The sequence below is a fragment of the Gemella sp. zg-1178 genome (genome assembly GCF_018790995.1).
GTDB lineage: Bacteria > Bacillota > Bacilli > Staphylococcales > Gemellaceae > Gemelliphila.
Genome location: NZ_JAHKEI010000001.1, coordinates 1 through 57671 on the forward strand (window position 1 = coordinate 1; position 57671 = coordinate 57671).

Consider the following 57671-nt stretch of genomic DNA (forward strand, 5'->3'; position numbering starts at 1 on the left):
ACAAGCTCTATAGGAATAGGTCTATTTATGTTAGTAGGAACAATACTACTAGCAAGAAGACAACAAAAATAAAAAAATAAAAAGAACTAGATTGATTTCTAGTTCTTTTTCTATAAAAAAATACAAAAAACAAAATATTTTCAAGTAAAAGAAGATCTTTAAAACAATAAACTTTATTGACTTAGGACATAGAGATTTAATATTATAGAATTAGTAAATAGAAAAAACATGTTAAGCCTGGCAGCAGAAGATATGAAACAATGCTTTACTATGAAAGAAGCTACTTATACTTGCAAAAAAGCCTTGTCTATGTATTAAAATGCTACTAATATACCATTGAGAACAAATATAAATAATAGAAAATATGAAGGTCAAACTCTTTATATGCCAGGTTTGGCTAGCGGTGAAATAGAAAGTCAAGTAGGTAAATTTGAAATAGCAGCCTCTGACAAATTTTTAAAGGAAGCTATAGGTGCCGTAAATTCAGAAAAAGTAGTTATAAAATTTACTGGAGAGCTTGGAGAATTAATTAATAAAAAAATTTCAGGAAGAAAATCACAAAATGAAATTACACTTTTTAAAACAGTAGGCAGTGCAGTATTAGATTTAGTTGTGGCAGAACTTATTTTACAAAAAGCAAAAAATTTGAAGGTAGGTATGCAAGTAGAAATTTAATTTATTATTCTTGAATTAAAATAATAATTATGATATTATAGTAAAGTATTTTAAGAATATAAAATGCGATGAGCCGATAAGTAGGAGTTTTGCGTACCTAGGATACAGAAAAGAAATTGGTGGTTGAGAGATTTCTCCTAAGCAAACTTTGAAGTAGACGGTGAGCATCTTAGATGAAATTTGCAGTAGTCTTGGACGTGTTAGAGCGATAATCTAATAGAGAGCTAACTTATGCGTTAGAAAAAAGGTGGTACCACGGAGTAATTCGTCCTTTTGGATAATTTGCTAGGTTACCAAAAAAAAGATAATATATAAAACTTAGTGAACAGTAGTTTACTAAGTTTTTTTATTTATAAAATATTTAGGAAAGGGGAAATGTATTTTTATGAATGAAATTTTTGATGATGTAGAAAAAATTAAATCATTCAATAAGGAAAAATTTTTAAATAAAAAAAATAAAATGAATGGATTAGATTTGTTAGAATTAGTAGAAGATGAAACTTTAAAAATAATTTTTTTTGACCCTCAGTACAGGGGTATTTTAGATAAAATGTCTTATGGAAATGAAGGTGTTAGTAGAGGGAAAGTTCGTTCTGAATTACCTCAGATGACTGATGATATAATTGAAAAATTTATAATAAATATAGATAGAGTCTTACTACCTAACGGTTATTTATTTTTATGGGTTGATAAATTTCATTTAGTCGAAGGAATAAAAAAATGGTTTTTAAATGTTAAGAAATTACATACAGTAGATATGATAACTTGGGATAAGAAAAAAATAGGTATGGGATATCGCTCAAGAAGAAGAAGTGAATATTTAATTGTTATCCAAAAAGAACCTAAAAAAGCTAAATCAACTTGGAAATTACATAATATACCAGATGTATGGGAAGAAAAAATAATAAAAAGTCATGCTCACTCTAAACCAATAGAATTACAAAAAAATTTAATACTTGCAACAACGGAAGAAAATGATATTGTAGGAGATTTTGCAGCTGGTGGATATTCTGTTTTTACTGCTTGTAAGGATACTAATAGAAATTTTTTAGGTTGTGATATAATTTATGGAGATGAAACAAATGAAAATTAGAAATGCAAAAGGACGAACAGACGGTAATTCGGGTTATACTAGAACTTTGGGAAATGAAGAATTAGGAAAATTAATATCAAAAGTACAGGCGACAGTTATCTCTAATGGAACGGAATTAGAAAGAATGATAGTAGATAAATCTAACAAAATAGAAGATATAGATTATTTTATAGAGCAAGCGATTATTTCTAGTATAGATAATGGCGTATATTTATGTACTAAAAAAGTTTTTAAAAAATCTAAAAAATATTCAGCTCCACTTAGAGATAAAGAACCAGATTTATTGATATTTATAGTAGAAAATAATAGAATTTGTAAAGTTATAGAACTAAAAAATGGTGATGCTTTTGATACTAAAAAATCTAGGGCAGAAAAAGAAAATTTAGAAGAATTTTCAATGAAGTTTGGAGCAAAAATACCTTTTGCAACAGATTATTATATATGCAGTTTTAACCAAGAAAATAAAGATGTTATAAAATCAGGATTTAAGGGAGTTTTCGATGAAGAACACATAATGACAGGTAGGGAATTATGTGAATTATTAAAAATAGATTATGAAGAAATAATAAATAAAAGAAAAAATGATATGGAAGATAATTTTGAATATTTTATAGATGAATTAATCAAAATATCCGAAGTAGTAGAAACTTTAAAAATGAAATTAAAATAAAGGAGAATTATTATGTCAGAGATGTCAACAAAATATAATCCCCAAGAAATAGAAAAAAATCGTTATTCTTGGTGGCTAGAAAAAGAAGTTTTTAAGGCTGATAATAAAAGTAAAAAAAATCCATACACAATAGTTATTCCACCACCCAACGTAACAGGTAAATTACATATAGGTCATGCTTGGGATACGACTTTGCAAGATATGCTAACTCGTTACAAAAGATTAAAAGGTTTTGATGTTTTGTACTTGCCGGGTATGGACCATGCAGGAATTTCTACACAAGCAAAGGTTGAGGAAAAATTAAGAAAATCAGGAATTTTGCGTCATGACTTAGGACGTGAAAAATTTTTAGAAAAAGCTTGGGAGTGGAAAGAAGAATATGCCAGCTACATTCGTGAGCAGTGGACGAAATTGGGTCTTGGACTTGATTATTCTCGTGAAAGATTTACTCTTGATGAAGGTTTAAATAAGGCAGTTACAAAAATATTTGTTGACCACTACAATAGGGGAATAATATACAGGGGAGAAAGAATAATTAACTGGGACCCTGTGCAAAGAACTGCCTTGTCAAATATAGAGGTAATTTATAAGGATGTAGAAGGAGCTTTTTACCATTTAAAATATTTTCTAGCTGATGGTTCTGGAGATTATTTAGAAATAGCGACAACTCGTCCTGAGACTTTATTCGGAGATACGGCAGTAGCAGTTCACCCCAAAGATGAACGTTATCAAAAATATATAGGTAAAACAGTGTTACTACCAGTTACTAATAAAGAAATACCAGTAATAGCAGATGAATATGTAGAAATGGATTTTGGAAGTGGTGTTGTAAAAATTACGCCAGCCCACGACCCTAATGATTTTGAAGTTGGTAATCGTCATAACTTAGAGCGTATAATAGTTATGGACGAATCAGCTGTAATGAATGAACATGCAGATAAATATGCGGGCTTAGATAGATTTAGTTGCCGTAAGCAACTTATAGCTGACTTACAAGAAAGTGGAATATGTTTTAAAATTGAAAAACATATTCATTCTGTTGGACATTCAGAACGTTCTGGTGCAGTAGTTGAACCTTATCTATCAAAACAATGGTTTGTTGCCATGAAATATTTGGCAGATAAGGCTTTAGAAAATCAAAAAAATGAAAATACAAAAGTGAATTTTTATCCAAATCGTTTTGAAGGAACTTTTGCAAACTGGATGGAAAATATTCAAGACTGGTGTATATCTCGTCAACTTTGGTGGGGACACAGAATACCAGCTTGGTACCATAATGAAACTGGAGAAGTTTATGTCGGTTTAACTCCTCCAAAAGATATAGAAAATTATACACAAGATGAAGATGTTTTAGATACTTGGTTTTCATCTGCCCTTTGGCCTTTTTCAACTCTTGATTGGCCTAATGAAGAAGCTGAAGATTTTAAACGTTACTATCCAACTGATTGCTTAGTTACTGGTTATGATATTATATTCTTCTGGGTTTCTCGTATGATATTCCAAGGTTTAGATTTCACAGGGAAAAGACCTTTTAAAGATACTTTAATTCATGGTTTGGTGCGTGATGAACAAGGTCGAAAAATGTCTAAATCTTTAGGCAACGGAGTTGACCCGATGGAAGTTATCGAAAAATACGGAGCTGACAGTCTGCGTTATTTCTTAGCAACAAATTCTACACCTGGTCAAGACTTGAGATATTCAACAGAAAAAATAGAAGCTTCTTGGAACTATATCAACAAAATTTGGAATGCTTCACGTTTTGTTATTATGAATTTAGAAGATTTTAAATATGAAGATATAGATTTAAGTAGAGAAAAAACTTTAGCTGATAAATATATTTTAACTAAATTAGCACACACAATAAGTGATTACGAAAGATTATTTGAAAAATATGAATTTGGAGAAGCATCACGTATCTTGTATAATTTCATCTGGGAAGAATTTTGTTCTTGGTATATAGAAATTGCAAAAATATCATTAAATAGTCAAGATGAAAAAGTTAAAAATACTACGAAATCTGTTTTAGTCTATGTTTTAGATGCGTCTTTAAAAATGTTGCATCCATTTATGCCATTTGTTACTGAAGAAATTTGGCAGCACATACCACATACTGGAGAAAGTATCGTAACTTCACAATTTGCAGAAGTAAAAGAAGAATTAATATTTGAAAAAGAAAAAGCAGATATGCAGTTAATTCAAGATTTAATAACAGCAGTTCGTAACATACGAAGTGAAGTTAATGCACCAATGTCAAGAGAAATACCTATTAAAATTAAATATTTGAACGAGGAAATAAAAGATATTTTACTAAGTGGTAGTGTATATTTAGAAAAATTTGCTAAACCGAGTGAATTGATTATCGAAAAAGAAATAAATATACTAGAAACAGATATTAGTAGAATACTCCCTAATTTAGAAATTTATGTTTCTCTAGCAGACTTAATAGATATTGACAAAGAAAAAGAACGTTTAGAAAAAGAACTAGAAAAATTACAAAAAGAATTAGATTTAGTAAATAAAAAATTATCTAATGAAAAATTTGTTTCATCTGCACCAGAAGCTGTGGTGAATAAAGAAAAAGAAAAACAAATTATGTATCAAGAACAGTTTAACACTGTGAAAGAAAGAATACTTAGTTTAAATAATTTATAATAAGAATATTTGGCGTGGATAAAAAATTCACGCTAAATATTTTTTGTTTTTTTATCAGCTTGATTTCTAAAAATAAATTTTTTTAATTTTACTTAATAAAGCTCGAATATTTTTATTTAAAGTATATTTATAATTGATTAGATAAAATAACTTAGAAAGTAAAAATTAATTTTTAAATTTTGCTTAGCTATTTTTAGTAAACAAGTAAGGTTGCTTTTGAATTTTAAATATTATATAATAAGTTAATATTTTAATTTTTAAAGACAGTAAAATTCTTTGGAGAGGTGTAACAAATTAATGGAAGAAACATTATTTAGATTATTAACAGAACATGTTTATTTAATATTATTTGTTTCATTAATATTAGAATTTGTTGCTCTGCCTATACCAGGAGAAACAATGATGGTTCTAGCTGGAGTTATGGGTTATTACGGACACGCAAATTATTTATTTATGATAATTTCTGGCTCCTTGGGAACTATTATAGGTATGCAGTTATCTTATGAAATAGGAAGAAGATTAGGTACAAAGGCTATTGACAAGTACGGTTCTTATATCGGTTTAACCAAGTCAAGAATGACAGAAGCCAATAAATTTTTTAATAAGTATGGAAATATTGTAATAATTATTGCTTATTATCTGCCAGGAGTTAGACATATACTGGGTTATTTTTCTGGTATTTCAAGAATTGATGCTAAAAAATTTCATATTTATTCAACTTTTGGTGGTATTCTCTGGGTATTTACTTTTATAACTATGGGTTATATATTGGGTCCAAGTTGGAAGCATGTATTCTTTTTATTGCATAGATACGGTATAATATTAGTTCTTTTAGTAGCAACAGGTTTATTAATATATATTTTGTACAAGAAACTAGGTAAAAAAGAATTTTTCTTAGAATTAAAAGCTAAATTAAAATTTATAATTACATTTTTATTGCTAATTATTATTGTAAATATTTTAATATTAATAAATTATAGAAATATTAGAATGCTTGATGAATCTTTAATAATTTCATCTGCAATAATTTTTGTCTTAACTCTATTTATATTTATTAAATACAATATTAAAAATAAAACAAGTGAAAAATTATTGGTAGTTGTTGATTACCAAAAAGATTTTGTCGACGGTAGTTTAGGATTTTCAGAAGCTGAAAAAATAGAAGCAGTAATAGAAAATAAAATAAAAGATTATTTAGAAAAAAATCAAGATATAATATTTACATTAGACACTCATAAAGAAGATTATTTTGAGACTAGAGAAGGAAAACATATTCCTGTTGAGCATTGTAAAAAAGATACAGAGGGTCATCAGGTACATGGTCATATAAATCAATATTTAAATCAAGCAAAAAGAATTTTTGAAAAAGAAAGTTTTGGGAGTATAGACTTGGCTAAGTATATTTCTAAAAGTCAATATAAGGAAGTAGAATTTTGCGGCTTAGTTTCTAATATTTGTGTTTTAAGCAATATAGTTTTAACGCAAAGCTACCATAAAGATATAGAAATAAGGGTTGATTTAGAAGCAACTGCAAGTAACAAAGAGCTTGTAAATAAGACGCTAAAAGAGTATTTGCAGGCACTCGGTGTAAAAATATTATAAACTATTGACAAGATAAAACAAAAAATATATAATATATATGTTCTAAGACATGGCGGCTGTGGCGAAGTGGTTAACGCATCGGATTGTGGTTCCGACATACGCGGGTTCGATTCCCGTCAGCCGCCCCATTTAGAATTTATATGCTGGTGGATTAGCCAAGTGGTAAGGCATGGGTCTGCAAAACCTTGATCACCGGTTCAAATCCGGTATCCACCTTATAGAAAGACACTTTTAAAGTGTCTTTTTTTATTTGTAAAATTATACGGTTAGATAAAAATAAAAATTTGCTAATACAAGTAAAATTTTATATTTTAAATTATTTTTTAAAACACTCAGTGAGAAATATTTAAAATTTAAAATCTAGTAGAAGAAGTTAAAATTAAAAATAAATTATTTTAAAATTAAATTTTATCCAAATAATTTTATTAAAAAAATTTATTCTAAATAAAAATTTTTAAACTTTATAAATATTTTGAATTATAGTTTTGTATATGGTTGTTTTTGAAATTTATATTTGATATAATTTAAGAGTATTTATCAATGATAAATACATATTTATAATTTAGGAGGACAATTTATGTCATCTATATGGCAAGAAATTTTATTTACTTTCTTTGGAGGTTTAGGTCTATTTTTATTCAGCATTAAATATATGGGGGATGGACTTCAATTAGTTGCTGGAGACAAGATACGTAATGTCTTAGACAGATACACATCCACACCATTTAGAGGAGTTTTAGCAGGTATTTTTGTAACAATATTAATTCAATCAAGTTCTGGAACAACGGTAATTACGGTAAGTTTGGTTTCAGCAGGGCTTCTTAAATTAAAACAGGCTATTGGTATTGTTATGGGGGCTAATATTGGGACAACAGTAACTTCATTTATTATTGGTTTTAATATTTCTAAATATTCATTACCAATTATTTTTTTAGGAGCAGCCCTTTTATTTTTCACACGAAATAAAATGATTAATAGTTTTGGTCGTATTTTATTTGGTTTTGGTGGGATTTTTTATGCTTTGAAATTGATGTCTAGTGCAATGAAGCCAATGAAAGAAATGTCATGGTTTATAGATGTTTTTAACTGGATTGGTGATAGTGCATTTTATGGAGTATTAGTAGGTACTATATTAACTATTATTATTCAATCATCATCAACGACAATAGCTATATTACAAAATTTATATGCTGATAACTCTATACCATTAGACGCGGCTTTACCTGTTTTGTTTGGAGATAATATTGGTACTACAATTACAGCAGTTCTTGCAGTCATTGGTTCTAATTTAGCAGCAAAGAGTGTTGCGGCATCTCATGTACTATTTAATGTTATTGGGACTATTATTTGTCTTGTTTTATTAGCTCCATATACAGCTTTTATTAATTATGTACAAAACGCTTTAGGTCTAAATCCTAAATTATCAATAGCTTTTGCTCATGGTACCTTTAACATATTTAATACAATTTTACAATTTCCTTTCATTTGGTTATTAGCTACTACGGTAACTAAACTTATACCTGGTGAAGATGAAGTTATAAAATATAAACCTCTACTTCTTGAAAAAACTTTAATAACAAGTGCACCTACAGTAGCATTAGGGCAAGTAAAAAAAGAGTTTGTTGATATGTTATTACTATCAAGAAAAAGTTTAGAAAATTCGGTTAAATATTTCTTTAGTAGAGATGCAAAACTTAATGAGAAAGGTAATACTTATGAAGAAGCTATTAATTCTATTGATGAGGAAATGACAAATTATTTAACTCTATTATTCAGGGAAAAATTAAGTCCAAAAGAAGGTACAGAAGCCTCTAATTTACTAGATAGTACACGTGACATAGAAAGAATAGGAGACCATGCCAAAGATATAGTTGAATCTGTAAATTATCAAATCAGAAAAAATATAAATTTTTCAGATACTGCAAAAAAAGAAGTTCAAGAAATGTATGAACAATCAGTAAGAATGCTTGAACTTACTGTAAAAAGTTTGGAAGAAAATAATAATATAGTAGCAAGTGAGGCTTTAGCAATTTGTGATAAGGTTTATTCATTAGAAAAATCTGCCCGTAAGGGACATACTAACCGTATGAAAGCAGGAGAATGTGATATTCCAGCTGGGGTAGTTTATATTGATTTAATTACACACTTTACTAGAGTTTGTGAACATTTAAGAAATATATTAGAGAAAAAACTAACAGGTTCAATTTAAAAATGAAAAATTATAAATATTATTTTATAGTATTAATATTATTAATTTTATTTTTAATATTAGTTTATAGAATGTATAAAATTCAAATGATATAAAATTAAACAAGTAGACTTTTATAAAGTTTACTTGTTTTTATATTTCTAGTCATTTACATTTATATATGTTATAATAAGTGGAATATCTTTTGGGAGAAAAGTAATGCTAAAATTTGAAGATGTATCTTTTACATATCCAAATACAAATATAGAAGTATTAAAAAATATTTCTTTTGAAATTTCTAAGGGTGAGTGGGTAAGTATATTAGGAAATAACGGGAGTGGCAAATCTACGATAGCTAAGTTAATAACAGCTCAGTACGAAAAAAATAGTGGGCAAATTTGTTTGGATAATAAAATTTATAGTAGAGAAAATTTAGAATATATAAGAAATAATATCGCTATAGTTTTTCAAAATCCTGATAATCAATTTGTGGGAGCAACAGTTGAAGAAGATATAGCATTTGGTTTGGAAAATAGAAATATTGACAGTAAGCTTATGGATAAGATTATTTCTGAAGTATTAGATGTAGTAGATATGAAGGATTTTAGAAAAAAAGAACCCAAAGATTTATCTGGTGGACAAAAACAACGTGTTGCCATAGCCTCAGCCTTAGCATTAAAACCTAAAATATTGATTTTAGATGAAGCGAGTAGTATGTTAGACCCAGAGGCTAGAGAAAAAATATTAAAATATCTAAAAAAAATAAATGTAAACCACAATATAACGATAATATCTATAAGCCACGATGTAGAAGAATTAGTATATAGTGATAGTGTTATATTAATGAATAATGGGGCGTTAATTCAGAAAACTAATGCAGCAGAAATATTTAAAAATATTAATTTACTAAAAAAATATTCTTTAAAAATTCCTTTTTTATACAGATTAAAGCAAGATTTAAGTAAGTATATTAATAATAATATTTTTGATGTGAATGATAATATGGAGGTGACTATAAGTAAATTATGCAAATTGAATTTAACAAGGTAAATTTTACTTATAATGCAAAAACTCCTTATGAAAATAAAGTTTTAAAAAATATAAATTTAAAAATAAAAGATAATAGTTTTACAGCAATAGTAGGAAAAACTGGTAGTGGCAAATCAACTTTAATTGAACATATTAATGGGCTTGTTTTGGCAGATAGTGGTTTTGTAAAAATAGGTGATTTAATATTAGAAAAAAATAAAAAAGGAAAAGCTAGAAAATTGTTAGAAAATAATCTAGTTGATATTAGAAAAAATATTGCGGTACTTTTTCAATTTTCAGAACAACAACTTTTTGAAACAAGTGTTTTAAAAGATATTATATATGGTTCGATAAATTACGGTTTATCAGAAAAGGAAGCTATTGCAAAAGCAAAAGATTTAATAAAATTAGTAGGTTTAGATGAAACTTATCTGGAGAGGTCGCCTTTTGAATTATCTGGAGGAGAAATGAGGAAGGTGGCTTTATGTGGAGTTTTAGCTCTTAATCCAAAAGTTTTAGTCTTAGATGAACCGACTATTGGTTTAGACTTTAAAAGTAAAAGTGAGTTCATGGAATTAATAGCAGATATTTACAAAAAAGAAAAGATAACTATTATTTTAGTAACTCATAATATGGAGTACGTTTTAGAATATGCCAATCATATAGTGATAATGGAAAGTGGAAAAATTGTAGAAGATATTGATGATAAAGAATATTTTATAAAGATAATAGAAAATAATAAATATAGTTTACAAGCTCCCGAGATGATAAAATTTCAAAAAAAAATTATGGATAGGGGACTAAAACTTTCTAAGATACACTATAATTATGAAGATTTAATTCAAGACTTGTACAGCAGGGTGGGTTCTTATAATGAGTAATTATTTTACTAATAAATATATTCCTATGAATACAATAATTCATAATTTAGACCCGAGAGTAAAATTATTTTTTTCGATTGTTTATTTAATAAATATTTTTTTAGCTAGTAGCATTATAGAATTTTCAATATTATTTTTTATTTTATTACTTGTTAAATATTATTCAAAAATTAAGTTTGTATATCTATTAGCAAGTTTTAAATTAGTTCTAATCTTGATAATATTTACATCACTTATTCATTTAGTATTTAATAGCCAAGGGAATATACTTATTTCTATATTGGGTTTTAATATTTACACAGGAGCAGTAATAAGTATAATACTAATAAGTGTAAGATTTTTTTTAGTTGTTGCTTGGATGGTAATTTTTACGATAACTTGCTCATCAAATGAAATAACACATGGCATAGAAAAAAGTTTAAACTTTTTGAATAAAGTAGGATTGCCCATTTCATCTTTTGCCCTTCTAATTTCAATATGTTTAAGATTTATTCCAACTATTTCTGAAGAAACAAATCGCATAATTAATGCCCAAGTATCAAGAGGGGCTAATATTAATGCTAAGGGTATGATAAATAAAATAAAAAACTTTATTCCTATCCTAGTTCCTATTTTCGTAGCTACTTTAAAAAGAGCAGATGAACTTGCAACAGCTATGGAAGTAAGAGGATATGATCCGAATAAAAAAAGAAGTAAATATAAGCAACTCAAATATAAAAAATATGATATTTTAGCCTATATAATAATATTTTTAATAACTATTACTATATATATAATATAGAATTTATTATGGAGAATTTTATGAAAACTGAGATAATAGATTTAAGAAATAATAGTGATGAAGAGATATTTAAAAAATTACAAGAATACTATTTAGATAATAAATTGATAGCTATACCGACAGAAACCGTATATGGTCTTAGTGCTGATGCAAGCAGTGAAGATGCAGTAAAAAAAATTTATTTGGCCAAGGGCAGACCTAGTGATAATCCCTTGATAGTACATTTTTATAAGATATCTCAAGTAAGTCCTATAGTTGAAATTGATAACGCCTATGTAAAAAAATTAATTGATAATTTTTGGCCTGGTCCCATGACTTTGATACTAGCCTTAAAAAATAAAAACTTAATATCTAAAAGCGTCAGAGCAGGTTTAGATACTCTAGCTATAAGAATGCCAAATGATAATATTGCTAGAAAAATATTAAAACATACAAAATTATTACTCGCCGCACCTAGTGCTAATATAAGTGGCAAACCATCTCCAACAAAATTTGAACACGTCTATAATGATTTGAATAATAAGATTGATGTAATCATTAAGGGAAATGACTCTCATATAGGACTAGAAAGTACAGTTATAGACTGTACAAAATTTCCCTTTGTAGTAGCAAGACCTGGCAGTATAACTTTAAAAGATATAGAAAAACTTTTAGGTGAAGGTAATATAGTTTATAATAAGGAAAATAATATGGAAAAACCTGCATCACCAGGAATGAAATATCGTCATTATTCTACTAATGGAGATTTAATTATAGTAGATGAAAAGTTAGAAAATATTTTAGAAAAACTTAGATTAAAAAATAATAAGTTTGCACTAATAACTTATAAGAAATATAAAAATTTATTAAAAGATACACCTTTTAAGGTCAAATATCTTGCAGAAGATGAAGAAAATATTGAAGAAGCCAATAAAAATTTGTATAATATCTTAAGAGAATGTGATATTGAAAATATTGAAGAAATTTATATTTTAAAATTAAAAGAAACTGATAAAAATAAGGCTTTATTGAATAGAATAAATAAAGCCAGTAGTAAAAAATAAAGAATAGAGGTTAATAATAAATATGTCAAAAAAATTATATGTAGTAATACCGTGCTATAATGAAGAAGATGTATTATTAGAAACATCAAAAAGAATAAAAGTAAAAATTAATAATATGATTGCTGAAAATTTAATATCAGAAGATAGTCGGATAGTTTTTGTAAATGACGGTTCTGCTGATGAAACTTGGCAAATTATTGAAGACTTGCACAAGGAAGATGAATTATTTAGTGGTATAAACCTTAGTAGAAATAGAGGACACCAAAACGCCTTGCTAGCAGGACTTATGACGGTCAAATCTTGCTGTGATGTTTGTATTTCTATGGATGCTGATTTGCAAGATGATATAGATGCTATGGATAAAATGACGAAAAAATATTTATCTGGTTGTGATATTGTATACGGAGTTCGTTCGGTCAGAACAACAGATACATTTTTCAAAAGATTTACAGCAGAAGCTTTTTACAAACTTATGGGGAAACTAGGAGCTAATACTGTTTTCAATCATGCTGATTACAGATTAATGAGCAAACGTGCATTAGAGGGATTATCAGAATTTAAAGAAGTTAATTTATTTTTAAGAGGTCTTGTTCCTATGATAGGGTACAAGACAGATATAGTTACCTATGAGCGTTCAGAACGTTTTGCAGGAGAAAGTAAATATCCCTTGTCTAAGATGTTGGCTTTTGCCTTTGAAGGTATTACTTCATTGTCAGTAAAATTAATAAGATTTATTACAATTTCAGGATTTTTAATGATTTTTGTTGCAATATTAGTGTTTGTATATAGCTTAGTAAGTTTTGTCTTTAGCGATGTGAGTAAGGGCTGGCCAAGTTTAATGATATCTCTATGGTTTATCGGTGGTATGATTATGATGTCTTTAGGTATTGTAGGAGAATATATTGGTAAAATCTACCTAGAAACTAAAGAAAGACCACGCTTTATTATAGAAAAATTCTTAAATAAATAGTTAGGTGAAAGATGAAAAAAGAATTACTAAGTAATATCTTGATAAAAATTGTAGCAAGTATATTTTTTCTACTTATGACTATTAATTCTATATTAGTATTTACTAAAACAGCAGTATTTCCTAAATACTATCAGGAAATTTTATATTATAAAAATGATAATGCTATTGTGAATATTATTTTATTAATAGTGTTCAGTATAGTTATATTAATTTTTAGTAAATATTTACAGAAAGTTATTAATATAAAAAGATTAGTATTATTAGTTATGATATATATGTTTATTCTTAGTTTATTATTTGCGATTCTAAGAAGAGATTATGTGCAGTTTGACCCCTTTAATGTTATTGCCCAAGCCAAAAATTTTATCAGAGATAATTATACAGGATTAGATAGGGGAAATAATTATTTATACATATATTCTCATCAGATAACAACAGTATTTTTATTTCAAATAATATTATCTTTATTCGGTATGACTACATTTATTTTATATATTATGCAGTGTTTTTCAATAAGCTATATAGTATTTATGTTATATAAAATTGCAGATATACTATTTAAAAATAAAGAAATAAATTATATTACGGTGATATTATCAGCTGTGTGTTTTCCTCTAATATTTTATGTTTCATTTTTATATGGTATTTTACCTGGTATGTTTTTAGCATTATTATCTTTTTATAATATTATAAAATACCTAAAAGAAGGATTTTGGTACAATCTTATTATAGCTATAATAAGTATTAACATAGCAATTTTATTTATCGGTAATAATTTAATAAATTTACTATCTATTTTCTCAGTTTTAACCATATATTTAATTAAAAAAATTGATAAAAAATTATTTTTGTTTATTATATATTCAATATTTTTTATGCTATCTTTTAAAAGTATCATAATAAATTACTATCAGACAGTATCACAAAAAGATATACCACAGGGTGTAAATAAAATAACTTGGGTAGCTATGGGTATGCAGGAAGGTGATAGAGAAGCTGGCTTCTTTAATGGGTTTAATTATGATATTATGACAGAAGAAAATTATGATAATAGTAAAATAGTTGAAATTTCAAAAAAATCTATTAAACAACGTCTAGCAGTTTTTAAAAATAATCCTAGCTATGCTTATGATTTTTATAGTAGAAAATATGAAAGTCAATTTATAGATCCAACTTTTCAGAGTTTACTTATTACGGCTCCGCAAAAATCTATTGAAGATAATTCTACATTTTTATTAAGGGTAAAAAATAAAATTGTTGAACAAATATATTTTGGTAATTTATCCAAGATATTATTTTATCTTATGAAAGTTTTTCAGTTATTTATTTACCTATTCACTTTAATTTTTTCAATAATTATTTTTAAAAGAAGAGATGAATTATATTTATTTATTCCCATATCTTTTATTGGTGGTAGTATTTTTCATATAATATGGGAAGCAAAGAGTAGGTATATTTTCCCATATTTTGTATTTTTAATTCCTTTGGCGGCTTGTAGTTTTGTTTATACAAAAAATTATCTTAAAAATATTATATTCAGAAAGGAAAAATACTATGAGTAAAATTAAAAAAATTATATTAGCATCAACTATTGCATTTATTTTACTTATACCTAATAATAGCTATGCATTAGGCAACTACATTCCTTTTCCAAACGCTAATCAAGAAGATAAAACAGAAGAGGTAATCTTTAGAGATTTAAACTTAAAAGAAGCCCTTCTGGAACATTATAAATTCCATATTGATAAGAATTATAGGGGAAATATTTTAACTAAAAAAATGATGACTGAATTTACAAGCTTGACTTTATCTTGGGCTAATATATTTTCTTTAGAAGGTTTAGAATATGCTATTAACTTAACTAGTTTAAATTTATCAAATAATTTTATTGAAGACATTACACCAATATCAAATTTAAAATACTTAAAAGATTTAAATTTGAATAATAATAAAATTAAGGTTGCTGATAAGTTAGCAAATTTATTACAATTAAAAAAGCTTGCTATCAGTAGAAATACTATATCAAATTTAGATTTTATCCCTAACGTTTCTTTAGAAGAATTAGACATATCATCTAATGGTATTTTAAAAAATGAATTAACTAAGGATGTTAATTTGTCATCATTAAGAGTTTTAAAAATTTCTAAAATGGGTTTGGATAATATTTCTTTTTTAGATAATGCCAATCAATTAGAAGTTTTGTATGCAGAAGATAATCAAATAAAAGATTTATCTCCCCTAAAAAATTTATCTAATTTAAAAATTCTTTATCTTGATAAAAATAATATTACAGATATTTCAGCTTTAAAAAATTTAGCAAATCTTGAAGAATTTACTGCTGAGAAAAATAATATAAAAGATATTTCATCATTAGATAATAAATTAAAATTACAAAGAATTGTTTTAAATGATAATTTAGAATTAAGAGATATTTCAAATTTAAAATCAGTAGAGAATTTGGCAAGTTTGTCAATTAACAATACTCAGGTTAGTGATATTAGTTCTTTGGTAGACTTAAAATATTTATATTATTTATCACTTGTTGGATCTAAGGTAGACAAGGATAAACAGGATGAATTAAAATTCTATAATGAAAATCCAAAAAAATTAAATAATATAGAGAAAAAATTAGAGATAATCAGCAATAAGACAGAAAAATATTTTTCTCTAAAAAATTATTTATTTATCTTCTTTATTATACTAATTACTTTTAGTGGAATAGTGAGTTATTGGAGAAAAAATAAATAATAAATAACTTGACAAGTATTATATTTAAAATTATAATATAAGCAACAATTAAATAACACCTCACTAAAGGTGAGGTGGAGGTCGCGAACTTTATTAGTAGGCATAAGTAGAGTGTAGAACTTGTTTAGGTGTGCCGAAAGGAATTTTCGCCGAAATGATATTTGTTACTACGCAGATATTGTTGGGGCTATACTTAATAGGTATAGAACTGTCATAGCTAAAGCTATGTTGAGCTACTGACTTTTAGAGGGGTGTTTTTATGCACAACTCTAGCTATTTGGTTGTGCATTTTATTTTTTAGGAGGTCTTTATGACAAAAAACGAATCAAATATTAAAAGAAGTCTTAAATCAAGACATATTACCATGATAGCCATAGGTGGTTGTATAGGAAGTGGTTTATTCATGACTAGTGGACAAGCCATCAGCAGTGCTGGACCTGGTGGAGCTTTATTATCCTACCTGTGTATAGGTCTAATGGTTTATTTTTTAATGACATCTCTAGGAGAGATGGCAACATATTTACCAACTACTGGTTCATTTAGTACTTACGCAACTCGTTATGTTGACCCGTCTTTAGGTTTTGCACTAGGTTGGAATTATTGGTTTAACTGGGTTATTACGGTTGCCGCTGATATAGAACTATCTTCCCTAGCTGTTAGTTATTGGGAACCTATGAGAATTTTACCAAGCTGGATATGGAGTATTATATTTTTATTAATTATCATTATACTAAATTCTTTAAGTGTAAAAGTTTATGGAGAGAGTGAATATTGGTTTGCCCTTATTAAAGTAATTACTGTTATTATATTTTTAATTATTGGTTGTCTTACAATTTTTGGAATTATGGGAGGAGGCTATGTTGGTTTTTCTAACTTTACATTAGGAGAAGCGCCTTTTGTTGGGACTGATACATCAACTTCTAGTAAAATGTTAGCGGCCTTAGGAGTATTCTTAATAGCAGGGTATTCTTTCCAAGGAACAGAATTAATAGGTGTTACTGCAGGAGAAAGTGAAAATCCAGAAAAAACTATTCCTAAAGCAGTAAAACAAGTATTCTGGAGAATATTAATTTTTTATGTTTTAGCAATATTAGTTATAGGCTTATTAATTCCTTATACTTCTGAAGACTTATTAGGAGCAGCTAGTAGCGAAGAAATAGCAAAATCTCCTTTCACTATTGTTTTTAAAAATGCAGGTTTTGCTTTTGCAGCTAGTGTAATGAATGCAGTAATTTTAACTTCTATATTATCTGCAGGAAATTCTGGCATGTATGCTTCTACTCGTATGCTTTATGCTATGAGTAAAGAAAAACAAGCCTTTGATATTTTTTCAAAATTAAATAAACAAGGAACACCGATTAATTCATTGCTAGGAACAACAATAGTTGTTGTTTTAGTTTTCTTAATTCAATTAACAAGTGCAAATGCTTATGTTTATATTGTTGCGGCTAGTGGTCTTACTGGATTTATAGCTTGGTTGGGTATAGCCATAAGTCATTATAGATTTAGAAGAGCTTACATAAAACAAGGTAAACAATTAGCAGGTTTAAAATACAGGGCTAAGTGGTTTCCCGTTGGTCCTATTTTAGCACTAATATTATGTATCGTTGTTATTATTGGTCAAGATACACAATTAATAACTCAAGGTATCGTTGATTGGGGTTCAATTCTTACAACATATATGGGAGTTCCTGTATTTTTATTCTTCTACATATATCATAAAATAAAATATAAAACAAAATTAATACCGCTTGATAAAGTAGACTTATCCCAAAAGTAATATAAATATTTCTAAAAAATTTATAATACAAAAAATATTATATAAAAACAAAAAAGAGTTTAACCTTTAAACTCTTTTTTGTTTTGCTCTTTTTTTTCTCCAAGTTTGTGAAGATAGTAAAACTATAAATGGAATAATTTCTAACCGTCCTAGTAACATAGACATAGATAATATTATCTTTGAAAAATATGGAATGCTAGAAAAATTTTCCATTGGTCCAAATTTATTAAATCCAGGTCCAACATTATTTAAGGTAGTTAAGATAGCTGAAAAAACTTCTTCAAAATCATTTAGTTGAAAAGATAATAAAATAGAAAATATAGAAAATACAATTATGTACAGTACAATATAATTTGAAATTTCACTTGTATCATTAATAACTTTATTATCAATTTTTAATGAAATTACTTTGTTTGGATTAATACATTTTTTTATGTAATTCTTTGTATTTTTTATCATAAACATTATTCTTGGAATTTTAAGTCCACCTGCAGTACCACCAGCACCACCACAAATCATTAAAAATAAAATAATTATTTGTGAAAACATTGTCCAGTTACTAAAGTCTAAATAAGTAAAACCTGTGGTTGAAATTATAGAACTTACTGTAAATAAAACATCTAGTAGTCTTTCATTAGGCAGATTTGCAGTATAGTATATATTAATGAATATGGCTATCGTAGCTAGTAAAATAATTATTAAAAATAATTTTAGTTCTTCATTTTTTAAGGCTTTAAAATATTTTTTTACTATAATTATATATATCAAATTTAGATTAAGTGAAAAGATAATCATAAATATTGTTATTATGCTAGTAACATAGTCGTTATTATAGTATGATATTCCGGAGTTTTTAGTAGAAAATCCTCCAGTTCCAGCAGTAGAAAATGTTAAGTTTATACTTTCAAATATGCCGATACCTGAGAACATCAATAGAATAAACATAATTATTGACAAGCCTATATATATTGAATATAGATAAATAGCTGTATTTTTTATAGAAGAAACTACTTTACCAAACATGGGTCCTGCTACTTCTGCTTTCATAATATGTATATTATGAGGAGAGTGGGGTAAGACTGCTAGAGCAAATACTATTACTCCCATACCGCCAATAAAATGGGTCATGCTTCTCCAAAATAATATACTCTTAGGTAATATTTCTATATCATTTATTATAGAAGAACCAGTAGTAGTAAAACCACTGACAGTTTCAAAAAAAGCGTCTATAAAATTAGTAATAGAATTTGAAAAAATGAAAGGTAGTGAACCCAACAAGGAATATATTATCCAAGTTATAGCGACTATAACTAAACCTTCCTTTGTGTAGAAATTTTTTTTCATTTGTTTTTGATTTGCAAGGAATAAAAATATATATGAAATAAGTATTGTAATAATTATTGTGTAAATAAAAGATAGGGTAATATTAAAATTTTCTTTATATATGACGCTACATAGAGTTGGAAATAATAGAAATATAGATAAAATTTTAAGAACCTTAGCAAGAACAAAAGATATAATTCTATAATTCATCACTTATCTCCTTTTATTAAAATGTCATCAAGTTCTTTAATATTTTGTTTATAGTTTACTATTACTATATTATCATTTGGAGCTATTATGTCATAACCGTTAGGGAAGATAAGTTTATTATTTCTGATAATAAAAGCAATAAGAATATTACTGTTTAAATTCAAATCTTTTAGTGCTATATTTGTAATTTTGCTATTTTCACTAACTTTAAATTCTATTAATTCAACTTGATTGTTAGCAATTTTATAGATATTTTCTATTAGGGAATCCTTACTACATTGTAAAGATTTACTATGTTTTGCAATAATATCTCCCACAATTCTTTTTGGTGTGATGTAAGAATACAAACCAATATCTTCAGCTATTTGCGTCAGAGAATTTCTATTAATCTTGGCTATGGCTTTGGATACTCCTAATTTTTTTGCATAAAGGCTAATAATAATATTTTCTTCGTCTAGTCCTGTAAGAGCAATGCAGCTATCAAATGTTTCTATACCTTCTTCTATTAAGACATCTCTATCGCTACCATCTGCTAATATAACATCTATATCTGGATAACAAGCACTGATTTTATTTGCTTTTTCTATATTAATTTCTACATTTTTAATATAAATATTTCCTTCTCTTAGTAAATCAATAAGATAATGAGTTAATTTACCAGAACCAATAATTAGAGATGATGAAATTTTATTGTTAATATTATCTTTTTTTCCTAGTAATTTATAAAATTGTTTTAAGTGTTTTTCATCAGCTGTGATGTGAACTCTATCACCAACTTTAAAAATATAATCTCCCTTAGGAACTATAACTTCTTCTTTTCTTTCTACAAGACATACTAAAGCAGGAAAATCAATAATTTTTTTACTGTCTATAAGTGAGATATTATTTAGAACACTTCCCTCTTCAATAGTAACTTCAATCATCTTAACCTTGTCTTTATAAAAAATTTCTATTTTATTTGCAGAAGGATATTTTAGCATATAGTTAATTTGTTTTGCAGCTTCGTATTCAGGGTTTAACATTAAGTCTATTCCCAAAGAATTTTTTAAAAATTCTTTTGTTTTTGTATATTCAGGATTTCTAATTCTAGCAATGGTATATTTAGCTCCCATTTGTTTCGCTGTAATGCAAGAAATAATATTTATTTCATCACTTGCTGTAACAGCTATAAACATATCGGCTTTACCTGCTTCTGCTTCTTCTAATATATTATAGTTAGCACCGTTGCCGGCTATGCCCTGAATATCATAAAGTTCAATTATTTTTTGAACTAATTTTTCATTTGTTTCTATTAATGTTAATTCGCTGTAGCTAGCTGATAATTCTTCACAAAGTAGATTACCAACTTTTCCGCCACCGACAATAACTGCTTTCATACAATTTCTCCTTAAAATATGACATAAAAAATTTAAAATAATTATATAACTTTAAAATGATATAGTCAAACAAATATTATGGCTACTACTTATACAAAAATATCTTGGTTATAATTGTGTTTTTAAATTTAGCTACTTATGATATAATTATATAGAATTGGAGGTATGTATGTTTAAATCATTATATAGAAAATATAGACCACAAACTTTTTCTGATGTAGTAGGTCAAAAACATGTTGTTTCGGTACTGCAAAGTGCCATAGTTCAAAAAAAAATTGCCCACGCTTATATTTTTTATGGTTCGAGAGGAACGGGTAAAACTTCTTTGGCAAAAATATTTGCAAATGAAGTGAATAATAATGCAGAATATTTAAGCGATAGTGTTGATATTATAGAAATTGACGCTGCAAGTAATAACGGGGTTGATGAAATTCGTGATTTAAAAGAAGCTATTAAGTTTTCACCAACTCAAAGCAAATACAAAGTATATATAATTGATGAAGTTCATATGCTAACTACCTCAGCTTTTAACGCCCTATTAAAAACTTTAGAAGAACCACCTGCCCACATAATTTTTATTTTAGCAACTACGGAAATACATAAAATACCTGCAACTATCTTGTCAAGGTGTCAAAAATTTGAATTTAAAAATATAAGTCAGGCTGAACTTGTAGAAAGATTAAATTATATAGCTGAAAAAGAAAATATAAGAGCAGAAAAAGATGCCTTAATAAAAATAGCACAGGTAGCCAAGGGCGGACTTCGTGATGCAATAGGAATATTGGAGCAAGCATCTAATTATAATTTAGAAAAAATTTCACTATCTGATATCTTAGCCCTAACCTCATCAGTAGGGGAAGAAGAAATACTTAATTTTTATAGATTAATATTGGAAAATAATAGCTCACAAGCACTTTTAGAATATTCTAAATTTCTAGAATTAGGCAAGGATACAAAATTATTACTTAGCGACTTAATAAATGTATCAAGAGATATAATAATTTATAAGAATATTAATAATAAAGATTTTTGTGAATATAGGGTTGAAGAACTTGCTGAAGTATTAAAAAATATTTCAACTGAAAGAATTTACAAAAACATAGAAGAATTAGCGAGTGCAGAAAATAATATAAGATTTTCAACAGAATATATTAGTTATATGCAGATATGTATAATAAAAATGTGTCAAACACCTGCTGAAAAAATGGAAAATAAGAAGTTAGATAATTCTAAAATAGAGCTATTAGAAAAAAGAATACAAGACTTAGAAGAAAAACTTAATAATATAAATCTTGCTAGTATAAATACAAATTCAAAAAATATAGATGATGTTGTAGAAAAAAACGATGTTGAAGATGAAGGAATTGAAAAATTAGACTCTTACTTTATTCCTAATAGGAAAAAAATAGAAAATTTAATTTTAAATTCTAACGACAAATTCACCATATATGCAAGAAATGTTTTTTCAAAAATCCTTAAGGAAAGTTCGACTATTAATGGTGATATAAGTAATGTTTTTAAAAATTCTGACTTCTTATCTTCATCTAAAAATGGGGGTTTAATTGTTCTTAATAATTCACTTGATATTTTTAAAGTTAGTTCGGATGCTAAATATAAGGACTATTTAGAAAATTCTTTTTCTAAGTTATTGGATGTTGAATATAGTATATACATATTACAAAAAGAACAATACGAATATTTATTAGAAAATATGAATATGAGTAAAGAAGAAAATTTAGAAGAAGAAAGTCTAGTCGAAGAAAAAAAAGAAAATACATTAAAAATAGAAAATTTATTTTCAGATATTATAGTTGAAAAGTAGCTGTTATTTCAGAAATAATACTATTAAATAAATGTTTTCTTTGTGAAAAGAAAAAATGAAAATCATTGACAATATAAAGAAATTTAACTAAAATTACATTATGGTAAAATTTAGGAGGGATAAACAAATGCGTGGTATGGGAAATATGCAACAGATGATGCGTAAAATGCAAAAAATGCAAAAAGATATGATGGATGCTCAAGAGGGGCTTAAAGATAAAACGGTTGAAGGAACTGTATCAGGAGATATGGTAAAAGTTATAGCCAATGGTGATGGTAAAATTTTAGATATAATAATAAAAGAAGAAATTGTAGATCCAGGAGATGTAGATATGTTACAAGATATGGTTATAACTGCAGTTAATGACGCCTTAGAAAAATCAAATAGATTAAAAGAAGAAACTTTAGGGAAATTTACTAACGGTTTAAATATTCCAGGACTTTAAGTATGAAATATCCAAAACCAATATTAGATTTGTTAAATAATTACATGAAACTTCCTGGTATAGGGAGAAAAACTTCAATAAGATTAGCATTTCATACACTAAAAATGAAAGACAAAGATATAGAAGAATTTGCATTAGCTCTAATAAATTTAAAACATAATCTTTGCAAGTGTACAGAATGTGGAAGATTAAACGAAAACAAAGTATGTGATATCTGTTCTGATAAATCCAGAGATAATAGTATAATATGTGTTGTCGAAAGCGACCAAGATTTGATGGCTATGGAAAATATGGAGCAGTATAGAGGATTATATCATATTTTAAATGGAGTAATTTCTCCTATGGATGGTATAGGACCAGCTGATATAAATTTAAAATCACTATTACACAGAGTTAAAAACGAAAATATTAAAGAGGTTATACTAGCAACTAATTCATCTCCTGAGGGGGAAGGGACGGCTAGTTTTATAGTTAAAATATTAAAAACAACAGATATAAAAGTGACAAGAATAGCGCAGGGAATTTCTTTTGGAAGTGATATTGTTTATGCTGATGAGCTAACTTTAGCTAGGGCAATATCTGGAAGAATAGAATTGTAAATATTAAATCACTATATAAATATTATTTTTAGGAGGGACGTAAATGTCACAACAATCAGTAAATGCGATTAAAGTTCTTGGTATTGATGCTATTAATAAGGCTAAATCTGGTCATCCAGGAATTGTAATGGGAGCTGCTCCATTATCTTATGCACTATTTAATAATCATATCAAGGTAAATCCAAAAAATCCATCTTGGATAAATAGGGATAGATTTATATTATCTGCTGGACATGGTTCAATGTTACAGTATGCACTACTTCACTTAGCAGGTTATGAAGATGTATCAATAGAAGAAATTAAAAATTTTCGTAAATGGAATTCTAAAACACCGGGGCATCCAGAGTTCGGACACACAAGAGGAGTAGATGCAACAACAGGACCTTTAGGACAAGGAATATCTACGGCAGTAGGAATGGCTTTGGCAGAAAGATTTTTAGCGGCTAAATATAATAAAGAGGGATATGAATTATTTAATCACTATACTTATGTAATTTGTGGTGATGGAGATATTATGGAGGGTGTTGCTTCTGAAACAGCCTCTTTTGCAGGATTACAAAAATTAGAAAAATTAATAGTTCTTTATGACTCGAACGATATTTGTTTAGACGGAGAAACTAAAGACGCTTTTAGCGAAAATGTTTGTAAACGTTACGAATCTTATGGCTGGAATACATTATTAGTAGAGGATGGTTCAGATGTTGCAGCAGTTACTTCAGCAATATCTCAAGCAAAAATTTCTAACAAACCAACTCTAATAGAAGTAAAAACAATTATAGGTGCTGGTTCACCTAATAAACAAGGAACAAACTCTGTACATGGTTCTCCTATTGGAGAAGAAGAAGCTAATTTATTTAAAAAAGAAATTGGTTGGCAACATGCACCATTTGAAATTCCGTCATCAGTTTATGAAGATTTCCAAAATTCTTTAATAAATCGTGGATTAGTTGCATACTCATCTTGGGTTAAACTTTATGAAGAATATAAAATTAAATATCCAGAACTAGCTCAAGAATTAGAGGCAGCACTATCAAGAAATGATATAGAGGAATTATCTAAAGCAAGTTTTAATTTTAAAGAAGTTGGAGAACAACAAGCAACTAGAAATTCATCACAAGATGCTTTAAATTCTATTGCTAATGTATTACCTACATTTTTTGGAGGTTCAGCAGATCTTTCTCATTCTAATATGACATTTATTAAGGGTGAAGGATTGCAAGATGACGAAAATAGATTATTCCGTAATATTCAATTTGGTGTTCGTGAATTTGGTATGGCGACAATTTTAAATGGATTAGCTCTACATAGGGGAGTGCGTGTTTTTGGGGGGACATTCTTCGTATTCTCTGATTACTTAAAGGCCGCACTAAGACTCTCTGCTTTACAAAATTTACCCGTAACTTATGTATTTACACATGATAGTATAGCAGTAGGAGAAGACGGTCCAACTCATGAACCAATAGAACACTTAGCATCTTTAAGAACAATTCCAAATTCTTATGTATTTAGACCAGCAGATGCAACTGAAACTCAAGCGGCTTGGTATCTAGCTCAAAAATCAAATACTAAACCATCATCATTAGTATTAACTCGTCAAAACTTGCCTGTTTTAGAAAATTCATCTTTTGAAAATGTAGCAAAAGGTGCTTATGTAGTTCATGAAACTTCTACAGATTTTGATACAATTATTATTGCAACAGGTTCAGAAGTTAATTTAGCTATTGAATCAGCAAAAGAGTTAGAAAAAGAAGGTTGGAAACTGCGTGTGGTAAGTATGCCATCAGTAGAATTATTTGAAGAACAAAGTCAAGAATATAAAAATGAATTATTACCAAAATCTATTAGTCGTCGAGTAGCTATTGAAATGGGTAATACAGCATTGTGGTATAAATATGTAGGGTTAGACGGTTTAGTAATTGGTATTGATACTTTTGGAGCTTCGGCACCAGCAAGTAAAGTAATCGAAGAATACGGCTTTACAGTAGAAAAAGTTGTAGCCAGAATTAAAGAGCTGTAAAAATAGGTGTGAAATGGTATTTTATAGAAGCGGAGATATAATAAAGGCTAAAGTTACTGCAATCAAACATTATGGAGCCTTTATTCAAACAAAAGACGGTACACAAGGTTTAATTCATATATCAGAAATAGATAATAGTTTTATTGTAGATATAAATTATTATTTGAAAGTTGGAGAAATTATTGAAGTAAAAGTTTTATCATTTAGAGATGGTAGAATAAATGCCTCCCTAAACTTTAATAAGAATAGAAAAAAAATCTTAGGGAAAAATAATGAGAATTTGAATATTATTCAATTTAAGTATGGTTTTGAAACTCTAAAAAATAATCTTGAGCTTTGGCAAAAAAAAGCTGAATATGAAATTAGACAAAATAAAAAATAGTTGACAAATTTAATATGAATATATTATAATGACTTCATATAAATTTGAAATTTAGGAATACTAGTAAAGTAAAATATTTAATAAGAGAGAGTCTGATGCTGAAAATGACTTAATATTTTTGTTAGTTGCTACCTAAGAATATATTTCGTCGGCAGAAAAGTCGTTATCAACACTGGAGTAGGTTTTATAAGCTAGAAAAAAGGTGGTACCACGTTAAATATGCGTTCTTGAACGAGAAGATAATTCTTGTTCAAGGATTTTTATTTTTAAATTTTAAATTTTAAAAAATATTTTAATAAAAAGGAGAGATAGCATGAAAAAATTATCATCATCACAAATTAGAAAAATGTTTTTGGATTTTTTTGAAGAAAAAGAACACATGGTTGAACCCGGAGCATCACTAGTTCCAAATAACGACCCATCTTTACTATGGATTAATTCTGGAGTAGCAGCATTAAAAAAATATTTTGACGGTAGAGAAATTCCTGATAAACCTAGAATTACAAATTCACAAAAATCAATTCGTACAAACGATATTGAAAATGTAGGAAAAACAGCTCGCCATCACACATTTTTTGAAATGTTAGGTAATTTTTCTATCGGAGATTATTTTAAAGAAGAAGCTGTTTTGTGGGCTTGGGAATTTTTAACTTCTGAAAAATGGTTAGGTTTAGAAAAAGAAAAAATGTATGTAACTGTTCATCCAGAAGATAAAGATGCTTATAGAATATGGCATGATTTAGTAGGTCTAGAAAAAGAAAGAATTATCCGTATAGAAGGGAATTTTTGGGATATAGGAGAAGGCCCTTCAGGACCTAATACAGAAATATTTTACGACAGGGGAGAGGAAACAGACAATACTGCACCAGCTTGTGAAATGTATCCTGGTGGAGAGAATGAACGCTATCTTGAAGTTTGGAATGTAGTATTCAGTCAATATAATCATAATCCTGATGGAACTTATACAGAGTTGCCTACAAAAAATATAGATACGGGTATGGGACTTGAACGTATTACATCTGTTATTCAAGATGTGCCAACAAATTTTGATACTGATTTATTCATACCTATTATTCGTAAAATAGAAGAAATTTCTGGAAAAACTTATAGAAGTAATGAAAATCAAGATGTAGCTTTTAAGGTTATTGCTGACCATATCAGAACAGCAGTATTTGCAATTTCAGATGGTGCTATGCCATCTAATGAAGGACGTGGTTACATTTTACGCCGTTTAATTCGTAGAGCTATAAGATATTCTAAATATTTAGATTTAAACTCTGCATTTATGTACAAACTGACACCAATTGTTGCAGAAATTATGATTGATTATTATCCAGAAGTTTCTAAATCTGTTGATTTTGTTCAAGATGTAATATTAAAAGAAGAAGAAAGATTCCATGAAACTCTGCAAGAAGGAGAAGCAATTTTAAAATCTATAGTAGCAGAAGTTCAAAATACAAGCAAAGTTATTCCAGGAGCAAAGGTCTTTAAACTATATGATACATTTGGGTTTCCTATTGAATTGACTGAAGAATATGCAGAAGAATACGGACTTACTGTTGATATAGCAGGATTTGAAGAAGAAATGGAAAAACAAAAAGAACGTGCTCGCAGTTCGCGTCAAGATGATTCATCTATGCAAGTTCAGTCAGACTTATATTCTAAAATACAAGGTGAGAGTGAATTTGTTGGATATAGCAACCAGGTTTCTAAGTCAAAAGTAATAGCTATAATAGATAGTGAAGAAAATATATTAAATTCTTATAGTGATAAAGATGTAGTAAAAGTTATTTTTGATAAAACACCTTTTTATGCAGAAAGTGGTGGGCAAGTAGCAGATAGGGGAAGTATTGTTGGTAATAATTTTAAAGCAAAAGTTATTGATGTTAAAAAATTACCAGATAAACGCCATATCCATTTCCTTAAAATTATTGAGGGTCAGTTATTATTAAATAATGAATATGATTTATCTATAGATGTAACTTATAGATTTGATATTGAGAAAAATCATACAGCTACCCACTTATTAAATGAAGTATTAAGACAATTAGTAGGTAAACATATAAAACAAGCTGGTTCCTTAGTTACTGATGAAAAATTACGTTTCGATATAACACATTTCACAGCTTTAACACCACAAGAAATTTCTCAAGTAGAAAGAGTAGTCAATGAAAAAATTTGGGAGTCACTGCCAATAAGAACAAGTGAAATGCCAATAGCAGAAGCTCGTGCTTTAGGTGCACAAGCATTATTCGGAGAAAAATACGGTTCAATAGTTCGTGTCGTATCAATAGGAGATTACTCAGTAGAACTTTGTGGAGGAACGCATACAAACAATTCTTCAGAAGTTGGAATGTTTAAAATAATTTCTGAATCAGGAGTTGCCGCTGGAGTTCGTCGTATAGAAGCTATTACGGGTAAAGCTGTTTACAAATACTTGCAGGAACAAAATAATACTTTAGAAGAAGTTTGCAGATTGACAAAATCTAAAGAAACAACAGTTATAGAAAAAGTAGCTAGCCTGCAAAATGATTTTAAAAAATTAACTAAAGAAAAAGATAGTTTGCAACAAAAAATAGCTAATGCAGAAATAAATAGTTTATTATCTTCAGTTAAAGAAATTAATGGAGTTAAATTATTAACTACTGTTGTAGAATCAGAAAATATGAATCACTTAAAACAAATAGTTGATAATGCAAAAGATAAACTAGAAAATTATGTAATAGCATTTGCCTCAATTAATGATGATAAAGTAAACTTTGTTGTTGCAGTAGATAAGAATTTAACATCAAAATATCAGGCAGGAAAATTGGTAAATATACTAGCAAATGTTTGTGACGGTAAAGGCGGCGGTAGAGCAGATATGGCACAAGCAGGAGCTAAAGATATTTCTAAAATTAATGAAGCATTTTCTAAACTTGAAAAATCAATATAGTAGCTAGTTAATATTTAGTGTATAGAAAAAATACACACTAAATATTTTTTATTTCAAATATTTTAAAATTATTAGGATAGAAAAAATTTAGTGTTTATTTATGTTTCTAAAATTAAAACTAAAACTTTTAAGAAAATATAGAAGTGTGAACATCGAAAATAAAAATTTTTAATTTGTTATAACTTAGTGGTAATATTAAAAAAAGTGATGTATATTTTAAAATATTTGATATTTAGATTAATAAACAAAATAATATATTTAAAATAAAAAAAGTAGGAATTTATCCTACTTTTTTATTAAATTATTTTTCAACTTTATAAATCCAACCAAATTTGTCTTCTACTTTTCCTAGTTGGATACCTGTTAATTGATTGTAAATAGCTTTTGTTCCTTCGCCAGTTTCAAAATTATTAACGACTATTTTTTTCTTGCCATCAAATAATTCCCCTACTGGAGATACAACTGCAGCTGTTCCTGAACCAAATACTTCTTCTAGTTTTCCATTATCAGCAGCATCATATAGTTCATCAATAGAAATTTTTCTTTCTTCAACATTTTCACCATTAGATTTTAATAATTGGATTATTGAATCTCTTGTAATACCTGGGAGAATAGAACCGTTTAATTCTGGTGTTACGTACTTACCGTCTATTTTGAAAAAGATATTCATAGCTCCAACTTCTTCTACATATTTTTGTTCTACTCCATCAAGCCACAATGTTTGTGCATAACCTAATTTTGCGGCCTTGTTTTGCCCTAAAAATGAACCTGCATAATTACCAGCAGCTTTGGCAAATCCAGTTCCACCACGTACTGCTCTAACATATTCATCTTCAACAAAAATTTTATTTGGCTCTAAGCCCCCTTTAAAGTAGGCTCCTGATGGTGAAAGTATAATCATAAATTTAACATTTGAGTTAGGTTTTACTCCTAAAAATTCGTCAGTACCGAACATAAATGGTCTAACATATAATGAAGTACCTTCTGCCGTAGGTATCCAGTCTTTATCTATTTTCAATAATTCTGTTAAAGCAGCTAGTGCAAATTCTTCATCTACTGTTGGTAAAACCATACGTTCAGCAGATTTATTTATACGTTTAAAGTTTTCCCAGGGTCTAAATAATACTGCGTCTCCATTAGCTATATATGCTTTCATTCCTTCAAAAACTGCTTGACCATAATGCAAAGTTGCATTAGCAGGAGATAATGAAAGATTTGCAAATTCTACTATTCTAGGATTGTGCCAACCCTCATTTTCATTCCAATCCATTTCAAACATATGGTCAGTAAATAATTTACCAAAACCAAGACTATTTTGGTCTGGTTTTTCTTTAGGATTTTTTGTTAATTCTATTTTTATATCTTTTACTTCTAATTTACTCATGTAATTCTCCTTTATTCTTAAATATGATAAATTAATTATAATATTTTAAGAAAAATATTGCAAGATTTTTAAGATGTTTTTTCAGAAAAATTAATATTATAAATTTATATTTCAAAAATTTACTTGATTTCTAATTTATATATGTTAAAATTGTTCCTATAGTTTTAATTTAATTCTATTATTACTAAATTTTTAGGAGGTAAATATTATGAAATTAAAAAAAAGTTTAGAAAATACTTTTAGTAAAGCCTTAGATATTATAAAAAGTTCTCCACTTAGAGAATTTGATGCTTATGCTTCACAGAGAGAAGCCGTTATAAAATTAACTTTAGGTGAACCAGATTTTGATACAGCAGATGTTATAAAAAAAGCAATTCAAACATCTTTGGACAACAACAGAACACATTATTCTTTGAACGCTGGAGTTTTAGAACTTAGACAAGCTGTAGCAGAAATGATGAAAGAGAAATATAATGTTGATTATACAGCTGACGAAGTTATAATCACTGTTGGAGCTTCTGCTGCGATAGAGCATACTATTTCTGCCTTAACTAATCCTGGAGATACAGTTTTAGTAACAACACCTTACTTTACATTTTATGATGGTTGCTCATACTTGAATAACTGTAATGTAGGTTATATTGATACATTAGAAACTGGTTTTAAATTAACACCGGAATTATTTGAAGAAAATTATAAAAAATACGAAAATGTAAAAGCAATAGTTTTAAATTATCCTAATAATCCGTCTGGAGTTTCTTATACTAAAGAAGAATTATTAGAATTAGCAAATACTTTTAGAAAATATGATATTTTTATTATAAGTGATGAGATTTATGCTGATATTAGCTATAACTATAAGCACACTTCATTAACAGAAATTATACCTGAACAAACAATTTTAATAACTGGTTTATCAAAATCACACGCAATGACTGGTTGGCGAGTAGGTTTTATTGTCGCTCCACAAAAAGCAATTCAAAAAATTGTAGTTTATCATCTGTTTACAGTTTCTGGTATTCCGACTTTTATTCAAGATGCAGCAGTTGTTGCTCTTAAGGATAAAGAATCAAAAGAATATACAGAAAAAATGATAAAGACTTATACCGAGCGTCAAAAATATTTAGTTCCAGAACTAGAAAAATTAGGATTTAAAATTTCAGGTATTGACGGAGCTTTCTATGTTTTTGCAAGGATACCTAAAAAATATAGAACCATGAAAACTATGGAATTTTGTAAATTTTTGGTCAAGGAAGCTAGAGTTGGGCTTATTCCAGGAACAGCATTTGGAGAATCGTATGACGAATATGTCAGAATTAGTTATGCTACTAGTATTGAAAATTTAAAAGAAGCAGTTAAAAGAATTAGTCAAGTACTATAAATATAAAAAAACAGTGTCAAATTTAGTCGGCACTGTTTTTTAAATAAATGCTTAATAAATTTTCAACAAAACCTTGAAAAAGCATAACGATAAGTTTATAATTAAAGAAATGTTTAACTTAAAGGAGTTTTGTGATGAATTTTATAAAGAATGAAAGTTTATTTGATTTAAATAATGTAGGAAATCCTGTCTTGCTAGATAAATATATTTTTTATACTCAAACAACTACAAAAGAAGCAACAAATACTTACGAAACAAAATTATTTAGAATAGATATTAATACTAAAGCAATTACAGAATGGGGTAATGGGGGAAGTGTTTACACTAACTTAGAATTGTCGCCCAATAAGGATAAAATTTTATTTTTATCAAATAATACTAAAGATAAAAAAAATCAACTATTTTCAATGAGTTTGTCAGGTGGAATGGCAAAACAATTAACTTTTGAAAAAGAAGGAATAAGTAATTATATATTCAAAGAAGACAAAGTTTACTATCACACTTCTTCAAAACAAGAAGAAAAAGAAAATAAGTCAGAAGATAAAAATAATTTTCCAAAAGAAAATGTAATAGACAAGGTAATGTATAAGGCAGACGGAGTAGGTCTATTAGCTAGTAATTTGAAATATCAGTTTAAAAAATTAGAATTAGGTAAGTCTGAAGATGAAGTATTAATAGAAAAAAATGAAAATTTTACTATAAACTACATTTCAAAATGCGATACTTTTGCCCTTATGTCGATGTCAAAAAATATTTTTGATGAATGGCAGTACGGAAATTTAATATTAAAATATGATTTTAATACAAAAAAAGAAAGTAAATTATTTGATACAGAAGATAATTTTTATTTTGTTAATACTAATCCCAAAGAAAATAAAATTCTTTTTATATTGAACGATTTTTCTTATAAATTTGTAACACAAAATAATTTAGTCGTTTACGATTTAGAAACTAAAAAATTAACAAACATTACAGAAAAATTGGATATTGAAATAGGAGATCTCATAGTAGCTGATTTTCAACAAAGTATAAGTGGCGTTAATTTTGAGTGGCTTAATGATGATGAATTTATTTTTTCATCAACAGAAAAAGGAAAAATACTTTTATACACAGCTAACGTAAATGGTCAGATAAAAAATATATTAAATAAAGAAATTCATATCACAGGAAGTAGTTTTTGTGATAACAAAATAGCTATTACTTATTCTACTTTAAATTATCCGAGTGGTTTAGCCTTATTTGATATTGCAAGGGAAGAATTTACAGATATTTATAATCCTAACGAAAAATTTTTAAAAGGAACTAAACTTGCAAAAATTGACAGATTTTGGTTTAAAGCTCATGACGATTTATATATTCAAGGTTGGTATGTAAATCCTCTTGCTGTAAAAGAAAATAATCCTGCAATTCTTTATGTTCATGGAGGACCGCAAGTATGTTACGGCGAAAGTTTTTTTCATGAAATGCAGGTTTTAGCATCAAAGGGTTATGGTGTTATTATGTTAAATCCTAGAGGTGGAGGAAGTTACGGACAAAAATTTGTTTCAGCAATCTTGGGTGATTATGGTAATAATGATTTTAAAGATTTAATGACAGGTTTAGAATATGTTTTAGAAAAGTATTCAAGCATTGATAGAAGTAGAGTGTATCTTGCTGGAGGAAGTTACGGAGGGTTTATGACTAACTGGATAGTAGGTCATAGTAATATTTTTAAAGCGGCAGTAGCACAACGTAGCATATCGAACTGGATAAGTTTTTATGGAACAAGTGATATAGGAGCATTTTTTGTTGAATATCAACTAGAAAGAAACTTAAATAATATGGAAAAATTGTGGGCTATGTCGCCACTAGCTTATGCAAAAAATGTCAAAACTCCTCTGTTGTTATTGCATGGAGATGATGATTTACGCTGTCCTAAGGAACAAGCAGAACAAATGTATATAGCTTTAAAAAGAAATAATATTAAAACAAAATTAATAATTTTTCCGCAGTCAAGTCATGGACTTTCAAGAGAGGGACTGCCTAATTTAAGAATTGCAAGATTAAAAGCTATTCAAGATTGGTTTGAAGAAAATTAAAAAAGTTGGGAATGAAATTTCATTCCCAACTTTTTGTAAATATATGCAAATATTATTGAAAAATTTTTGTTAGACTTCTAAGAATTAAAAAATGCAAGCCTATAAGAAAAAAGTCAACAAAATAAAAAATAATTAGCAAGCAAGTTTTATATGCGTAAAACTCATCACTAAAAAACTGACTAGAAAAAAGTAGGAAGAAATAGATAATTTTATTTACGTTCCTTGTATTAGTTAAAAAATATTTGCGGCATTATTTTTTAAGAGCTTTAGAATTTTTGTCATAAAAAATTTTTTATATTATTTTTTCGGAAATTATATGTAATTAAATAAATTTTATAATTTTTCTAGGAATTTTTTATTATTTATTATAACCCTAGTGTGAGAACAGTCCGCTATTTTTTTCTTGTCATCATTTATTTTTTCGTAAGCTAAAGCGAAGAAAGTTATTATTTTTTCTTTTTTTATTTCTTTAATAGTAGCTTCTACTATAATTGTTGAAGAAATTTTTGATGGTGCTAGGTGATTTATATTAATATTACTACCGACAGAACCCAAATCTTTTTCTAAATATTTATTTAATAAGTCCTTGCAAGTTTCTTCTATGTAGGCGACTAACATAGGAGTAGAGAGAACATCTAAATCTCCACTTCCAATATTTTTGGCACTATGACTTATATCTACTATAAATTCTTTTGTTAATTTTTCATTTATGTTCATAATTTTACTCCTAATAAAAATTCACACTGTGTTCAATTAATTTTTTGTTTTTATATACAAACTTTGCTGAAAAGAAAGATTTTTTATCTATCAACCAGTCTAAAAAAATATAATCTCCTTCCCAAGTATTAATTTTTCTATTTTTTATATCTTCTTTTTTTATCCAAATCAAATCTCCCTCATCACAATTTTTTGTCATTTGACCAGAATATTTTTCTGCTGTAAAGACATAGGTATACCAATTAACACCTTGTTCAAAATCAGGAAAAGTTATTATTCCTCTTAGTGTCGGATTTGTTATATCTAAATTTGTTTCTTCTTTTACTTCACGAATAATACATTCTTCTGGACTTTCGCCATTTTCTATTTTACCACCTACACTTATGGTTAACCCCTCATGAACATCATTTTCTTTTTTATTTCTTGTCAGCATTAAAAATTCATCGCCATTATCTATATAGCACATAGCCCCTAAAGTATTTTTCATTTTAAATTCTCCTTAGATAAAAATAAAGAACTGTTTTCACAGCTCTAATTTAATATTATTTTTTATTCACCTTTATTAAACTATCTAAACCAGCAGCTCCTATTGCAAAAACAAGAGCAAGTATAGCACAGTTTTGTATAGTTAAACCTTGACTTACTCCGTTGCTACCAAGGATAGATGAAACTATAAATATAGCTATAAATGCGAATATAAATCCCCAGAATAAAGAAATTAAAAATTTCACAATATTACTCCTTTCTAGCTTATTAAATTTATTATATAATTAAAAAGAAAATATGACAAATATTTTTTAAATTGCTTGTAGAATTTTTATTTGCTCCAAAGATTTTTTTTATTACTCTTGGCTTGATTTTGTGCTTTTTTCAAAATATCAAGATATCTAGTGTCAGGTTCATAAACATATTTTATTTCTGCCAATCCTTCTTTTAACAATTCTTCTTGCACAAGTTTACCGTCTGCATAAACATAGGCTAAGGCTCTACCATATTTATCTAATTTTTGTTTGACATCAAATTCTAGTTCTACTTTTTTTGCATTTGCTAAAATTTTTCCGTTATATTCACTTGCTTCTGGACCATATTCTTGGACAGGAGTATTTTTTTTAACTGTTTCGGGTGTATCTATATTTAAGTATCTTACTGTCAAATCTTGTCCATTAAACTTAACTTTTATAGTATCGCCGTCTACTTTTTTAATAAATTTAACCTCATATCTTGTAGTATCTCCCTTTACATTTATTCCATTTATGTTTCCTGGCTTTACTTTGTCAATATTAACTACATCTGGATTTTTAAAAATATAAAAAGTGAAAACTAAAGCTATCGTAAAAATAAGTGATAATATAGTGTATAATTTTTTATTCATTTCAAACTCCTAAATTTTATTTCTAAAATATGATAACATAAAATTAGTTATTTTTCTATAAGTAGTAGTCTTGTATGCAACATTGAAAAAAAGCTGGGACTAGTATATAATATTATAGCTAGTAGAGTATATAAAAAGGTGAATTATATGACTAAGATAATTTTAAAAAATATGGAAGATACAGAAAAACTTGCAAGAATTTTGGCAAAAGAAACTGATGAAAAATTATTGCTAACACTTAGTGGAGATTTGGCTACCGGGAAAACAACTTTTACAAAATATTTTGCAAAACATCTGGGGATAAAAGATACAGTTAATTCTCCAACATTCAATATTCTTAAAGAATATACTACCGATAAAATTAATTTTTATCATATAGATGCTTATAGATTAGAAAATAGTGAAGAAGATTTAGGTTTTGAAGAAATTTTTTATGAAAATAATATTTGTGTTATTGAATGGGCAGAATTTATAGAAGATTTTTTACCTAGGGAAAGACTGAGTATAAAAATTCAATTTAATAATGACCTAAGAGAAGTTACAATTTTTTCTAAGGGTGAGTATTATGAAAAATTAGAAAGGAATTTAATTGAACAATGGTTAGCTTAATATTAGATGCTTCTAATGGTCATCTATCTATTGCTTGTTTTAGGAATGATACTTTGATTTCTGAATATAATATTGAATGCAAAAGAAACTTATCTGAAATTATTTTATTAGAAATAGATAATGTGATAAAAAAATCAGGTTTTACAAAAAATGATTTAACAGAAATAATAGCAACAAGAGGTCCGGGTTCTTACACAGCTCTAAGAGTTGTTTTATCTGTTGCTAAAAGTTTATCTTTTGCCCTTAACATACCAATAAAAACCTTATCTACACTAAGATTACAAAGTGTAGTAAATGAAAGTTACAACAAAGTTGTTGTGCCTTTAATTGATGGTAGAAGAGGTAACGTTTATGCGGTAGCATATTTAGATGGCAAAGAAATTTTAGAAGAAAATTACTATTCTATTGAGTTTATATTTGATTTTGTAAATAACTTAAATAGGGAAATTATTTTTGTTGGTAGTGATGTAAATAAGTTTGATTATTCTAAACTGAATGTAGATTATATTTTAAAAGATAAGCATACACTTGCTAAAAATTATATTTATGTAAAAGATTATGTACTAGCGACAGATTATTATAATGCCTTACCAAGTTATTTACGACTAACAGAGGCAGAAAGGAATTTAATTAATGATAAAAATAAATAAAGTAGGCGTAGAAAATTTAGATAGACTTTTAGAAATTGATAGTCAAAATTTTGATGACCCTTGGTCAAGAGAAATGTTTAAAAAAGAATTAGAACATGAAAATTCTGAATATTACGGACTTTTTAATGATGATGAAATTTTAGGATTTTGTGGTGGCTGGTATGCTGTAGATGAATATCAAATAAACAAAATAGTCATAGACAAACCACATCAAGATAAAAAATTAGGGCAATTATTTTTAATTTATATCATGCAATTATATGCAACTAAAAATGCTAAAAAAGCAACAATAGAAGTTAGAGAAAGTAATGCTAAGGCGATAAAAGTTTATACGAGGGCAGGATTTGATATTATCGGAAGGCGAGAAAATTATTATCAAAATAATAGAGAAAATGCTTATATAATGATAAGGGAATTTGGAAATGGATATTAATATTTTAGCGATTGAAACTAGTTGTGATGAAACCAGTGTCGCTGTTGTAAGAAATGGCAGAGAAGTTTTATCAAATATTGTTAGTAGTCAAATAAGCACGCATAAACAATATGGTGGTGTAGTTCCAGAAATAGCTAGTAGGCAACATATAGAAGTAATAATACAAGTTATTAGCCAAAGTTTAGAAGATGCGAAAATAAGTCTTGATAAAATAGATGCTATTTGTGTAACTCAAGGTCCAGGATTAATAGGTTCACTTTTAGTAGGAGTTAATGTAGCAAAAACTTTAAGTTATACTTTAGACAAACCACTTATAGCCGCTCATCACATAGCAGGGCATATTTATGTCAATAACATAGAAAATAATATTATTTATCCTTCTCTTGCTTTAGTAGTCAGTGGGGGGCATACAGAATTAGTCTTACTAAAAGATGAATTAGAATTTGAAATTATAGGTAATACACAAGATGATGCAGTAGGAGAAGCCTACGATAAGGTTGCTCGCCAGCTAGAATTAGAATATCCGGGTGGACCTAAAGTAGACAAATTATCAAAATTAGGAAAAGATACTTATAATTTACCTAGAGCAATGATTGATAGTGATGACTATAATTTTAGTTTTTCTGGTATGAAATCGGCAGTAATAAATATTATTCATAATGCAAAACAAAGGGGAGAAAATATAATTAAAGAAGACTTAGCTAAAAGTTTTCAAACAGCAGTGATTGATATCTTAGAAAGTAAAACCAAAAAAGCTATTAAAAATTTTAATATAAGGCAATTAATACTTGCTGGCGGTGTAGCAGGAAATAGTGATTTAAGAGAAAGTATGAAAAATTTAGCTAGTAATTTTGTAATAGAAATTTTAATACCTAGTATGGAATATTGTAGCGATAATGCGGCTATGATGGGGGCAGTAGGTTACTATTATTACAAAAATAATATTTTTGCAAATCCCTTATTACTCAATGCAAAATCAACTCTTAATTTAGAGGATATAAAAAATAATCAATATTAAAATTTTATTTTAAATAATTTATAGCAAATAAAAATTTAAGATAGTTAGAAAAAGTTTTTGAACTTTTAATTATTTTTAAAATTAATTATTAAAAATAATTAAAAATAAAAAATGAAACTATAAGATTATAGTTTCATTTTTTTATTGTCCTTATATACTTCATCAATAATAGCACCACCAAGACAAACATCGTCTTGGTAAAATACAACTGCTTGACCTGGAGTTACGGCACGAACTGGCTCATCATAAATAACTTTTACGGTATTATTTTCTAATATTTGTACTCTTACTTTTGTATCAGCTTGTCTATATCTGAATTTAGCCGTACAAGTAAAAGTAGTTTCTGAAATTTTATTTGAAGTAAATGATAGTGAACTTGCTAATAAACTATCAGAGTACAAAGTTTCATTGTGGAAACCTTGGCAAACGTAGAGAATATTTTTTTCTAAATCTTTGCCACATGCAAACCATGGTTCGCCATCAGTATCTTTAGTTCCTCCAATACCAAGACCATGTCTTTGTCCTATGGTGTAATACATTAAACCGTAGTGTTGTCCTCTTTCTACTCCTTGCAAGTCAACTATTTTACCTTTTTGTGCGGGCAGGTATTTACTTAGAAATTCTTTGAATTTTTTTTCTCCAATAAAGCAGATACCAGTAGAATCTTTTTTCTTGGCAGTAGCTAATCCTACTTTTTCTGCTATTTCTCTAACCTGCCATTTTTCTAATTCACCAATAGGAAATAAAATATCTTTTAGTTGATTTTGACTTAGTTGATTTAGAAAATAAGTTTGGTCTTTATTACTATCAAGACCTCTTAATAAGACTACTTCTCCATCTTTTTTTATTGTATGAGCGTAATGACCTGTTGCAACATAATCTGCTCCAAGGTCATAGGCGTAATCTAAAAATACTTTAAATTTTATTTCTTTATTACACATTATATCTGGATTAGGAGTTCTCCCTTTTTTATATTCATCTAAAAAATATGTAAAGACCTTATCCCAATATTCTTTTTCAAAATTAATGGAATAATATGGAATATCTAGTTGTTCGCAAACTTTAATAACATCTTCATAATCTTTTTCAGAAGTACAGACTCCATTTTCGTCTTTTTCTTCCCAGTTTTTCATAAATACACCGACTACATCATAGCCTTGTTCTTTTAGTAGGTATGCTGCTACGGACGAATCAACACCACCACTCATACCGACAATAACTTTTTTACCTTGCATTATTAACCTCTACTAATTATTTTTTCTTCTAGTATTTTTATTTTTTCTACTACTGTGTTTACATATTCTTTTTTTGTATCAAAACCTAAACTTATTCTTACAGAATGTTCAGCTCTTTTTTCATCAAACATATCTGCAATAATTTTACTGCCCTTTATATTTCCTGAACTACAAGCAGAACCTCCAGAAATATATATATTGTTTATGTCCAAATATGTTATAAGTCTTTGGGCTTGAATGTTTTTAAAATAGATATTTAATATATTTGGAAGAGAATTATTATGGTCGCCATTAATTTCAAAATCAATATTTTTTTCTGCCAATGATTTTAAGAAATAATTTTTTAATATTTGAATATTACTTATAGATTTTTCAGTTTCTTCTATACACTTTGCAAGAACCATAGCTCCAAAAATATCGCTTGTTCCTGAACGCATACCTTTTTCTTGTCCGCCACCAATTATAAAAGGATTGATTTTTTGAGATTTTGTATATAAAAATCCAAAATTATTTGTAGCACCTATTTTATGAGCAGAAACTGATGCAAAATCTAGGTTTAACTCCTGAACATCTATTTGTGTTTTGCAGTATGCTTGCACTATATCGCTATGAAATAAAATATTTTTTTCTTTGGCAATTTTTCCAATTTCTTTTATGGGTTGAATTATTCCCGTTTCATTATTTGCAAACATTATTGATATTAAAACAGTTTTTTCAGATATTTTTTCTTTTAATTCTGCTATATCAATAAGACCATTTTTATTTACTTTTAACTTAATTATATTGAAATTATTTTTTTTTAATTTTTCAGCATATTCTCTTACTGAAGGGTGTTCGACACTAGAAATTATAATATCACCACCACTAAATTCTTTTGCTACATGATTAAATACCATGTTATTTGCTTCTGTGCCACCAGATGTAAAAATTATTTTTTCAGAACTTGCATTGATAGAAGTAGCTATTTTTTTTCTAGCCTCTTCTAATAATTTAGCATTTTTTTTTCCTAATTTATGTGGGCTACTAGGATTTGCATATTCATTTTCTAAGATGTCAATCATTTTTTTATATATGTCAAAATGTTTTAATGATGAAGCTGCGTAATCTAAATATATATTATTCAAGCATACCACCTCGTTTATTATTTTCATTACATTGTAACATAAAAGTAATGAACACTCAATTTTTATAAATTTTATTGTCTTTATTAAGCCGAAATATTTTGACAGTAAAATTCTATTATATTATAATTATTTTAGAAATAGTAGGTGATAAATATGAAATATAATAAAGAAGAAATAATAGTTTTTATTAAAGAAAATATAAAAGAAATTTTCCTAGCCTTATTTACAAGTGTAATTTTTTCTGTAATCATATTTTTCTTATTTTTTAATAATAGCAAAAGTATAGATACCAATAAAAATATTAGCGAATATGTAGTAGGAAATAAGGAAGATTTAAAAAAAGAAGAAATAAAACAGGAAAAAATTTTTGTAGATATCAAAGGACAAGTTAATAAGCCAGGTCTTTATGAATGCGAAAATAATACTCGTATAAAAGAAGTAATTGATATGGCTGGAGGACTAACTTCAGATGCTGATATAAGTTCTGTAAATCTTAGTCAAAAAGTTCATGACCAAATGCTAATTTTAATACCAAAACAAGGGGAACAAGCTCAGCAAAATTCTAGCGACAGTAACAAAAAAATTATAAATATAAATAGGGCTAGTAAAGAAGAACTTATGAAAATAAGTGGCATAGGAGAAACTAAGGCAAAAGCAATAATTGAATACAGAAAAAACAAGGGAATATTTAATAAAAAAGAAGATATAACGAAAGTAAAAGGGATAGGAAAGGGAACTTTTGAAAATATAAAAGATGAAATTGATGTTTAAGGAGAAATATTATGGAAGATAGAATTAGTTGGGACGAATATTTTATGGCACAAAGTCATTTATTATCGCTTAGGTCTACTTGTAGCAGATTAAGTGTAGGTGCAACTATAGTCAGAGATAAAAGAATTGTTGCAGGTGGATACAACGGTTCGATTAAAGGAGATGAACATTGTATAGACACTGGCTGTAAAGTTGTAGAAGGACATTGTGTGCGTACCATTCATGCAGAAATTAATGCTATTTTACAATGTGCTAAATTCGGAGTGTCAACAGAGTTTGGGACTATATACGTTACTCATTTTCCATGTTTAAATTGCACAAAAGCAATTATTCAAGCTGGAATAAAAGAAATTTGTTATGCTAATGATTACAGAAATAATGAATATGCCAAAGAATTGCTAGAAAAATCTAAAATAAAAGTTCGTAAGATTGAATACAATCCAAAATTAGTTGTTGAGAGAATGTTGAAAGAGTAAAAGCAAATGAAAAATTTTTTACTGGCTTTAGTAGCATTAGCATCTATCTTATTAAATATTAATAAAATTACATCATTATTAGTACTAGCCTTACTTTGTTTTTTAATATTTTTAAATAAAAAAGAAATAACTACTAAAGAAACTATAAAATTAATATTAGTTTTTTTAGTTTTTTTTATTAGAACAAATTTTATTATTTCAAATAATGTTTCAATCTTACAAAATTCAGAAAATGTAGATATAAAAATAGAAATTGTAGATAATATTTATATTAATGGAGACCATTTAAAAACAATAGGTTCTGTAAATGGAGAAGTTGTAAATATAAATTATAAAATAAAAAGTGAAAAAGAAAAAAATTATTTTAGGCATAATTTTAAGGGAGGACTTTTACAAACAAAGGCTAGCATTTCAGATATAAAAGAAAAAAATAATTTCTATTCATTTGACTATAAGACCTATTGTGAAAAACAAGGAATTTTTAAAAATATACAGATAGAAGAAATATTAAATATAGATGAAAAAGTTGATGGTATATATAAAAACATAAAATTATTGAGAAATAAGGCGATTAAAAATATAGAAGAAAATATTAAATTTGACAAACAAGGTTATTTTGAAGCCTTAATTTTTGGAGAAAAAAGTAATTTATCAAGAGAAGAAAAAAATAATTTTTCTAACTTGGGTATTAATCATTTACTGGCTATATCTGGTTTACATATTGCATTAGTAGTTTGGCTAATATACTTTATATTTAGAAGACTAGGACTATCAGAACAAGCAATAAATAAAATAATTTTTATATTTTTACCCATATATATTATCTTAGCTGGAGCAAGTCCGTCAGTTATAAGGGCAGTTTGTATGCTTCTTATTTATATGCTATGTATTAAGAAAAATATGTCTAGCATTAATTCTTTATTATTAAGTTTTGTAATAATGCTCTTATATAATCCGCTTTATTTATATAATTTAGGTTTTCAATTTTCATTTTTTATTACTTTTTGTTTGATAATGTCAAGTGATTTTATAAATAATTCTAAGAGTAATATAGGTAAAATATTTAAGATAAGTCTTGTATCTGGTTTAGCAAGTTTACCTATTTTAATATATAATTTTTATGTATTTTCATATATTTCAATTTTTAGTAATTTGTTATTCGTTCCATATTTCACCCTAATAGTATTTCCTTTAGTTATAATTAGCTATTTAATATCATTAATTTCTTTAGATTTATTTAATGGATTATGTGTTCCCTTATTAAATATAGTTTTTTATATTAATGATAAGTTAGAAGAAGTTTTTACTAAATTATTATTTATTATTAAAGTAGGACATATAAATAATTACACTGCTTATATAATTTTGATATTTGTCATATTAATATTGATATACTTAAATAAATATAAGTATAAAACATTTATTTTATTAACAACTATATTAATTTGCTTTTTATTATTAATTCCTAAATTTAATAATTTCAATAGAATAGAAAATTTAAAAATAGCCAATAGAGATGTAGCCTTTATAAAAAATAATAATATTTCTTTTCTTATAAATAGCTCGGCTAATCAGCAAAATTTTTACAGCGATTTTAGAAAAAAAAGAGAAGATTATGATATAATGAACGAATATAATTTATTATTTAATTATGAAGCTATTTATAGTGTAGATTTTCTAATACTAAGCAAGGATAAAAAAGCAGATATAGGTTTTGCTAAAAATCTTCTAGCTAAAAAACTTATTAAAAAATTATTAGTTACCCAGCAAATAGAAGATAAAGAAAGCGTAAAAGAAATAATAGACCTGGCAATTTTTTTGGATATTAAAGTAGAAATTTTAAAAAATAATAAGGTTTATAATATAGACGGATTAATTTTAGAAAATTTTGATGAAAATTTTAATTTTAAAATAATGTAAACAAGGAATAAAATTAATGAAAAATATATATATATTATATGGAGAAAATAAGGAGGCATTGCTAGATTTTCAAAATAATTTGGCAGAAAAATTTTTAGGCAAAGCTATTGATAATTTTACATATTTGAAATTTAATATGGAAACAACTAATATTTCAGACCTGTTATATGAATGCCAAAGTAGTGGATTTTTTTCAAATAAAAAAGTTATAGTGGCAGAAAATAGTATTTTTTTACAGACCAAAGCAAAAAAAATAAAATTTGAACATGACCTAGAAGCACTTTCTTCTTATTTGAATAATTTTAATGAAGAAATATTATTAATCTTTACTGTCCTAGATAAAATAGATAGTAGAAAAAATGTAGTAAAAAAAATAAAAGAAATAGGTGAAATAAAAGAATTTAAAGATTTTAAGGAAAAAGAATTAGAAAACTATATAATTACTTACTTAAAATCTAAAAAAATTAATATCTCAAAACACGATGCTAATTTTTTAGTTGTCTTTAGTAAAATGGATTTTGCAGGAGTAAAAAAAGAATTAGAAAAATTAGAACTCTATTGTTTTGATAAAAAAGAGGTAAGGAAAGAAGATATTGAAAATATAGTAATTAGAAGTAGGGAGTATGACGTATTTGCATTAACTAATGAACTATTCAAAAAAAATTATATAGAACTAAGAAATGTTTTTAATTCTTTGAAACTTAAAGGAGAAGAACCGATACTACTTTTATCTTTGATAGCCTCCCAACTTAGAGTTTATTATAAGGTAAAAATGTTATTACAGGAAAATTTTGCTCAAAAAGATATAGCAGCAAAATTAAAAATACATCCTTATAGGGTGGAACTTGCAGTAGAAGCGGTTTATAAATATAGTCTTGATAATTTAATGGAAACTATCATAATATGTAAAGAATATGATAAACAATTAAAATATTCTTATATGGATAAATATCTTGTTTTAGATTTGCTTATAAATAAACTCATAGAAAAATTATCTTAAAAATGTAAATATTAATTCTAAAAAAATTATTGAAATATAAAATATTATTTGCTATAATTAGATAGTTGTACTTAACAACATCTTAATTATTCGTAATTAAGAATATTAATTAATATTTCTTAGTAATATAAAATTGTAGTGGGAGGTGAAGATAGTGCCAAATATTCAATCATCAGTTAAGAGTGTAAGAAAAGATACAAAAATTAACGCTTCTAATTCATCAAAAAAATCTGAAATGCGTACAGCAATAAAAAAAGCTAAATTAGCAAAAGCTGATGGTGCTGATAATTCTGCAGAATTAGTAAACCTAGCTTTCAAAAAAATTGATAAAGCTGCTAAAACTAACCTTATTCATAAAAATGCAGCAGCTAGATATAAATCAAGCTTAAGCAAATAATTTTAAACCAATGCATTATTGCATTGGTTTTTTTATAAAAATTAAATAAATTTGAAACATAGGTCATATAATGGTATAATTTATTGAAATAGTCTATAATTTTAAAACTATTATTAAATAAAAACTAGGAGGAAATTATGAATAAAAAACACTTGGTAAATCTTGCTTTAATTGGGGTTGCAGTTTATTCATTAGCAGGAAAGAAAAAAGAAAAATATTCATCAAATGAACTAGAAAAAATAAATAGATATTCAAAATATTTAGAAGACAAAAACTTTGTTGTAGTGGATAGTAAAAAATATAAAAAGAAAAATAAAAAATTAAAAATTTCTAATCTTGTAAAATATTATCCTCTAGCAAAAAAAGTAGTTGAAGTTTTATTGTAGTATGCTGATACCAGATAAAAATTATTCTTTTGCTGAAGAAGAACCAAAAAATAAATTAACATTAAAAAAATTTGCAAAAGAATTATATTATAGAATTATGCACGATGAAATTTCTTTAATATCTGCTAATCTTAGCTACTATTTTATTTTATCATTGTTACCTATGTTTTTAGTGGCACTAGCATTAACACCATATTTTAATATCAATCAAGATTATTTATTGAATAAAATAGAAGCAATAGCACCTGGTGTTTTGGGAGAATATATTTTTGGAATGATTAGTGAAGTATTGAATAATAAAAATGATACTATCTTGACCTTAGGTATTTTATTTTCTCTTTGGTCGGCTTCCAATGGGATTTATGGTCTTATGTATGCTTTTAATATAGCTTTTAGGGTTAAGGAAGAACGTATGTGGCTTACAGTCAAATTTATTAGCGTATTTTTCACAGTAATATTAATGATAGCAATGTTTATTATGTTACTACTATTGGTTTTCGGTAGACAAATTACATGGTTATTATTTCACAAACTAAGTTTTGATGAAGGATTTTACAATTTGTGGAATTATATAACCTACTTAATTCCCTTATTGCTAACATTTTTTATTTTCACTGTTTTATATATGTTAGCAACAAATATAAAAATACCCTTTAAAATTGCTGTCAACGGAGCTTTATTTTCTTCTTTATCTTGGATTGTTATAAGTAAATTATTTGGATACTACATTGACCATTTTTCAAATTACATAAAAACATACGGCTCAATAGGTGCTATCATGTTGTTCATAATTTGGCTGTATTTTACAGGTTATATACTAATAATAGGAGCAGAAATTAATGCTATTTTATATAATTACAGAATAGAAGAAAGAAAATTTGAAGAAACACATATTAATATAAAGTAAGGAGAATTTTATGATAAAAAATATTTATTTAGCAGGTGGTTGTTTTTGGGGTGTAGAAGGTTACTTTCAACAATTAAAAGGTGTTGTAAAAACACGAGTTGGTTACAGTAACGGTAAAACTCAAGTAACAAATTACAAAAAAATTAAAAAAACTGACCACGCTGAAGTAATTTATTTAGAATATGACAATGAACTTATAAGTCTAAATGATATTTTAAGACATTATTTTAGAATAATTGACCCTGTAAGTATCAACAAGCAAGGTCCAGATGTAGGTAGACAATACCGAACAGGTATTTATTATATTGACGAAGAAACTAAAAATGAAGCTGAAAAATATATAGCAGAACTGCAAAATAATTTTTCAGAAAAAATTGCTGTAGAAGTAGAAGAAGTTGCTAACTATATAGACGCAGAAGAATATCATCAAAAATATTTAGACAAAAACCCTAACGGATATTGTCATATAGATCTAAGTTTAGCAAAAAAAAGTTTATAATAAAATCAAAATTAAAGGAGTTTACTTATGAGTGAAGTTTTAATATTCGGACACAAAAATCCTGATACTGACACAGTATGTTCAGCAATAGTATATAATAATTTAAAAAGATTACAAGGTATGGATACAGAAGCTGTTGTATTAGGTGAAATAAATGATGAAACAAGATATTCCTTAGAATATTTTAGAGTAGATGTACCAAGAATAGTTACAGAAGTAACTGAAGGTCAAAAAGTTATTTTGGTAGACCATAATGAGATGCAACAGTCAGTTGTTGGGATAGAAAAAGCAGTTATTAAAGAAGTTATTGACCACCATAAAATTGCAAATTTTGAAACGGCAGTTCCCCTATATTTCAGGGCAGAGCCATTAGGATGTACAGCAACAATACTAAAAAAAATATATGAAGAACAAGGTGTAGATATTAATAAGACAATGGCAGGTTTAATGCTATCTGCTATTATTTCAGATTCTTTATTATTTAAATCACCAACTTGTACACTTAGAGACAAGATAGCCGCTGAAGATTTAGCTAAAATAGCAGGAATTAATTTAGAAGAATATGGGCTTGCAATGTTAAAAGCAGGAGCAAACACTAAAGATAAAACTATAAAAGAATTAATAGATGTAGATGCTAAAGAATTTATTTTGAATAATGATAAATTGGTTATTGCACAAATAAATACAATAGACACTAAAGAAGTTACAGACAGACAAAAAGAATTGGAAGAAACAATTTATCAAGAAATTTCTAATAAAAGCTTGTCAGCCTTCGTTTTTGTTGTTACTAACATTTTAACTTCTGATTCTGAAGTTTTAGTTTTAGGAGATAAAAAAGAAAAAGTTGCTTCAGCATTTGGAAAAAGTTTAGAAAATAATTTAATGACCTTAAAAGGTGTTGTATCAAGAAAAAAACAAGTTGTTCCACCAATCACAGAAGAGTTCAATAAATAGAATGGAGAAATATGAATAAATATCAAATACCATCTTTATTATCTATATTAAAAAGTATGTTAATAAATTTTCTTATAGTCTTGGCTTTTGCTGGATTCTTCAAACAAAGTTTATATATAGAAAGTCCGATATACGCTTTATACGGTGCTAGTTTAATAACTTTGTTTTATAAATTTATTAGACCTGTATTTTTATTTATGAGTATTGTACCAATAATTATGACTTTTGGATTTTTTATAGTTATAATAAATGCAATTATTATTTTGTTAGTTTCAAATGTTCTAAATCCACATTTTATAATTAGTTCTTTTGGTTCAGCACTGGGATTAGCAATATTTATATCAATATTCAATTTATTTATAAATAGTAGGGATAGAAAAATAATAATAAAGAGAATTAAGTAGGAGATTTATGGGAAGAGTTGTAACAAAAGATATAATAGAAAAATTAAATTTAGAAGTTATTACTGGTGAAACTTGTCTTGACAGAGAAATAGAATCTGCTGATATATCAAGACCTTCTCTGGAGCTAGCTGGATATTTTTCATATTACAATCCTACTAGAGTTCAAGTTTTAGGAGAAACAGAATTATCGTTTTTTAATCTTTTGAGTGAAAAAGAAAAAAAAGCTAGAATGAGAATGCTTTGTACACGAAAAACTCCATGTATAATAATTTCAAGAAGTTTAGATGTGCCAGAAGCCTTATTAGAAGCAGCTATTAGATATGGAACTCCAATATTAAGAAGTGATATGCCTACAACAAGGATTATAGCTAAGTTGACCTATATTCTAAGTAGAGAATTTGCTCCTGAAATTTCTGTGCATGGCGTATTTATAGAAGTATATGGTATAGGAGTTCTCATAACTGGTGAAAGTGGTATCGGCAAGAGTGAAATTGCTTTAGAATTAATAAAAAGAGGGCATAGACTTATTGCTGATGATAGGGTAGATATAAAAGAATTAGATAATGGATTTTTAATTGGAAGATGCGGTTCTCCTATAATAAAAAACTTATTAGAAATAAGAGGGTTAGGAATTATAAATGTTATGACTTTGTTTGGAACTGGAGCTGTTAGAGAAGATAAAGTCGTAAACTTAAATATTCATTTAGAATCTTGGGACAAGTCTAAAAATTATGATAGATTGGGTTTATACAATGAATATAGATTAATTCATAATACTAAGGTAGAAAAAAAAGTTATTCCAGTTAGCCCAGGAAGAAACGTTGCAATTATAATAGAATCTGCAGCTATGAATTTTAGATTAAATAAAATGGGTATAAATACATCTCAAGAGTTTGCAAATCGTTTAAAAGATGAAATTAAAAATAAAAAAGGAGATTAAGTTATGTTGAATATTTTTTTAAATCCAATAGCTTTTGAATTGTTTGGGCACCCAGTTTATTGGTATGGAATAATAATTTCTCTTACTATATTTGTCGCTTATTATGTGGCAGAAATAGAAGCTAGGAAGCTAGGGGTAATAAAAGATAAAATGTTAGACTTATTACTAATTGCTATCCCAGTAGCATTTATATTTGCTAGAGCTTATTATGTAATATTTAGATGGGATTATTACTCTCAAAATAAATCAGAAATAGTAGCTATATGGGACGGTGGTATAGCCATATATGGAGGTCTTATTGGAGGACTTTTAGTTTTAATATATTTTTCTAAGAGAAATAATTTAAAACTAATAAAGTTGTTGGACATTATAGCTCCTAGCTTACTTATAGGGCAAATGTTTGGAAGATGGGGAAATTTTTTCAACCATGAAGCATACGGAGAAATTGTAAACAAAGAATTTTTACAAAATCTACACATACCTGAATTTATAATAAATAATATGTATATAAATGGTAATTACAGACAGCCAACATTTTTATATGAAAGTTTGTGGTGCTTTATTTCATTTATAATTTTATTTAGTATTAGAAAAAAATTATATTCAGGTGAAGTATTTTCATTGTATATGATTTTATATGGGGTAGAAAGATTTATAGTAGAAGGTATGAGAACAGATTCTCTTTATATAGGTTTATTTAGAGTGTCTCAAATAGTTTCTATAATCTTTATAATTTTAGGAATTACGTATTTTATCTATAACAGACTAATAAATAAACAAGATAAATTATTATATATTAATAGTTAAATTTTTGGAGAAGATAATGGAAAAAATATATGATTTAATAATTATTGGTGCAGGACCAGCTGGGATGACTGCTTCTATATATGCAAGTAGAGCCAACCTTTCAGTTTTAATGATTGAAAAAAAATATCCTGGGGGACAAATGCTTTCTACAGCTGAAATTGAAAATTATACAGGCTACGAAGAAATTACAGGACCTGAACTTTCAGAAAAAATGTTTGAACATTCTAAAAAATTCGGAACAGAGTTTACATTTGGAGAAATAACAAATATTAGACTTGAAAATGATATTAAAATACTAATAGCTGGAGAAAAAGAATATAAGTCTAAAACTGTAATTATTGCAACAGGTACAGAAGCAAGATTACTTGGAATACCAGGAGAAAAAGAATTTTCTAGTAAGGGTGTTTCTTACTGTGCAGTTTGTGACGGAGCATTTTTTAGAAATAAAAATGTTGTAGTTATTGGCGGTGGGGATTCTGCTATTGAAGAAGCTTTATATCTAGCAAATTTAGTAAATAAAGTTACGGTTGTGCATAGAAGAGATGAATTACGTGCCCAAAAAATATTGCAAGATAGAGCTTTTAAAAAAGAAAATATAGAATTTTGTTGGGATAGTATAGCACTTGCCATAAAAGGAGAAAGAAAAGTGAATTCCATAGATATTAAAAATGTTAAAAGTGGAGAGATAACAAGTCTTGATGCTGACGGAATTTTTATATATGTAGGTATGATGCCTCAAACAAAAGATTTTGAAAGTTTAGGAATATTAGATTCTTACGGATACATTCCAACAGATGAACACTTAGCAACATCAATTCCTGGAATTTTCGTTGCTGGTGATGTAAGACAAAAAGAAATAAGACAGGTAGTTACTGCTGCTAGTGATGGAGCAGTAGCAGCCCAAAGTGCATATAAATATATAGAATTATCATAAAAGTAGTGTGTAAAAAACTAATTTTTAATTAATAAGTATAGGGAAAAATATAGTATATCATCAAATCGTTTTTTGAATATAGCCATAGGAAAGTTAGTTAAATTATGGAAAATAGGATTTGATGAAGCTAGAAAACCGACTGACATTGAAATAAAAAACGTGCTATCTTTAATAGACCTAGAAAATATAATTTTAAATGAAGATGAGTGTAGCATTTATTTAAGTAAAAAAAATATGGAGATAGATTTGGGAGCTTTAGCCAAGGGATATTTTGCTGATAAGATAAAAGATTATTTACTGGCTAAAGGAGTAAAATCAGGAATAATAGATTTAGGTGGTAATGTTTTAACTTTAGGTACTTCTTATAAAAATAATCATGGTTTCTGCTTAGTTGGCATTCAAAACTCTAAAGAAAACAGGGGTAATTTACTAGGAGTAATTCCTATTAAAGATAAGTCAGTTGTAACTTCTGGAATTTATGAAAGAGTATTAAATTTTAATGGAGAAAAATATCATTATATTTTTGATAGTTTGACTGGTTACCCCATAAAAAATGAAATTGCAAGTGTAAGTGTGATTGCCAATAAATCTTTGGATTGTGAAATATGGACAACAATATTATTTTCCTATTCAATAGAAAAAGCATTACATATAATTAATTCTATGAAAGATTTTGAATGTTTGATAATCGATAAAAATAATAAAATTTATTTATCAGATGGAATTAAAGATATATTTATAAAATTATAAGTATAAAATAATTCTTGACATTATTACTTGTTCTATGCTATTATTGTATAAAATTTAATATATATTGTTATAAAAAGAGGCCGCGATGACTAATTTAAAAGGTAGCATCGCCGAAGCAATATTTGCTGGGGCTACTATTGAATAAATGTAGCACTGTCAGATGAGAATGCCCATTCTCTTTCTTGGTGAGCTTTTTATAATAGGGCAAAAGGAAATAGAATATTTTTTAAAAAAGCTATAAGAACCTTTTGTTCTTCTAGCTTTTTATTATTTTAAGAAATAAAGAGGAAGAAAAAATGAAATTATTTAATGGAATGACGGTAAAAAATAATGAATTACACGTAAGTGATGTTAGTGTTACAGAATTAAAAAAAAATTATAGAAGTCCACTATACGTATATGATGAAAATTTTATAGAAAATACCTGTGAGATATTTTTAAAAAATTTTTCAAGTTCAAAATTTAATACAAAAATTTTATACGCTTCAAAAGCATTTTCTTGCTTGGAAATATATAGGATAGTATCAAAACTTGGACTAGGTTTAGATGTTGTTTCAATAGGAGAAATATTTACAGCAAAGAATGCCAGTTTTGATATGAGTAAATTATACTTTCATGGCAATAATAAAACTTACAGAGAATTAGAATTTGCAGTCGAGAATGGAGTAGAAAATATAATTATAGATAATGACTACGAGCATGAAATAATAAATGACTTGGCTAAAAAATATAATAAAAAAATAGATGTATTACTTAGAATAAATACAGGGATAGACGCACATACACACGAGTACATTAAAACTGCTAAAGACGATTCTAAGTTTGGTTATTCAATTTATGATGATAAAATATATTCTCTGATAAGAGATATAGCCAACCAAAGCAACTTAAATTTTAAAGGATTTCATTCTCATATAGGTTCTCAAATTTTTGAAAAAAATTCTTTTTTTGATGCGGTAAAAACAGTATTTGAATTTTCAAAATCTGTTGAAGATAAACTTAATATATTTATAAGTGTTTTAAATCTTGGTGGAGGATTTGGTGTATATTATTCTAAGGAAGATAATCCATTTTCTTTAGCGGAATTTTTACAAGAATATATACTTGTTATTGAAGAACAACAAGAAATTTTTGGTTTGAAGTTAGAAAGTGTAATAATAGAACCAGGGAGAAGTTTAATATGTAATGCAGGTAGTACACTTTATACTGTCGGTGGAACAAAAAAAACTTATTCAGGTAAAGAATATATTTTTGTTGATGGTGGTATGGGAGATAATCCGAGATACGCCTTATACAAAGCAAAATATGAATGCTGTTTAGCAAATAAGGTTAATGACAAGTGCGGTAATCTTTATACAGTAGCAGGTAAATATTGTGAATCTGGCGATATTTTAATTAATGAAATCAAGTTGCCAAAGGCAGAAAAAGATGATTTATTATTAGTATCTTCTACGGGAGCGTATAATTATAGCATGGCAAGTAATTACAATAGAATTACAAAGTTACCAGTTGTATTTGTTAAAAATGGCAAGCATAGATTGGTAGTTAAGGGTGAAAGTTTAGAAGATTTAATTAAAAATGATATTTAGGAGGTAGTTTTATGAGTATATATAGAGGAAGTGGAGTAGCCATAGTTACACCTTTTTTAGAAAATGGAAGTATTGATTATGCAACTTTTGAAGAATTGTTAGAATTTCAAATTAAAGAAGGAACAGATGCAATTATCGTAGCAGGAACAACTGGAGAAAGTGCTACAATGACAGACGATGAGCAAATAGCTATTATAAAATTTGCAGTAGATAAAGTGAAAAAAAGAGTACCTCTTATAGCTGGTACAGGTTCTAACAATACTAAGCATGCCGCTGAACTTAGTATAGAGGCAGAAAAATTAGGAGTTGATGCTTTATTAGTAGTTACTCCTTATTACAACAAAACAAGTCAAAAAGGTTTGATAGAACATTTTGAATATATAGCTAACAGTGTTAATATTCCAATTATTCTTTATGGAGTTCCAGGAAGAACGGGTCAGATAATGACCGCTGAAACAATTTCTCACTTATCAAAACATAAAAATATAGTTGCATATAAAGATGCCGTAGGTAATATTTCTCATACATTAGAAGTTTTAAATTTATGTGGTGATAATATAGATATTTATAGTGGCAATGACGATATAAATGTGCCGATAATACTAGCTGGTGGTAAGGGTTGTATTTCAGTTTTAGCAAATATTTATCCAAAAGCAACTCATGATATGTGTAATTTAGCTCTGTCAGGAGATATAAAAAATTCTATGCAGCTCCAATTAAAATACAATAAATTTGTGAATTTATTATTCTCAGAACCAAATCCAATGCCAGTAAAAAAATGTGTAGAATATCTTGGTTATGGAACTTGTAATTACAGACTTCCTATGACAAATATTTCTGATACTTTAGCTGATTTATTAAAAACTGAAATGGAAAGATTGAAGTAGGTGTCAAGATGAAAATTATTATAAGTGGTTATAGTGGAACTATGGGAAAAGTTTTGGTAGATTTCATTAAAGAATGTGAAGATGATATAGAAATAGTTGCAGGAGTTAGTAAAAATAAAACAAATACAGAAAATTTTTCAGAATATGAAAGTTTTGATGATATTAAAGAAAAAGCAGATGTCATAATAGATTTTTCCCATCACAGTTTAACAAAAAATTTAGTAACTTACGCAGCTAAATCAAAAACTAATGTAGTAATAGCTACTACTGGTCATGATGAGGAAGAATTATTTTTAATAAATAAATTATCTCAAGACGTTGCCCTTGTTTACAGTGGTAATTATAGTTTGGGAGTTAATGTAGTTTTAGAACTTGTCAATCAAGCCAGTAAAATGCTTTATGGTTATGATATAGAAGTTATAGAAAAACATCATAATAAAAAAGTTGATGCACCAAGTGGCACTGCAAAAATGATAGTAGATTCCATAAATAATGTATCGTCATTTAGCAGAGTTTATGGTCGTGAGGGAGAAAGTAAAAGGAAAGAAAAAGAAATTGGTATCCATGCAGTTCGTGGAGGAACGATAGTAGGAGAACACGAAATTATTTTTGCAGGAGAAGATGAAATTATAGAGATAAAACATACAGCACTTAGTAAAAAAATGTTTGCTAAGGGTTCTATTAAAGCAGCTTTTTGGTTAAAAAATAAAAAAACAGGAATATATTCTATGAAAGATGTATTAAATTTAAAATAATTTAGTTAAGGAGAAATAATAATGAAAACAACAGAAGAAATTATAAATTACATAGCAAACTCAGTTAAAAAAACTCCAGTTAAGGTCTATGTTAATTTTAAGGAAAAGGAAATAGATTTTCCAGCAACTTTGGAAGTTTACGGCTCTTGTAAATCTAAGGTTATCTTTGTTGATTTAAAAGATTGGCAAGAATACTATAAAGAAAATAAGGATAAGATATTAAATTTTAGAGTAGAAAATGAGACTAGAAATAGTGCAATTCCTATGAAAGATTTAACTAAGGTTAATGCCAGAATTGAACCAGGTGTTTCAATTAGAGAACATGCAGAAATAGGAGATAATGCAGTAATTATGATGGGTGCAGTCATAAATATTGGTGCTAAAATCGGTAAAAATACTATGATTGATATGAATGCAGTTCTTGGTGGACGTGCTGAAGTCGGAGAAAATTCTCATATAGGAGCAGGTGCAGTTTTATCTGGAGTAATCGAACCTGCTAATGCAACTCCTGTAAGAATTGGTAATAATGTTTTGATAGGTGCTAATGCAGTAGTATTAGAAGGGGTACAAGTAGGAGATAATGCTGTTGTAGCGGCTGGAAGTATAGTTACTAAAGACGTAAAAGCAGGTGATGTTGTAGCAGGCGTTCCAGCAAAAGTAATAAAATCAAGGTCGCAAGTTGCTAACGAGAAGATAGATATAATTGCAGAACTAAGAAACTTGTAAAATAGGTGGCAACATGAATATAGTAACATTAGAAATGTTAAAAAAATGGCGAAGAGATTTGCACGCTAATCCAGAATTATCAATGGAAGAATTTGAAACTAAAGAATATATAAAAAATATTTTATTAAAAAATTCCATAGAATATAAAGAAGTTTTGGCTACTGGATTAATAGTATCATTTAAAAGTAATGAAGAAAATAAGAAAGAAGATACTATAATTTTCAGGGCTGACATAGACGCTTTACCAATTCATGAAGAAAATAAAATTGAATTTAGGTCGAAAAATGATGGAATAATGCACGCCTGTGGTCATGATGGTCATACTGCCATGCTAATAGGAGCTGTATTAGAAACGAAAAATTATTATGAAAATAATAAGGTGAGATTTAATACTATGTTTGTTTTTCAACCAGCAGAAGAAACAATAGGTGGAGCTGGTTTATTAGTTACAGACTACAAAGATTATTTTTCAAAATATAATATTCTTGCAAGCTATGCTTTACATCTAAATCCTGATTATCCAGAAAATATTATAATTTCTAAAGAAAAAGAAATTATGGCTAGTGCCACTGAATTTAGGGTTGATATAAAAGGAAAATCAGCCCATGTCGGTTTGAAATACACAGGTATTGACGCACTAAATGTAGCCAGTATATTTTACCAAGAATTATTAAAACTCAACACATTAAACTTAAAAGCAAGAGATACTAATATAATTCATGTTGGAAAAATGTGGGGCGGAAATGCCTTAAATATAGTTGCACAATCAGCTAATTTAGAAGGAACAATCAGAACATACAAGACTAGTAATTATAATACTATCAAAGAAAATATATTATCCATAGCAGAGGGATTAGAAAAAATCACAAATACAAAAATAAGTGTAGATTTTGGTGAAGGCTATGACGCTGTATTTAATAATAAAGAAGAATACGAAATAATAAAAAAAGTTTGTAAAGCAGAAAATATAGAATATAAAGAATTACCTGAAGCCTATCTGTACGGAGAAGATTTTTCTGCATTTACTAAAATATCAACCATTAATTATAGTTTTTTAGGAATAAGAAATGAAGAAAAATCTTATGTATCGGGATTACACACACCGACATTTAACTTTGACGAAAATATTTTAGAAACTGGAGTTAAGTATTACATTGGGATATTAAAATACTATAATAAATAAAAAGAGGAATTTATGGCATTACTGGAAATAAATTATCAAAATATAATAAAAAATGTAGAGCAACTAAAAAAAAGTGAAAAAAAAATAATAGCAGTTGTAAAAAATAACGCCTACAATATGGGACTTGAAGATGTAGTAAAAACTCTATATAAAATTGATGTTAA

Annotated in this window: 55 protein-coding genes, 2 tRNA genes, 2 riboswitches and 1 other annotated feature (1 of these 60 running past the window's edge); of the genes, 48 read left to right on the forward strand and 9 right to left on the reverse strand. The window is 27.3% G+C overall.

Going from position 1 to position 57671, the window contains the following annotated elements; all coding sequences use genetic code 11:
• The first annotated feature begins 336 nt into the window (after window positions 1-336).
• The 16 genes from KMP12_RS00005 to KMP12_RS00080 all read left to right on the forward strand — a co-directional run bounded on the left by KMP12_RS00005 (window position 337) and on the right by KMP12_RS00080 (window position 18112).
• The gene (locus KMP12_RS00005) at window positions 337-675 is read left to right on the forward strand and encodes a hypothetical protein (RefSeq protein WP_252344636.1); all 339 of its coding nucleotides are present in this window, start codon (window positions 337-339) and stop codon (window positions 673-675) included.
• 59 nt (window positions 676-734) lie between these two features.
• Window positions 735-951 (forward strand) — a binding site (T-box leader).
• Between the two features lie 109 nt (window positions 952-1060).
• Window positions 1061-1768 (forward strand): DNA methyltransferase, encoded by a 708-nt coding sequence (locus KMP12_RS00010; protein ID WP_215755692.1) that lies wholly within the window; start codon window positions 1061-1063, stop codon window positions 1766-1768.
• Window positions 1758-2438, forward strand: coding sequence for a hypothetical protein (locus KMP12_RS00015; protein ID WP_215755693.1), 681 nt, complete (start codon window positions 1758-1760; stop codon window positions 2436-2438). Before KMP12_RS00010 ends, KMP12_RS00015 begins: the two co-directional genes overlap by 11 nt.
• Before the next feature lie 12 nt (window positions 2439-2450).
• Window positions 2451-5090 (forward strand): valine--tRNA ligase, encoded by a 2640-nt coding sequence (locus tag KMP12_RS00020; RefSeq protein ID WP_215755694.1) that lies wholly within the window; start codon window positions 2451-2453, stop codon window positions 5088-5090.
• Between the two features lie 297 nt (window positions 5091-5387).
• Window positions 5388-6692, forward strand: coding sequence for an isochorismatase family protein (locus tag KMP12_RS00025; protein WP_215755695.1), 1305 nt, complete (start codon window positions 5388-5390; stop codon window positions 6690-6692).
• A gap of 52 nt (window positions 6693-6744) precedes the next feature.
• Window positions 6745-6820: transfer RNA gene (locus KMP12_RS00030), tRNA-His, on the forward strand.
• A 17-nt stretch (window positions 6821-6837) separates the two neighbouring features.
• Window positions 6838-6908: transfer RNA gene (locus KMP12_RS00035), tRNA-Cys, on the forward strand.
• A gap of 361 nt (window positions 6909-7269) precedes the next feature.
• Entirely contained in the window at window positions 7270-8901 is a 1632-nt protein-coding gene (locus tag KMP12_RS00040) for a Na/Pi cotransporter family protein (RefSeq protein WP_215755696.1), read from the forward strand.
• Window positions 8902-9099: 198 nt separating this feature from the next.
• Window positions 9100-9930, forward strand: a complete 831-nt coding sequence (locus KMP12_RS00045) for an energy-coupling factor transporter ATPase (protein ID WP_215755697.1) — start codon at window positions 9100-9102, stop codon at window positions 9928-9930.
• Window positions 9906-10790: an ATP-binding cassette domain-containing protein gene (locus tag KMP12_RS00050; RefSeq protein ID WP_215755698.1), complete on the forward strand. Its 885-nt coding sequence runs from the start codon at window positions 9906-9908 to the stop codon at window positions 10788-10790. Before KMP12_RS00045 ends, KMP12_RS00050 begins: the two co-directional genes overlap by 25 nt.
• The gene (locus KMP12_RS00055) at window positions 10783-11571 is read left to right on the forward strand and encodes an energy-coupling factor transporter transmembrane component T family protein (RefSeq protein WP_215755699.1); all 789 of its coding nucleotides are present in this window, start codon (window positions 10783-10785) and stop codon (window positions 11569-11571) included. The genes KMP12_RS00050 and KMP12_RS00055 overlap by 8 nt, the downstream gene beginning before the upstream one ends.
• A gap of 20 nt (window positions 11572-11591) precedes the next feature.
• On the forward strand, window positions 11592-12614 hold the full coding sequence (locus KMP12_RS00060; RefSeq protein WP_215755700.1) for an L-threonylcarbamoyladenylate synthase: 1023 nt from the start codon (window positions 11592-11594) through the stop codon (window positions 12612-12614).
• Window positions 12615-12636: 22 nt separating this feature from the next.
• Window positions 12637-13584 carry a glycosyltransferase family 2 protein gene (locus KMP12_RS00065; RefSeq protein WP_215755701.1) on the forward strand — a complete coding sequence of 316 codons (948 nt, stop codon included), beginning with the start codon at window positions 12637-12639 and terminating at the stop codon, window positions 13582-13584.
• An 11-nt stretch (window positions 13585-13595) separates the two neighbouring features.
• Complete coding sequence (locus KMP12_RS00070; protein ID WP_215755702.1) at window positions 13596-15146, forward strand: hypothetical protein; 1551 nt, start codon at window positions 13596-13598, stop codon at window positions 15144-15146.
• Complete coding sequence (locus tag KMP12_RS00075) at window positions 15139-16332, forward strand: leucine-rich repeat domain-containing protein (protein WP_252344637.1); 1194 nt, start codon at window positions 15139-15141, stop codon at window positions 16330-16332. The genes KMP12_RS00070 and KMP12_RS00075 overlap by 8 nt, the downstream gene beginning before the upstream one ends.
• Window positions 16333-16399: 67 nt before the next feature.
• Window positions 16400-16576: riboswitch (Lysine riboswitch) on the forward strand.
• Between the two features lie 66 nt (window positions 16577-16642).
• Window positions 16643-18112, forward strand: a complete 1470-nt coding sequence (locus tag KMP12_RS00080; RefSeq protein ID WP_215755703.1) for an amino acid permease — start codon at window positions 16643-16645, stop codon at window positions 18110-18112.
• A gap of 66 nt (window positions 18113-18178) precedes the next feature.
• Here the strand turns inward: KMP12_RS00080 and KMP12_RS00085 are convergent, their stop codons facing one another.
• Both KMP12_RS00085 and trkA read right to left on the reverse strand, forming a co-directional pair.
• Complete coding sequence (locus KMP12_RS00085; RefSeq protein WP_215755704.1) at window positions 18179-19645, reverse strand: TrkH family potassium uptake protein; 1467 nt, start codon at window positions 19643-19645, stop codon at window positions 18179-18181.
• A complete protein-coding gene (gene trkA, locus KMP12_RS00090) occupies window positions 19645-21021 on the reverse strand; it encodes a Trk system potassium transporter TrkA (RefSeq protein ID WP_215755705.1) in 1377 nt (458 codons plus the stop codon). Before trkA ends, KMP12_RS00085 begins: the two co-directional genes overlap by 1 nt.
• Before the next feature lie 169 nt (window positions 21022-21190).
• Between trkA and dnaX the strand changes: the two genes are divergently transcribed.
• The 6 genes from dnaX to alaS all read left to right on the forward strand — a co-directional run bounded on the left by dnaX (window position 21191) and on the right by alaS (window position 29221).
• Entirely contained in the window at window positions 21191-22843 is a 1653-nt protein-coding gene (gene dnaX / locus KMP12_RS00095; protein WP_215755706.1) for a DNA polymerase III subunit gamma/tau, read from the forward strand.
• Between the two features lie 127 nt (window positions 22844-22970).
• A complete protein-coding gene (locus tag KMP12_RS00100) occupies window positions 22971-23288 on the forward strand; it encodes a YbaB/EbfC family nucleoid-associated protein (RefSeq protein WP_215755707.1) in 318 nt (105 codons plus the stop codon).
• A gap of 2 nt (window positions 23289-23290) precedes the next feature.
• Complete coding sequence (gene recR, locus KMP12_RS00105) at window positions 23291-23887, forward strand: recombination mediator RecR (RefSeq protein WP_215755708.1); 597 nt, start codon at window positions 23291-23293, stop codon at window positions 23885-23887.
• A 43-nt stretch (window positions 23888-23930) separates the two neighbouring features.
• Window positions 23931-25904, forward strand: coding sequence for a transketolase (gene tkt / locus KMP12_RS00110; RefSeq protein WP_215755709.1), 1974 nt, complete (start codon window positions 23931-23933; stop codon window positions 25902-25904).
• Window positions 25905-25917: 13 nt separating this feature from the next.
• A complete protein-coding gene (locus tag KMP12_RS00115; protein WP_215755710.1) occupies window positions 25918-26286 on the forward strand; it encodes a S1 RNA-binding domain-containing protein in 369 nt (122 codons plus the stop codon).
• Between the two features lie 313 nt (window positions 26287-26599).
• Window positions 26600-29221: an alanine--tRNA ligase gene (gene alaS, locus KMP12_RS00120; protein WP_215755711.1), complete on the forward strand. Its 2622-nt coding sequence runs from the start codon at window positions 26600-26602 to the stop codon at window positions 29219-29221.
• A 301-nt stretch (window positions 29222-29522) separates the two neighbouring features.
• Here the strand turns inward: alaS and KMP12_RS00125 are convergent, their stop codons facing one another.
• Window positions 29523-30605 carry a branched-chain amino acid aminotransferase gene (locus KMP12_RS00125; RefSeq protein WP_215755712.1) on the reverse strand — a complete coding sequence of 361 codons (1083 nt, stop codon included), beginning with the start codon at window positions 30603-30605 and terminating at the stop codon, window positions 29523-29525.
• Between the two features lie 208 nt (window positions 30606-30813).
• Between KMP12_RS00125 and KMP12_RS00130 the strand changes: the two genes are divergently transcribed.
• Together KMP12_RS00130 and KMP12_RS00135 are read left to right on the forward strand one after the other, a co-directional pair.
• Window positions 30814-31986, forward strand: a complete 1173-nt coding sequence (locus tag KMP12_RS00130; RefSeq protein WP_215755713.1) for a pyridoxal phosphate-dependent aminotransferase — start codon at window positions 30814-30816, stop codon at window positions 31984-31986.
• Window positions 31987-32120: 134 nt separating this feature from the next.
• Window positions 32121-34064 carry a S9 family peptidase gene (locus KMP12_RS00135; RefSeq protein WP_215755714.1) on the forward strand — a complete coding sequence of 648 codons (1944 nt, stop codon included), beginning with the start codon at window positions 32121-32123 and terminating at the stop codon, window positions 34062-34064.
• Window positions 34065-34397: 333 nt separating this feature from the next.
• Here the strand turns inward: KMP12_RS00135 and KMP12_RS00140 are convergent, their stop codons facing one another.
• The 4 genes from KMP12_RS00140 to KMP12_RS00155 all read right to left on the reverse strand — a co-directional run bounded on the left by KMP12_RS00140 (window position 34398) and on the right by KMP12_RS00155 (window position 36153).
• Window positions 34398-34781, reverse strand: a complete 384-nt coding sequence (locus tag KMP12_RS00140; RefSeq protein ID WP_215755715.1) for a thioesterase family protein — start codon at window positions 34779-34781, stop codon at window positions 34398-34400.
• Window positions 34782-34791: 10 nt separating this feature from the next.
• Complete coding sequence (locus KMP12_RS00145; RefSeq protein WP_252344638.1) at window positions 34792-35268, reverse strand: NUDIX hydrolase; 477 nt, start codon at window positions 35266-35268, stop codon at window positions 34792-34794.
• Between the two features lie 55 nt (window positions 35269-35323).
• On the reverse strand, window positions 35324-35512 hold the full coding sequence (locus KMP12_RS00150; RefSeq protein WP_215755716.1) for a DUF2929 family protein: 189 nt from the start codon (window positions 35510-35512) through the stop codon (window positions 35324-35326).
• Between the two features lie 86 nt (window positions 35513-35598).
• Window positions 35599-36153 carry a thermonuclease family protein gene (locus KMP12_RS00155; RefSeq protein ID WP_215755717.1) on the reverse strand — a complete coding sequence of 185 codons (555 nt, stop codon included), beginning with the start codon at window positions 36151-36153 and terminating at the stop codon, window positions 35599-35601.
• Window positions 36154-36300: 147 nt separating this feature from the next.
• On the opposite strand from KMP12_RS00155, the gene tsaE reads away from it, so the two are divergent.
• Genes tsaE through tsaD form a run of 4 tightly spaced genes read left to right on the forward strand, consistent with a single transcriptional unit; the run spans window position 36301 to window position 38863 of the window.
• Window positions 36301-36762, forward strand: coding sequence for a tRNA (adenosine(37)-N6)-threonylcarbamoyltransferase complex ATPase subunit type 1 TsaE (gene tsaE, locus KMP12_RS00160; protein WP_215755718.1), 462 nt, complete (start codon window positions 36301-36303; stop codon window positions 36760-36762).
• Window positions 36750-37412, forward strand: coding sequence for a tRNA (adenosine(37)-N6)-threonylcarbamoyltransferase complex dimerization subunit type 1 TsaB (gene tsaB, locus KMP12_RS00165; protein WP_215755719.1), 663 nt, complete (start codon window positions 36750-36752; stop codon window positions 37410-37412). Before tsaE ends, tsaB begins: the two co-directional genes overlap by 13 nt.
• The gene (rimI, locus tag KMP12_RS00170) at window positions 37396-37845 is read left to right on the forward strand and encodes a ribosomal protein S18-alanine N-acetyltransferase (protein WP_215755720.1); all 450 of its coding nucleotides are present in this window, start codon (window positions 37396-37398) and stop codon (window positions 37843-37845) included. The genes tsaB and rimI overlap by 17 nt, the downstream gene beginning before the upstream one ends.
• Window positions 37829-38863, forward strand: a complete 1035-nt coding sequence (tsaD, locus tag KMP12_RS00175) for a tRNA (adenosine(37)-N6)-threonylcarbamoyltransferase complex transferase subunit TsaD (protein WP_371741331.1) — start codon at window positions 37829-37831, stop codon at window positions 38861-38863. The genes rimI and tsaD overlap by 17 nt, the downstream gene beginning before the upstream one ends.
• A gap of 125 nt (window positions 38864-38988) precedes the next feature.
• Here tsaD and mnmA read toward each other — a convergent pair whose 3' ends face one another.
• Together mnmA and KMP12_RS00185 are read right to left on the reverse strand one after the other, a co-directional pair.
• A complete protein-coding gene (gene mnmA / locus KMP12_RS00180; RefSeq protein WP_215755722.1) occupies window positions 38989-40098 on the reverse strand; it encodes a tRNA 2-thiouridine(34) synthase MnmA in 1110 nt (369 codons plus the stop codon).
• Window positions 40099-40100: 2 nt separating this feature from the next.
• Entirely contained in the window at window positions 40101-41222 is a 1122-nt protein-coding gene (locus tag KMP12_RS00185) for a cysteine desulfurase family protein (protein ID WP_215755723.1), read from the reverse strand.
• A gap of 153 nt (window positions 41223-41375) precedes the next feature.
• Here KMP12_RS00185 and KMP12_RS00190 point away from each other — a divergent pair, with 153 nt between their 5' ends.
• From KMP12_RS00190 to alr, 20 genes are all read left to right on the forward strand, one after another.
• Window positions 41376-41993, forward strand: coding sequence for a helix-hairpin-helix domain-containing protein (locus tag KMP12_RS00190; RefSeq protein ID WP_215755724.1), 618 nt, complete (start codon window positions 41376-41378; stop codon window positions 41991-41993).
• Window positions 41994-42004: 11 nt separating this feature from the next.
• On the forward strand, window positions 42005-42469 hold the full coding sequence (locus KMP12_RS00195) for a ComE operon protein 2 (protein ID WP_215755725.1): 465 nt from the start codon (window positions 42005-42007) through the stop codon (window positions 42467-42469).
• A 6-nt stretch (window positions 42470-42475) separates the two neighbouring features.
• A complete protein-coding gene (locus tag KMP12_RS00200; protein WP_215755726.1) occupies window positions 42476-44389 on the forward strand; it encodes a ComEC/Rec2 family competence protein in 1914 nt (637 codons plus the stop codon).
• Window positions 44390-44405: 16 nt separating this feature from the next.
• Window positions 44406-45389, forward strand: coding sequence for a DNA polymerase III subunit delta (gene holA / locus KMP12_RS00205; RefSeq protein ID WP_215755727.1), 984 nt, complete (start codon window positions 44406-44408; stop codon window positions 45387-45389).
• A gap of 154 nt (window positions 45390-45543) precedes the next feature.
• Window positions 45544-45786, forward strand: coding sequence for a 30S ribosomal protein S20 (rpsT, locus tag KMP12_RS00210; RefSeq protein WP_215755728.1), 243 nt, complete (start codon window positions 45544-45546; stop codon window positions 45784-45786).
• 137 nt (window positions 45787-45923) lie between these two features.
• A complete protein-coding gene (locus KMP12_RS00215; RefSeq protein ID WP_215755729.1) occupies window positions 45924-46172 on the forward strand; it encodes a hypothetical protein in 249 nt (82 codons plus the stop codon).
• A 1-nt stretch (window position 46173) separates the two neighbouring features.
• A complete protein-coding gene (locus tag KMP12_RS00220; RefSeq protein WP_215755730.1) occupies window positions 46174-47079 on the forward strand; it encodes a YihY/virulence factor BrkB family protein in 906 nt (301 codons plus the stop codon).
• A 10-nt stretch (window positions 47080-47089) separates the two neighbouring features.
• Complete coding sequence (gene msrA / locus KMP12_RS00225) at window positions 47090-47578, forward strand: peptide-methionine (S)-S-oxide reductase MsrA (RefSeq protein ID WP_215755731.1); 489 nt, start codon at window positions 47090-47092, stop codon at window positions 47576-47578.
• Between the two features lie 27 nt (window positions 47579-47605).
• Window positions 47606-48532 (forward strand): manganese-dependent inorganic pyrophosphatase, encoded by a 927-nt coding sequence (locus KMP12_RS00230; RefSeq protein ID WP_215755732.1) that lies wholly within the window; start codon window positions 47606-47608, stop codon window positions 48530-48532.
• 11 nt (window positions 48533-48543) lie between these two features.
• Window positions 48544-48936 carry a phage holin family protein gene (locus KMP12_RS00235; protein WP_215755733.1) on the forward strand — a complete coding sequence of 131 codons (393 nt, stop codon included), beginning with the start codon at window positions 48544-48546 and terminating at the stop codon, window positions 48934-48936.
• A gap of 7 nt (window positions 48937-48943) precedes the next feature.
• Window positions 48944-49876: an HPr(Ser) kinase/phosphatase gene (hprK, locus tag KMP12_RS00240; RefSeq protein WP_215755734.1), complete on the forward strand. Its 933-nt coding sequence runs from the start codon at window positions 48944-48946 to the stop codon at window positions 49874-49876.
• A 3-nt stretch (window positions 49877-49879) separates the two neighbouring features.
• Window positions 49880-50683, forward strand: a complete 804-nt coding sequence (gene lgt / locus KMP12_RS00245) for a prolipoprotein diacylglyceryl transferase (RefSeq protein ID WP_215755735.1) — start codon at window positions 49880-49882, stop codon at window positions 50681-50683.
• Between the two features lie 13 nt (window positions 50684-50696).
• Window positions 50697-51617 carry a thioredoxin-disulfide reductase gene (gene trxB / locus KMP12_RS00250; RefSeq protein ID WP_215755815.1) on the forward strand — a complete coding sequence of 307 codons (921 nt, stop codon included), beginning with the start codon at window positions 50697-50699 and terminating at the stop codon, window positions 51615-51617.
• A gap of 54 nt (window positions 51618-51671) precedes the next feature.
• Window positions 51672-52367, forward strand: coding sequence for an FAD:protein FMN transferase (locus KMP12_RS00255; protein ID WP_256444867.1), 696 nt, complete (start codon window positions 51672-51674; stop codon window positions 52365-52367).
• Between the two features lie 66 nt (window positions 52368-52433).
• A riboswitch (Lysine riboswitch) is annotated at window positions 52434-52568 on the forward strand.
• Window positions 52569-52663: 95 nt separating this feature from the next.
• Window positions 52664-53956, forward strand: a complete 1293-nt coding sequence (gene lysA, locus KMP12_RS00260) for a diaminopimelate decarboxylase (protein ID WP_215755737.1) — start codon at window positions 52664-52666, stop codon at window positions 53954-53956.
• A gap of 11 nt (window positions 53957-53967) precedes the next feature.
• Window positions 53968-54843 carry a 4-hydroxy-tetrahydrodipicolinate synthase gene (gene dapA / locus KMP12_RS00265; protein ID WP_215755738.1) on the forward strand — a complete coding sequence of 292 codons (876 nt, stop codon included), beginning with the start codon at window positions 53968-53970 and terminating at the stop codon, window positions 54841-54843.
• Between the two features lie 8 nt (window positions 54844-54851).
• Window positions 54852-55598, forward strand: a complete 747-nt coding sequence (gene dapB / locus KMP12_RS00270) for a 4-hydroxy-tetrahydrodipicolinate reductase (RefSeq protein WP_215755739.1) — start codon at window positions 54852-54854, stop codon at window positions 55596-55598.
• Window positions 55599-55619: 21 nt separating this feature from the next.
• Window positions 55620-56324: a 2,3,4,5-tetrahydropyridine-2,6-dicarboxylate N-acetyltransferase gene (gene dapD / locus KMP12_RS00275; protein WP_215755740.1), complete on the forward strand. Its 705-nt coding sequence runs from the start codon at window positions 55620-55622 to the stop codon at window positions 56322-56324.
• A 13-nt stretch (window positions 56325-56337) separates the two neighbouring features.
• The gene (locus KMP12_RS00280) at window positions 56338-57507 is read left to right on the forward strand and encodes a M20 metallopeptidase family protein (protein ID WP_215755741.1); all 1170 of its coding nucleotides are present in this window, start codon (window positions 56338-56340) and stop codon (window positions 57505-57507) included.
• A 12-nt stretch (window positions 57508-57519) separates the two neighbouring features.
• A protein-coding gene (gene alr / locus KMP12_RS00285) for an alanine racemase (RefSeq protein WP_215755742.1) crosses the window boundary here: on the forward strand, window positions 57520-57671 show its beginning. It continues 919 nt past the right edge of the window; the window shows 152 of its 1071 coding nt (coding positions 1-152); its start codon is at window positions 57520-57522; its stop codon lies beyond the right edge, outside the window.

What these genes read in the sequence shown, in the direction of transcription:
- tsaB (WP_215755719.1), top strand. Translation starts at nt 36,750, where the DNA reads ATGGTTAGCTTAATATTAGATGCTTCTAATGGTCATCTATCTATTGCT.
- dapA (WP_215755738.1), top strand. Translation starts at nt 53,968, where the DNA reads ATGAGTATATATAGAGGAAGTGGAGTAGCCATAGTTACACCTTTTTTA.
- KMP12_RS00230 (WP_215755732.1), top strand. Translation starts at nt 47,606, where the DNA reads ATGAGTGAAGTTTTAATATTCGGACACAAAAATCCTGATACTGACACA.
- KMP12_RS00130 (WP_215755713.1), top strand. Translation starts at nt 30,814, where the DNA reads ATGAAATTAAAAAAAAGTTTAGAAAATACTTTTAGTAAAGCCTTAGAT.
- KMP12_RS00115 (WP_215755710.1), top strand. Translation starts at nt 25,918, where the DNA reads ATGGTATTTTATAGAAGCGGAGATATAATAAAGGCTAAAGTTACTGCA.
- KMP12_RS00200 (WP_215755726.1), top strand. Translation starts at nt 42,476, where the DNA reads ATGAAAAATTTTTTACTGGCTTTAGTAGCATTAGCATCTATCTTATTA.
- tsaE (WP_215755718.1), top strand. Translation starts at nt 36,301, where the DNA reads ATGACTAAGATAATTTTAAAAAATATGGAAGATACAGAAAAACTTGCA.
- dapD (WP_215755740.1), top strand. Translation starts at nt 55,620, where the DNA reads ATGAAAACAACAGAAGAAATTATAAATTACATAGCAAACTCAGTTAAA.
- mnmA (WP_215755722.1), bottom strand. Translation starts at nt 40,098, where the DNA reads ATGCAAGGTAAAAAAGTTATTGTCGGTATGAGTGGTGGTGTTGATTCG.
- KMP12_RS00040 (WP_215755696.1), top strand. Translation starts at nt 7,270, where the DNA reads ATGTCATCTATATGGCAAGAAATTTTATTTACTTTCTTTGGAGGTTTA.
- KMP12_RS00195 (WP_215755725.1), top strand. Translation starts at nt 42,005, where the DNA reads ATGGAAGATAGAATTAGTTGGGACGAATATTTTATGGCACAAAGTCAT.
- KMP12_RS00085 (WP_215755704.1), bottom strand. Translation starts at nt 19,645, where the DNA reads ATGAATTATAGAATTATATCTTTTGTTCTTGCTAAGGTTCTTAAAATT.
- KMP12_RS00220 (WP_215755730.1), top strand. Translation starts at nt 46,174, where the DNA reads ATGCTGATACCAGATAAAAATTATTCTTTTGCTGAAGAAGAACCAAAA.
- rimI (WP_215755720.1), top strand. Translation starts at nt 37,396, where the DNA reads ATGATAAAAATAAATAAAGTAGGCGTAGAAAATTTAGATAGACTTTTA.
- KMP12_RS00070 (WP_215755702.1), top strand. Translation starts at nt 13,596, where the DNA reads ATGAAAAAAGAATTACTAAGTAATATCTTGATAAAAATTGTAGCAAGT.
- KMP12_RS00100 (WP_215755707.1), top strand. Translation starts at nt 22,971, where the DNA reads ATGCGTGGTATGGGAAATATGCAACAGATGATGCGTAAAATGCAAAAA.
- KMP12_RS00155 (WP_215755717.1), bottom strand. Translation starts at nt 36,153, where the DNA reads ATGAATAAAAAATTATACACTATATTATCACTTATTTTTACGATAGCT.
- lgt (WP_215755735.1), top strand. Translation starts at nt 49,880, where the DNA reads ATGTTGAATATTTTTTTAAATCCAATAGCTTTTGAATTGTTTGGGCAC.
- recR (WP_215755708.1), top strand. Translation starts at nt 23,291, where the DNA reads ATGAAATATCCAAAACCAATATTAGATTTGTTAAATAATTACATGAAA.
- KMP12_RS00015 (WP_215755693.1), top strand. Translation starts at nt 1,758, where the DNA reads ATGAAAATTAGAAATGCAAAAGGACGAACAGACGGTAATTCGGGTTAT.
- KMP12_RS00140 (WP_215755715.1), bottom strand. Translation starts at nt 34,781, where the DNA reads ATGAACATAAATGAAAAATTAACAAAAGAATTTATAGTAGATATAAGT.
- KMP12_RS00280 (WP_215755741.1), top strand. Translation starts at nt 56,338, where the DNA reads ATGAATATAGTAACATTAGAAATGTTAAAAAAATGGCGAAGAGATTTG.
- KMP12_RS00080 (WP_215755703.1), top strand. Translation starts at nt 16,643, where the DNA reads ATGACAAAAAACGAATCAAATATTAAAAGAAGTCTTAAATCAAGACAT.
- KMP12_RS00075 (WP_252344637.1), top strand. Translation starts at nt 15,139, where the DNA reads ATGAGTAAAATTAAAAAAATTATATTAGCATCAACTATTGCATTTATT.
- KMP12_RS00215 (WP_215755729.1), top strand. Translation starts at nt 45,924, where the DNA reads ATGAATAAAAAACACTTGGTAAATCTTGCTTTAATTGGGGTTGCAGTT.
- KMP12_RS00055 (WP_215755699.1), top strand. Translation starts at nt 10,783, where the DNA reads ATGAGTAATTATTTTACTAATAAATATATTCCTATGAATACAATAATT.
- holA (WP_215755727.1), top strand. Translation starts at nt 44,406, where the DNA reads ATGAAAAATATATATATATTATATGGAGAAAATAAGGAGGCATTGCTA.
- KMP12_RS00045 (WP_215755697.1), top strand. Translation starts at nt 9,100, where the DNA reads ATGCTAAAATTTGAAGATGTATCTTTTACATATCCAAATACAAATATA.
- KMP12_RS00190 (WP_215755724.1), top strand. Translation starts at nt 41,376, where the DNA reads ATGAAATATAATAAAGAAGAAATAATAGTTTTTATTAAAGAAAATATA.
- KMP12_RS00145 (WP_252344638.1), bottom strand. Translation starts at nt 35,268, where the DNA reads ATGAAAAATACTTTAGGGGCTATGTGCTATATAGATAATGGCGATGAA.
- hprK (WP_215755734.1), top strand. Translation starts at nt 48,944, where the DNA reads ATGGGAAGAGTTGTAACAAAAGATATAATAGAAAAATTAAATTTAGAA.
- KMP12_RS00050 (WP_215755698.1), top strand. Translation starts at nt 9,906, where the DNA reads ATGCAAATTGAATTTAACAAGGTAAATTTTACTTATAATGCAAAAACT.
- KMP12_RS00060 (WP_215755700.1), top strand. Translation starts at nt 11,592, where the DNA reads ATGAAAACTGAGATAATAGATTTAAGAAATAATAGTGATGAAGAGATA.
- KMP12_RS00010 (WP_215755692.1), top strand. Translation starts at nt 1,061, where the DNA reads ATGAATGAAATTTTTGATGATGTAGAAAAAATTAAATCATTCAATAAG.
- tkt (WP_215755709.1), top strand. Translation starts at nt 23,931, where the DNA reads ATGTCACAACAATCAGTAAATGCGATTAAAGTTCTTGGTATTGATGCT.
- KMP12_RS00235 (WP_215755733.1), top strand. Translation starts at nt 48,544, where the DNA reads ATGAATAAATATCAAATACCATCTTTATTATCTATATTAAAAAGTATG.
- KMP12_RS00135 (WP_215755714.1), top strand. Translation starts at nt 32,121, where the DNA reads ATGAATTTTATAAAGAATGAAAGTTTATTTGATTTAAATAATGTAGGA.
- KMP12_RS00125 (WP_215755712.1), bottom strand. Translation starts at nt 30,605, where the DNA reads ATGAGTAAATTAGAAGTAAAAGATATAAAAATAGAATTAACAAAAAAT.
- dnaX (WP_215755706.1), top strand. Translation starts at nt 21,191, where the DNA reads ATGTTTAAATCATTATATAGAAAATATAGACCACAAACTTTTTCTGAT.
- KMP12_RS00020 (WP_215755694.1), top strand. Translation starts at nt 2,451, where the DNA reads ATGTCAGAGATGTCAACAAAATATAATCCCCAAGAAATAGAAAAAAAT.
- msrA (WP_215755731.1), top strand. Translation starts at nt 47,090, where the DNA reads ATGATAAAAAATATTTATTTAGCAGGTGGTTGTTTTTGGGGTGTAGAA.
- dapB (WP_215755739.1), top strand. Translation starts at nt 54,852, where the DNA reads ATGAAAATTATTATAAGTGGTTATAGTGGAACTATGGGAAAAGTTTTG.
- lysA (WP_215755737.1), top strand. Translation starts at nt 52,664, where the DNA reads ATGAAATTATTTAATGGAATGACGGTAAAAAATAATGAATTACACGTA.
- KMP12_RS00025 (WP_215755695.1), top strand. Translation starts at nt 5,388, where the DNA reads ATGGAAGAAACATTATTTAGATTATTAACAGAACATGTTTATTTAATA.
- alaS (WP_215755711.1), top strand. Translation starts at nt 26,600, where the DNA reads ATGAAAAAATTATCATCATCACAAATTAGAAAAATGTTTTTGGATTTT.
- trkA (WP_215755705.1), bottom strand. Translation starts at nt 21,021, where the DNA reads ATGAAAGCAGTTATTGTCGGTGGCGGAAAAGTTGGTAATCTACTTTGT.
- KMP12_RS00065 (WP_215755701.1), top strand. Translation starts at nt 12,637, where the DNA reads ATGTCAAAAAAATTATATGTAGTAATACCGTGCTATAATGAAGAAGAT.